Genomic DNA, 56,273 nt, shown 5'->3' on the forward strand with positions numbered 1-56,273 from the left:
GGGAGAGGTTCATCTGGACCGATGGTATGGAGAGAAGTCGACATAATTTTCCGAACTGGCATTGGGAAGATACACGCTCCTTAAAGCGGTGTGCTGAAGTCCTTGTCCTTTGAGGCCGATCACACCTGGCAGTAAGATACCGGGTGACTACTCAGCACGAGTTTGCTCTGTCCTGAGGAACCACCAATGCAGAACGAATAGCCAACGCAACGTCCCATGGAAATGGGAGCGGCACCAGAGCTTCAGGTCGTTGCTGAACCACCTCGACCCGACGGGTTAATTCATATTCATTTGCCGTGCTAGGGGTTCCAATTAAAGCATCCTCAATCCAGCAAGCGAGCTCAGGCGGCTCACACAACAACTCACCCCGAAGGAGAACCTTGTGTAAGAGGCCTTCTTTTATTTGTATCTCAACGTAAATAGTATAATCCCATCCAATATTCGTGAACTCCCCTCGGTAATTTCCTTCAGGATGCGGAGAAGAACTGGGATTTGGGTAGTAAGGATGCCCAGGAATAGGCAGTGATCCATTACCAATGTGAGTCTCATAGCGCAGAAACTCATTTTGATAAGCTTTTAGTATAGCAAGAAAGACTTTTATAGGTAGGATTACGACTGGATCGCTGGTAATACCATCGCTAGAGTCACTCCAAGAGTAGATCTCGATAAGATTATTATACAAGAATGCTCGCGCGGATTGTGCATAAATACCTGATTGGCGCGAATTCAAGAGTTTTGCCATCAGATCCTCAAGCCAATTATCTTCATAACCGATTTGGCCTACAAAGCGTTCAATAGCTAAGCATTCTCGCTCTTTCACGCGAAACGTAGGCTTCGATCTATCATACCCGATTTGATTATTAATCAAAATCTCTTCTTGAAAACATACAAAATAATATCTGACGTCAAAATAATAGAAAACAAGATTGGATTCAGGGTTAGTAGATTTCATTCGTAATATCTCAGCCCAAGAACGAGAATTGAGGAAAAAGGACGTCATTACGGAATATGCTGACCAACCCGTTATAGGCACAGAGGCCTTGCTTCTGAAGCGTCGAGAGATAACTCCGAATGCGGCAGAAGTTCTTCCCTCCCGCAGCAGAACGAAAGCCACCAGAAATCTTGCGCTTCACGCACACCATTCGAATGTCTCGCTCGGCTTGATTGTTGTCGAACGGAACCCCGTCCTCCAAGAGGAAGCGTAACATCTTGTCTCGGTGTTTCTGACAGCGAAGCGCGAGGTTGCGCCCCGGGGACTGCTTCACCCGTCCCCGCTGCTTCGGAACCGGCTCCGCGGCGGGGTTGGTTTCCAACCCCGCTTCCACGAGGGCATCAAAGCGAACCAGGAACGCCGCTTTCTCGTCTGGTGTGAGGGTGCCTGCCTTGTGTTGATGGTAGACCCCTTGGAGTGCGGTCCGCAGTTCCCCCGCCCAACCTTGCTCCAACTGTTCGTGGAGGAAACGCAACTCCCGGAGCAAGTGCGCGTTACACAGCGCGTAGCGGGCAGCAAGTTGGAAGTACGAGAGCCAGGCATCATGCATCAACACGCCGCGGTACCGGGGCAGGACCCCCAAGGCCTGGATGGCGACCGACCCGCGGTGCGGGTCGTGTCCGTAGAGGGTGAGCTGCTTGCTGCTGATGACGTGCACCCAGGCGAGTTTGCCCTTCACCGTACTGCCGGTCTCGTCCACATGCAGGACGGGTTGTTCGAGCAAGGTTTCTTTCAGTCCAGCCTCAAACCCAGCCAATCGCTCTGTGGTGAGGTTGAGGTGCAGCGCGAGTGTCCCTTCACTGGGGCGCTGACCGCACAATGTTTGGAGCACGTCCCCCACCCGCTTAAAGGGAAGGAATTGGGCAACATTGAGATACACGGCTAGGCCCTGGAAGCGAGGGCCGTACTGCACTTGACCGCGCACGTCCCGTGGGAACGCCGCCTGTTGTCGGTGGTGACAGCGGGGGCACACCTTCACTTCGGCCTGGTACTCGGTCACGTGCAGCTGGACGTCCGGCAGGTCCATCACTTGCCTGGCCAGCAAGTCTTGCACTGCGACCTCGTTCCAATGCTGCCCACACGTACAGCTTCCCGTCACGGGCAGCACGACCACCTCGTCGGGAGAAGGGCTCATCTTCAAGGTCGTTCCGGGGTGTCCCACTTGACCACCAGAAGAGCGAACGCCAGAGGGGCGTTCGCTCTTGGGCTTCTTCTTCCAGCCCTGGTCCTGGCTGGGGGGCTGATGGGACGTCTCGCTGGTCCGAGCCACCTGCGCTTCCAACTCGCGGATGCGCGCTTGGAGCCGTTCACAGTTGGGGCAGGTCACGTCCGAGATGCTCTCACCTTACCCCATCCCACCCGGGCGTGAGGGAGCTGCTGAGTAGTGGTACTCCGTTGGGTCTGGAACTGCTGGCGAAAAACACGGTGGATTCCCACTCTTTGTGTACCGCGCTGACCCCAGAAACAGGGGCGCCATCCATCAGGTTCCCGCCAGTCAACGGAGTACCAGTAGTCACGATACCGGTTCTTTTTCAGGCGTCTGAAGCTGACGCCCGAGCCGCGGGCCAGTATTGTCACGGACCTGGAGCCGTACACTGCTGCACGGGGGAGGACCGCCGCTTGCCCTGGCGCAACAGTGACCGCGTGCTGCTGGAGGCGGCGGGCCGCAGTGTTCGGGCCGCCATCGTCCGCCGCGCTGTCTTGGATGCCGAACGGCAAACCGCACGGCAGGATGCCTTGACGGGGCTGCTCAACCGCCGGGCGTTCGATGAGGACCTGGCGCAGCACTGGGCGGCGGGAACGCCGTTCACACTGGCCGGGATGGACCTGGACGGGTTCAAGGCGCTGAACGACACCGAGGGCCACACGCAAGGGGATAAGATTCTGCGGCTGTTCGGGCAGGGGTTAATGTCGGAGGTGGACCACCGGGGGCAGATCTACCGACTGGGTGGAGATGAGTTCGTGCTGCTGCTCCCGGGGGAATGGGACGAGGAGGCCGTGTACGAGATCACCGACATCGCCATTCTGAATGCCCGGCAAGGAACGGTAAGTTCGATTGGGACGAGCGTGGGGATGGCCCAGCGTGCGGAAGCGGAGAGCGCGGGTGGAGTCGTTGAGCTCGCAGATGCAAGGATGTACGAGGCCAAACGCCGACGCAAAGCCCTCAGGGTCAAGCCAGACTGAAGAGAGCGCCCTCGTTTCTTTTCTCTCCCACCTCGCTTCGAAGACGCTGCATTCAAGCGGCCGTGAACGAGCCGCGCGCCGAAGTGTGGGAGGTAAAGTGCGCTGTTAGGAAGCCATCAGGGCCTGAGTGAGACTGCGCAGTTTGAAGCGGGCCATCGCCAGGTTGGCCTGATCTTTATCGAGGACCAGGTACATAAACAGCGTGTGCGTGGGGACAACATGGAGGATGTGGTACTGGTCCTGCAGGGTAATGAGGATGTCCTCGATGGATCCGGCAATGCCGAGAATCTCCATCGTCCGCATCTTGGCCTGGACAACTTCCGTGTTCCCCATGGCCGCTGCTTCCAAGTTGATACCGCTGCCCAGCATGCCCAAGGTTCGTCCACTCCCATAATCCACGAGTGCCGTGGCCACGGCACCATCAATCGTGTGGAGGGCAGCCTCCAGGGTACCCTTGACGTTCGCCCGGTCCCGCTCCTGAAGGACACGCACTGCACGCGCCCCTGAAGGACCAGGCCCTGGGGTTGGCCGCTCGTCCTCATCCATGACTCCAGGTTCGATCTTCGCAACAGGGATGGAGGATGAGGAGGGCGGGCGAACCGTCCGTGACGGCTTTCGGCTCGTCTTGCCCTTCTGAGCAGCAGGACTGACTTTTTCGGGAAGAGGGATGGTCGTGACCGGAAATGAACCCGGCGTGACCGGAACGTCGGTCTCTCGAGGGGGTGTGGGGGATGAGGAGGAAAGTGGTGCCGCCCGAGTAGACTTGCGGTTTTGCTTGCTTTTCGGATTGGTCATGAATGTCCCCCGCGACAAGGAAGGTCTTGGTCGACGGCTAGTTTGTAGACTCAGCGCACTGGTTCAGCAAGGGAAGGTTGTTTTCACCTCCTCTTGTTTCTGGTGCTTCCCATTGTGACTGATGTTCCTTTACAGCCTTATTGCGTATGTTTTGGATGCATAATTACAAATCTTAAGCCTAGAAGGACAAAAAAGACCTGAGCCACTGCTTCAAGAGACCCTGGGGCGCAGCGGCACACCTCCCGTTGGGATGACGGAGGAAGACCTCATCACACTCGTGCTCAGCAGTGGAAACCCTCGCCTCCACGCCCCATTTGAGGAGTTGGTGTACCGCTGGCTCACCGGGCCGCAGCTTCCCGAGCGGCGCAAACGCACGGTCCTGCGGCACCTCATCCGCCACGCCCGAACGTCAGAAGGCTCCATGAACAACGCCACGCCCGACCCGATAACCCAGGCGATTGCGGACCTGCTGGAGAAGTCCGGCCACACCCCAGAGGAGGCCCTGACCCTCGCCAGGGAAGCAACCCAGCGGAGCCGCACGGAATAAAAACGCGGCTCACACGTCTTTTTCCACTCTGCTCCGTGGTATACTGCGTCTTCAGAAGGGGGCCTCATGGCGAGCATCCAGGATCAAGTTCAGAAGCGCGTGCAGGAGCTGACCGCCCAGGGCGAGCGTGAGCAGGCCGAGCGCCAGAAGCGTGCGAAGGTCGTGAAGTCCGTGCGCCGCTCGATCCAGATTGAAGGCCGCGACCTCTCCCCCGCCACGCTGGCCCTGTTCGACCAGTTCATCGAGGGGAAGCTGACCCTCGCTCAGGTGAGCGACGGCATCAACCAGCATTACCTGGGGTCTCCTGGGCGTGCGCTCGATTCAAGCACCTGAAGCTCTACAAGGAGCAGAGGTCCAGCCATCGCTGGACCTTTTTTTGACGCCCAACATGGAATCTGCATTTCGGCCCCCCGTTCTAAACTGGCTGGGTGAGCCAGAATGACCCTCTGTTCTATTACGACAACGGCACAGTGAGGAACATTCCAGGCTTGACGGATGAGCAGCGCCTCGGCGAGTTCGAGGATGCCCGGTCCGCGCTCCGGCTTGCGCAGATCAGGCTGGGGGAAGCGCCGGAAGCAACCCGAGGAAACTTTGACCTGGAGCATCTGAAAGCCATTCACCAGCACACTTTTCAGGATGTGTACGAGTGGGCGGGAAAGACGCGCGCCGAGGAGATGCAGATTGAGGGGCAGACCTTCAAGTCCGCGCCGATGCTCTACAAGGTGGACGGCTACCGGAGTCCTCCCTTCGTGCCTGCCCCGATGGTCGAGAGCGATCTGAAGCGGACCTTCCAGCAGTTGCAGGAACGCGACCACCTGCGGGGGCTCTCACGCGAGGAGTTTGCGAATCAGGCGGCCGACACCTTCGCCCGCATCAACAACGCCCACCCCTTCATGGAGGGCAACGGGCGGACCCAACGGGAGTTCATGACCCAGCTGGCGGAGCAGGCCGGGCACGAGCTGAATTTTGACGTGGTGAGCCAGGAGCGCATGACCATTGTGAGCGTCGAGTCGCGCATGGAAGACAACGGCGGGATGCGCCGCCTGTTTCAGGAGATCAGCGACCCGGACCGCGTGGCGCTGCTGGAGAAGGCCCAGGATTACCTCAGCCGTGAGAAGGTGGACTGGGACCGGGCCTATATCGCTACTGCCACCCCAGGCCGGGAGTACCAAGGGCAGGTGGGCCTCCACAGTTCGGAACTGGTCATCATCCGTGACCAGGGGGACATGCTGGTGGGTCAAACCCGTGATGTGCCCCCGGAGACCTTGAGGGCCGGAGCTGTGGTGCAGTTCACTGCGTCCGGTTACCCCAAAGGTGGAGCCGCGCCCCAGGTGCAGCGGGGAATGGATTACGAATAGGGAGACTTGGTTGCTTCGTCTCAGGGCAGCTGGGGTGGTCGTTCGGGTATGGCGGTGAAGGTTCGAGACGCGGGCGTGCAGGGCGAGGAATTCCTGCGTTCGTCGGCGTCGCTTGAAGCCGAGCTGGCTGCGTTCCTGCTGCCGAGTCGGTCGATGCGACTGTTCCACGAGGTTGTTGCAACGGGAGATGGAGACGACCTGGACGTGCTTCGCAGTGCGGAGCACGGGGCGTTCCCGCAGGGCCGCCCCGTAGCTCCACAGCATTATCGGTGTGGATGACCTCTGGGACGTCGTACTCGCTCAGCAAGCGGACGAAAAAGGACTTGGCCGCCTCGGTATCGCGGTGTTCCTGGAGGAGGATCTCCAGTACGTCCCCACGTTCGTCAACTGCCTGCCACACCAGTGTCCCACCCCGCCGACCTTGACGCACACCTCGTCCAAATGCCACCGAGAACCCCGGCGGGGTTCTCGGTGACGCAGTTCCTCGGTGAGGAGTGGCGCGAATTTGATGTTCCACTGCCGGAGGGTTTCGTGGCTGACCTGAACACCGCGCTTGTGGAGCAGTTCCTGCACCTCACGCTGGCTGAGGGGGAAGCGGTGATAGAGCCGCAGGGCATAGCCAATGACGCTCAAGGGAAAACGGTGGCGGTAGGGCGTCCGGTCACTCACAGCTCACCACCCTACCGACGTTAAGTTGCCAGAACCCGTCGAATTGAGGCCTTCTTTCCCTTCCGCCCGTCCTATCCTCGCGTGGATGTCCTTTCTTGCGCCCCGCCTCTCTGCGGCCCTCCTCAGCCTCGCTCTCCTCTCCCCCGCCACCGCAGGAGGAGCGGAGGGAGCCGGCGTCGCGCGTCCCCTGATGCCCGATTTCGCGGCCACGCCACCCTGGCCCGTCGACTGTGACCCACCCATGAACCGGACGGACGGGTGCCGCCTGCGGGTGGCCCTACCGGTTGGAATCCCTCTGCCCGCTCCGGGGGAGCTCAAGATCGTACCCGGAACCGACCGCCTGACTGTTCTGTACCGGCCGCCTGGCGCGGCGCGTGAAGTCACGATGTGCTGCGGCGTGTACCTTCCGCTGGCTCCCATTCCTGGCACTGGCGTCTGGGCCGTGACCGCGCAGATCAAGGACCTCGCGCACGCCATCCTTTCCCTCAGGGTCGATGTTGCTGGCCTGCCCTCGCCCGCGCAGGCAAACACCGTCTGGCGAGGCCCTCAGGCACCGACGGCCATTTCCCGCACGCGGGTCCTGAGCGGGAAGATCGACCGGTTCGTCCTGAAGTCCGGGAACAGCCTGGTCGGTACGCGCGAGATCACCGTCTACACTCCACCGAACTGGACCAAGGCGGAACGCCTTCCGGCGGTCTACCTGGGAGACGGCGGGATGGTGCTGGGACTGGCGCGCTCCTTGGAGCCTGCCCTAGCGAAAGGAGGTGCCCCGCGCGTCATTCTGGTGGGCATCGAGAGCGCCAGACCGACGTACGGTGAGGCCTATACCCGGGAAGGGGATCTACGCGCCCAGGAGTATCTGGAAGGGTGGGAGGGTGGCCGGGCACGCTTTGAAGCCCATGAGCAGTTCGTTCTGACTGCGGTCCTGCCGCACGTGGAACGGGCGTACCACCTCTCGCCCAGCCCACAGGACCGGGTCGTGGGCGGAGCTTCCAATGGCGGAGCCTGGGCCATCAGCATGGCCGCCCGGCATCCGGACGTCTTCCGGGGCGTGCTGGCCATGAGTCCCAGCAATGCGGGCCTGCAGAACGCCCCTCATCCCGCCGCGCGTGTCTTTGCCTCGGGAGGCACGCTGGAGTTGCCCTTTCTGGAGGCCGCCCGTCAGTACACGGCCCTGGCGCGAGGGGCTGGGCGGCCCACACGCCTCGTGACTTTGGTCGGGGGACACGACGCGTTCCTGTGGGAAGAAATCTTTCCCGCTGGCGTCACTTTTACTCTCGAGCGCTGAGCGGCAAGAACCCTGGAGGCACCCCGCGTCTCGAACCTTCACCGCCATATTCGAACGACCACCCCAGCTGCCCTGAGACGAAGCAACCAAACCACAGCACTGCTTCTCTGGCAAGAGGTATTGCAGCAGGCGGTTTGATTCTCAAACCGCCTGCGGAGCGACTCCGGCCCCCTTGAGGTTAAGTTGCCAGAACCCTCCTACGGTGAGTTCCGGAAAAAAACCGATACGCCTGATCTTGAGCTTGTCGCCCACAATCATGGGAGCTGTGAACTCCAAAATCGGAATGTGGAATGCAGCGGCGGGCTGATCCATACGGGGCTTGAGGACCAGACCTAGCGGCAACCCCAATTCTGCCAAGGTGGAGGCCACTGCTGGGTCGGCAAGAGTGAGGTCAGGTAATGCGTAAGAAACAGAGGCCGGACCTCAGACCTGCTGGAGAAAGTAGAGGACGTCCATACGCCGGGACGCATCTGACACGGCCGGATCTAGTATTTATCTCAGGGTAAGTGCTTGAGCTGCCACATTGACGACCCTTGGCCTACACGCCGTAGCTGGATTTGAGGGACCATACCTCTACCTCCATGGAGAGGGGATCCGATCCACCGAACTGAATATCCACCTCTCGAATCTGCTCTGACGGGAAGAGGAGGTCGCTGATCACCACTCGACCATCCCCTGCGAATACTTCTATGGAGGAGGCGTCCAAAAAGATCTGGAGGTCAAATTGGTCCAGATGCAGTGGAAGTTCAGCTCGGTGATCACCGGGGTAGCCATCCAAAGAGCTTGTTACCAGAGTGACAGGCCGCCGCACCCAAAGTTCACCAGAACGCACCTCAACACTCACTTCGCTTCCTGCTTCCGAACGAAACTCCAGCTTGACTTCTGCTGCTGGCATCGCAGGCCACCGAATCAGCAGTTCGTGGGCCTGATGGGGACTCAGGGAGAAGATGCCGTCTCCCTGTCGTACGGTTTTTGCCTGTCTTAGAGCCTGCAGCTCGGGTACGGGCCGTTGGGCCAGGACAGGTCCGTGGGGGTCGGCACACACCCCGAGTTCGCGGGGCAATACCATCGCGCCGCGCCAGCCCTGTGTGGGAACGTCATGGGCGTACTGCCAGTTGCTCATCCAGGCCAGCCAGACTCGGCGATCAGGAAGGTCATTCCACGTCAAAGCCGCGTAAAAGTCATTGCCGTGATCTACCCAACGGGCAGGCGTCGTCGCGGTGAACGCCTGCCCGTCAAAATCGCCCAGCCAGTACTGTGCTCCAGAACCTCCATAGGGTCCGCCCGGGTTGAGGTCCACTTTTAGGACCCAGTACAGGCGGCCCGCCTCGTCATGGAGGGGGAAAAGCTCGGGCACTTCCCAGATGCCGCCTGTAGCCCCTGCGGGACCAAACACGCTCAATGACTCCCAATCCTGGAGGTTGAACGAGCCGTAAAGCTCGACCTGCCGCTCAACAGGGTGGACCACAACCATGATCCAACGTCTCGACTTCGCATGCCAAAAGACTTTTGGGTCGCGGAAGTCTGTCTTGCCCACATCCAGGACGGGGCCACCGTGGTACGTCCAGGTTTCCCCTTGGTCCAGGCTATAAGCCAGGAATTGCGCTTGGTTGTCGGCGGTGTGTCCCGTGTAGCAGGCGACCAAAGGGGGCCGACCGCCTTTGCCGAACCCACTGGTGTTATGCCAGTCCACCACGGCACTGCCTGAGAAAATCTGGTGTTCGCGTTCTGGGAGGGCGACGTCCTGTTCCTCCCAGTGCACCAGATCAGTGCTCGTGGCCCGCCCCCAGTGGAGATTCCCATGGCTGCTCGCGTAGGGGTTGTACTGGTAATACAGGTGGTACAGGCCGCCAAAGTAGACGAGGCCATTTGGATCGTTCATCCAGTTGGCAGCAGGCGCATAATGGATGTGCGGGCGGTACTGCTCTCGCTCGGAAGTGGTGCTTCTGGACATGGATCTCAACCTTTCACGCCGGAACCGACCACAGACGCGACGAACCAACGCTGGAAAACCAGGAAGACGATGATGACAGGCAGGGCCATCAGCACGGCGAAGGCAGACACATTCCCCCAGTACGACTGCTGATTGCTGAAAAACGCCGCCATTGCGACACTAAGAGGACGGAACTCAACGCCACGCGTCACCATGCTGGGCCACAGATAACTGTTCCACACATCTAGGAAGCCCAGGATCGCGGTTGTGGCAATGACTGGCTTGCTTAGCGGAAGGCCGATCCTGAAGAAGATGGTGGGCAGGTGTGCCCCATCAATGCGCGCCGCTTCGATCAGTTCCGCAGGAATCTTGGAGAAGAACTGGTAGAAGAGGAATATTGAAAAGGCGCTGGCGATGAAGGGAACGATCTGCACCTGGTAGGAGTCCAGCCAGCCCAGGCGGCTCACCATCAGAATCAGAGGGATGAGCAGTCCTTCTCCAGGGATGACGAAGATGGCGATAATGACGGCCAAGTAGAGCTTCCGGTACGCGCCGTACCCCCAGGCGAGCGCGAAGGCTGCCGCCGAGTTGACCACTACGCCCAACCCGACAGTGCAGATCGTCACCAGTAAGGTGTTGAATAGATAACGCAAGAAGGGCTGGTATGGATCATCAATCACTTCCCGGTAGTTCTGAAAGGAAAAGACCGTGGGGAAAAACGCCTTGCTTGTACCCAGGGTACTGTTGATTGCTGCCTCGTCTGGGTTAAGGCTTACGGAGAGCATCATCATCAGTGGACCCAAAACGAGGACGGTCAGGAGTACGCCGAGAAGTAGCCGTATAACTCGTGAGATGAGGCTCATTTCGTCACCTACTCGTTTTTTAGAAGGACGCGCTGCAAGATGGCCAGCGAGCCGACGATCACGACAAAGATCACTGCCACGGCAGAGCCGAACCCGACGAGCTGGCTGGTATAGCCCTGCTGAATCATGTAGCGCACCAACGTGTTGGTGGCACCGACGGGCCCACCTCGAGTCAGAATGTCGACTTGAGTGAAGAGCTTGAACGCCTGAATGGTTGTGGTAATTAGAATCAAGATATTGACGTTTCTGAGACCTGGGAAGGTGACGTAACGGAACTGCTGCCAAGCATTTGCCCCGTCCATACGTACCGCCTCGTACCGCTCATGGGGGATGTCTTGAAGGCCAGCCAGGTACAGCAGCATTTGGAATGGGAACGTCGCCCACGCGGAGAGCAGGACGATAGCCGGCATCGCCCAAGTAGGACTGCCCAGCCAGTCTACGTACGTCTCAGCTCCGAACGCTTTGATGATGTTGTTAAAAAGGCCGTCCGGAATACGGTAGAACGCCGCCCAAACCACAATGGTCACGGTGATCGGCGTCATGAGGGGAAGGATAGCCACGCTACGGAAAAACGAGCGTAAGGGAAAGGAGGAGTTCAGCAACACGGCAACGCCTAGAGAAATTGCGCATTGAAATGGCACCACCAGCACGGCGAAGTATACGGTGTTTCTAAAGGCTTGCCAGAACGCCGGGTCCGTCAGAACCTGTTTGTAGTTTTGTAACCCTACGAAACCTGTCGGCACAGGGTTGGGCACCAGACGCTGGTCAGTGAACGAGAGGTAGATGGAAAGGACGAATGGAATCACCAGAAAGCAGAGCAGCAGCAGGGTAGCCGGGAGGAGCAACAGCAACTCTTCTGTCACCGATTGCCTCCGGCGCTTTGGCTTCTGCCTGGTCTCAACCGAAAGAACTTGGGTTGATGAGGTATGCACGCTCGCTCCTTGTCTTGAGGACGGGGCAGCAGTACGGAAGGGGGCTTCTGGCCCCCTTCCGCTTGAGGTCACTTGCTCTTATTAAAGGGCGGGTACCCTTTGTTGGCCGCTATGTCCTGGTCGATGGCCCTCGCGGCTTTGTCGAGTTCGGCCTTCACGTTGGCACCGTTCAGGATGTTGAGTACAGCATCACCGAAGGACTTGGAGATCACTGGGTAAGCCGGATGGACCGGGCGTACAAGAGCGATGGTGGCCGCTTGCTCAGCCATCAGTTCACCTTCACCCCCCTTGCCATACACCTTGCTGAGTGGCGTGGCCGACTTGCGCGAGGGGATGTAGCCGGTAATGTCAGCGTACTTGGCCACCTGCGTCTTGGACATGGCGAAATTGATGAACGCTCCAGCTTCCTGTTTATTGGGTGACGTCTGCGGAATGGCCCAACTCCACCCACCGTTGGGGGACGTCTGTTTATTCCCACAGAACTTCGGTGCTGGGATGAGCACCAGGTCGTTTCCCAAGCCAGCCTTGTGATCACGCCACATCCAGTTCCCCACCCATACGAGTGCCGCCGATTTGTCTCCAAAAAAGCGGTTGTCGCCGCCACTCTGCGGCACAATCCAGTTCTTCTTCTTCCAGTCCTGCAGAGTGGTCAGTATCTTGACACTGGCGGGAGAATTGAGAGTGCCAGTGGCCTGCCAGGTCTTGCGGTTGATCAGGTCGGCGCCACAGGATTGCAGGAGGGGAGCAAAGCCATAGCTGAGCCATTCGCCGCTGTAGTTCAACTTGAGATCAAGTGGCCAAGTCACGCCCTTCACTTTGCTGAGCTTGTTCAAGGCGTCTTGGAATTCGGTAAGGGTCCAGGCATCCTTAACGCTCTTGGGAATGCGAATTCCTGCCTGTTGCAGGTACTTTTTATTTCCCCACAGCAGCACGGTTGAGTCATAGGGGCTAATGGAGTACAGCTTGCCATCAGGGCCATAGGTACCCTGTGCGCGAATAGCAGGCAGGAGGTCTTGAAGGGTGGCCTTGTCGAAATACGGGTCGAGCGGCGCAAGTTGGCCTGACCAGGCGTAGTTGGCCATGTTCGGACCGTCGACCATGACGACGTCCGGTAGTTTCTTGCTGAGAAACCCGGCCTTCAGGGCATCGTTGATGTTGGGAATCGGTGTCACCTTAACTGTGGTTCCCTTGCCACTGTAAGCCGCGTTGAACGCCTTCTCCACGTGGAGGAAGTAAGGGCGTTCAGACTGACCTTCAATCACCCAGACGGTGATCTGCTTGGCTTGAGCAAGCGGGGCGAGGGCGGTAAGGGCCAGGGTGAGCGTCAGGGTCCGCACGATGTTCCTCCATAAGAGAATGAGAGCTTAAGATTTGAGATAACGTTATCTCAAAGGCGAAAAAATTATTGGACCATGAGGTCCACCTCCTTTGGAGGTCCGGTCGAGGAGCGCACCATCAGGCGCGCAGGCAGCCGGTGCACCACGGGGGTTGCATCGTCAAACTCCGCTTTCTCAAGACTGCGAATCATGAGGCGACATGCCTCATACCCCATCTCGTAGGCAGGTTGGGCGATGACCGTAAGAGGGGGCTCCATCATGCGCGCCCACCGGGTGTCGTCCATCCCAATGAGGGAAAGGTCATGGGGAATCGACAAGTTTCGAGATCGAAGGGCTTGAACTACACCGGCAAGCATTTCGTTGGTGGTCACGATAACGGCACTCACGTGGAGACCAGAATCAAGCAGGTGATGTGTAGCGCGTACGCCTCCTTCCTCTGAGTACTCATCCGAGATGAGCCAGTCAGGATGAACATCAAGGCCGTGGTGTGCCATTCTTTCCAGGAAGCCTTGCTTGCGTTCTACTTCCGTGCTGACAGGTGCGTTGCCGTAGATTAGCCCGATAGAGTGATGACCCAACTCGGTGAGGTGGTCGACAGCGTCACCGAGGGCAGTGTAGTTGTCGAGCAGCACCGTGTGGCGGCTGTACGCACCGAAGGTGCGGTCTACCTCAATGGTAGGGATGTGTTGGGCGAGTTCCTCAATGTACGGGTCACTGTTGGAGGAGGGAGTGATAATCAGTCCATCGACTTGATAACTCTCGAAGATCTTTGCGTAGGTCATCTCCCGCTCCAGGGTGCTGCCATGACCTGTGATGACCGCATAACCGTGATCGAGCGCAGCATTTTGAATGCCTTGTCCAAGGATGTGGTGGAAGGTTGCGATGTTGCCAGCACTGAGATAACCAATAATGCCGGTTCGGTGCTCACGGAGGCTCTTGGCCAGGCGGTTGGGCTGGTACCCCAGCTCTTTCACCGAGTGTTGAACACGCTCTCGTAACTCTGCTGCAACGTTCGGCACGCCCCGAAGCACACGGCTGACAGTTGGAACCGAGACCCCAGCGTGTTGCGCAACATCGGACAGCTTGATACTCCTAGGCATCCCCACCTCAGATAACGTTATCTTGAGATTTGAGTATCTCATTCACGGGGTACTCCGTCAAGCCCTATAGCTGCCAGCTCGCCCCACTCGACCCCGCGAGGGGAAGATCCGCTAGCCACTTATACCCGGGGCTGCGGCCGTCCAGGAACCCGGTAGAGCCTGGTGAGTCACAGCATGGGCCTTGAGGATGTCCCTCCTGTCGACCTTCCTCCTTCACCACATCGTTTTCGACTATTTCTGCAAGAGTTGTGTAAGGTGGCACATCGTATTGTTCACTCCACAAGAAGATCCTCGCTGTCCCTGAAGGGATTGGTTCTCCTGACCGATAAAGGTCTGGAGAGTGTCTATGAGCCTCAAGTGCTAATACGTTTTACTAATACGTATTAGATAGCATTCGCCAAAAGGAGTCTTATATGAAAAAGCAGCTCGTTGTAGGTGTAGCACTGTTGACGTTAATTGGTGCTGGTCAAGCCCAGACAAATCCAGGGACAGTCATTGGACTTATCCTCAAAACGGAAACTAATCCTTTTTTTGTCAAGATGAAAGATGGAGCGCAGCGAACCATCGCTACCAGTCAGGCTAAGCTTCTGACGGCAGCGGGTAAATCCGACGACGACAACGATTCCCAAGTCGCAGCAATTCAGGATATGCTTGCCCGCGGAGCAAAAACCATTCTCATTACACCTGCCGATACCCAACGCATCGTTCCTGCTATTCGTGCGGCGCGTGCTAAAGGTGTACAGGTTATCGCCCTTGACAGCACCACTGATCCGAAGTCAGCAGTCGACGCTATCTTTGCCACGGATAACAACAAGGCCGGTTTCTTGATAGGCCAATATGCCCGGACACTCATGGAGGGCAAGAAGGTCAGCATTGCCATGCTTGACCTCGCCCCCGGCTTAGCAGTAGGTATAGCTCGCCACAACGGCTTTCTCAAGGGCTTTGGAATCACCAGTGACAGTGATCCCCGTATTGTTTGCCAACAAGACACCAATGGTAGTAGAGAACTGGCCAAATCAGCTATGGCCAATTGCCTGAAGAAGAATCCCAACATTAACGTTGTGTACACGATTAACGAACCTGTCGCTGCGGGAGCATACGAGGCCATTCAAGCCAGTGGAAATCCCGGACGTGTCGCTATCTTCTCAGTGGACGGAGGCTGCCAGGGAGTAAGAGACGTGAAAGCAGGCAAGATTACTGCTACTTCCCAGCAATACCCCTTGCGGATGGCTTCGCTTGGAATTGAAGCGGGGCTGAAATACGCCATTTCAGGCATAAAAGCCACAGGATATATTGATACCGGCGTAAATTTGGTTGCCAATAAGGCAGTGAAAGGTGTAGAAAGCCGGAACACCGCGTTCGGTCTTGAAAATTGCTGGGGGAAATAAATGAAGGCTTTAACTCGTAGGTGGAGATTGATAGTTCTCTGCGCTGGTATTTTCGGTGGTATCTCGAGTCAAGCTCATGCACGCAATTTAGCTGATATTGTTAAAGCTCGGAGCATCAAGGTAGGAATTCTTACAGATGTACCAAGTTTAAATCAAGCTAGCGGTAACAAGAGGATAGGATTTGAAGTGGCACTTATGGATAAGTTTGCAAAGAGCTTAAAAATAAGCGTAGTATGGGTTAAAACAGATTCAAAGAGTATCAAAAATGATCTTACCAGCAATAAAATAGACTTACTACTTCCTCAAAGAGAACTATTGTCGTCTCCCTTGCCCTCTGGAATCAGTAACAGCGCGCCCTACTATTGCAGTGGCGCTGTCATTTTGACCAGAGATACAGCTATCAAAAACAGCAGTGGTCTTCTCGATAAGAAAATTGCAATACAACCGGGAAAGTCATATTTTGACTATCTTAAGCGCTTATCTTTAGAAAAGAATGCAAATGTTGGCCGAGACGTCAATACTACTATCCTAGATTTGATATATAAAAATGCAGATGTCGTCATTGTGGACAAACTGGCAGCACTTCAAGCTATAGGCGTCTACCCGAAGGCGAACTTGAAGATGAGCCATCTTCTATGGGCCACTCAATTTAATGCCTTAGTCAATTCTAAGGACACTACTTTAGTGGAAGCTTTTAACAGATTCATTAAAAAAATTGTAGATACAGGAGAATATGAGCAGTTGTCACAGCCTTATTTCGCTGAAAGCGTGCGTTGTTCTGGATATTGAGTCAAAAGTGATAATTAATCAAAAATATATCATGTCTAAGCAGACTAATCAATGATCTTCAAGGAAGTAGGGTAATTCATCGAAGAATGCCCTACTTCCTCACACGCAACTAATTTTAACGGTACGAATTCATCTGCCAGAGCTCGAGCCGATCAAGGACAGTAGTGGCCCCCTCGGAAAAGACTTGAACACCTTGACTGGTAGGACTAGGGAAGATCTGATCAGTGATTACAGTCTCTCCTTCACCACCGAAGACTTCCACAGAAGACCAGTCCACCATAATACGAAGTTTGACCTTTCCATTTACTGGGGCGAGGGGTGCACGCTGTATTCCAGGGAAATCAGGACTGAAAGCGACGTCACCAGAACGGGTACGGTCGACATAAACTTCCTGCGTCACCGCGTCATATCCTATGGTAGTTTCTTCGCTTTCGGCAGTGCGAACTTTAATGCCAAATTTCTTCGCCTGGCCCAGTGAAAACGTTGCTTCGATCGTACTGGTGGTGTTATTTGCCCCAGTACCAAGACTTCTCGCACCACTAGCAATGCTGAGATTACTGGCCACGAAAGAAGGCGTCTGTCGGAGACTATTGAGGGTTTGTACCGGTTGCTGAATAAGCTTGATTTTTCCATTGATAGTTTTCAGTGCCATTTCGCGGGGAATGCTCATGGCTCCGCGCCAGATAGAAGTTGGAATAAGCTCGCCGTAGTTCCAGTTGTTCATCCATCCAATCATGTAACGTTTGCCGTCAGGGTTGTTCTCCCAAGCAATCGCCGCATAATAGTCTTTCCCCCAGTCGACCCAGTTGACTCGCTGCAAGCTCGACATGGATGCACTGTCAGCGAATACAAACTGATCAGCGAGAATATGTCCCCAACCACTGGTGTTTCGGTCAACAATTTGTATCTGAGCTTGCTGGCCTTGGTACTGACTGAGGTTGAAGCTTGCCCAGTCGAGATTCTCGCTGTTCGACCCTGTGACACTCTGAACGACGTTACCCCCCACAAGCAGGTTGACCGCTGTCTCCGTCGACTGTCCTTCAACGGGAGAGTCGGAAAAGAGAAGGTGATCAAGGTTGATATGACCCCACTGGCCTGTGTTCTGATCGACCACCTGAAATTGCGCATTCCGACCTGCAAACTCCCGAACATCCCATGAAGTCCATGCCAGCGCTTCGGCGTTTTTTCCTGTGGCACTGCGTACGACCTTGCCGTCGATGATCAGATTGAGGGCCGTTGGATTTGCACCTCCCCAGGGATAGGCTCCACCACCAATCAGAAAGTTGATGTAGCCTTTGCTAAGGGTGAAGTTAGGGGATGTCAGCGTACCTACGGAGGCGTCTCCACGAACATAAGTGTTTACAAGCCCAGAGCCGACATAGCCGGTAACGGCTTGCTGATTAGGTAAGGCACCCGTTGCAGGACGCGTTCCAAACGCTTCTCCGGTGGCGGTCCAACCCCGGTAGTTCATTCCATCGAAGTCCTCGTAAATCACTCCGTCGGTGAGCACAACATGGTCAAGATTGATGTGACCCCACTGGCCCGTGTTTTGATCCACAATTTGAATCTGAGCATTTTGACCTGCCAGGTTGCGGACATCCCATGACGCCCAGGTCAAGGTTTCAGCGTTTGTTCCAGTGGCAGTGCGAACCACTTGACTATCAACGATCAGATTGATCGCTGTTGGATTTGCGCTCCCCCAGGGGTTTGCCCCACCGCCAATCAGAAAGTTGATGTAGCCCTTGTTGATGTTGAAGCTGGGTGAAGTGAGGGTACCTGTGGTGGCGTCACCCCGGATAAAAGTGTTGACAAGTCCTGCACCGGTATAGCCAGTAATGGTCTGCTGGCCGGGAAGGGCACCTGAGGCTGGACGTGTACCAAACGCTTCACCACTGGTGGTCCAGGTGCCATAACTTGTTCCATTAAAGTCTGCGAGCACCGTTCCCGCTAAGTTGGAAGGACGACTACCCGGCACATAGGGATGATTTCCACCGCCAACTTTAAAATTAAGGTATCGGCTGTTGACAGTGAACGAGGGTGAAGTGAGCGTGCCTATGGAAGGATCATACCCGTGATAGCTGTTTGCAAAACGGGTACCATCTATGCCTGTTACAGGGTTTTGGCTGTTGACACTGCCGGTCTCTGGTCCAGGACCAAAGGCTGTACCTGTGGTGGTCCAAGATCCGAAGGTGCTCTGCTCAAAATTCTGGAAGACTGTCCCAGTTGGCGGAGTATAAGGGCCCTGATCGTCCGCTATGAACCGCGTCCCATCAAAGTTGCCTATGAAGTACTGTGCTGCGGAACCACCGGCGATTCCACCCGGATTAATATTTACGACCAGCACCCACTTCTGTGGACCAGTACCGTCGACGCGCAATGGGAAGAGGTCAGGACATTCCCAGACGCCCCCTGTCGCTCCGGCTGGGCCAAACTCGCTGAGCAGATCCCACTTCTTCAAGTCTTTGGAAGTGTAGAAGCGGACCTTGTGATCGACGGACATGGAGACGGTCATCAACCAGCTTTGTGTAGGCGCGTACCACTGCACTTTCGGATCGCGAAATTCCGAAGAATTGATGTCAATCACAGGGTTATTGGCGTACTTTGTCCAAGTACGGCCTTTGTCCAGGCTATAGGCCAGCGCCTGCGTCTGCTTGCCAGTGGCTTTGTTAGCACTTGTGTAAACGGCAACCATCGCAGGACTGGCAGGGTTGCCGAATCCAGAAGTATTGTTTACATCAACGACAGCGCTGCCCGAGAAAATGGCCTCATTGGCATCGTGGGAGATGGCCACTGGCAGTTCCTGCCAGTGCACCAAGTCTGTGCTGACTGCATGCCCCCAACTCATGTTGCCCCATTTGGTGCCGCTCGGGTTGTATTGATAGAAGAGGTGATACTCACCCGCGTAATACACGAGTCCATTCGGGTCGTTCATCCAGTTGACCTGAGGAGTAAAATGATACTGCGGCCGGTAGCGTTCAGTTAATGCTTGTGCAGCGAGTCGCGGCGTTACTCCTACCCGTGATTCCTCCGATCGACTCTCCGGTTGGTTTTGTATTGTACCGCAACTTGTAAGCAGGCCAATGAAGAGAAGCGTCAAATTATTACGGGATCTATTAGTTAACCGGGACATGATGAACTCCTTAACACGGCCAGACCAGAAATCGAGTATGCACAGCTAGAAATATGATGCTACATCTACAAACGATGCAGCTGAATTCCCCCTTTCAATATGCATGTCACAATTTAATAGATTCCGCCCTCCTTTCTCCGTAAGAGAATGGCAGCAGTAGACGAAGGGCATGGCGCCCAGTCTGGATAAAACCAGGTCCGTAAAAGACTTAGATTTGCTGTGAACTTAGTCTTGCATCAACGATTAAACATTGTCAAGCATTTGTAGATATACAAAAATTAGCTTGTCTGGTATATTGATGGGATAGATAATGGCTTCAGGACGACCACACTTTAGCATAATTCATACAAGTGTTGCCGAACGCGCTTTTGTGAAGATTAGTTGGATGCTACTCAGGCTAAAGCAGTAGCGCTTAATACAGCCATCTATAGTTCAATCTCTATAACCAGATATGACCCCCACGTTACTAAACGTTGCTCAACGCAGAATGAATCGCCAAACTGAGATTTAACCAAGAAAGACGTCTCACGCGTTTCTCCTGAATCGAGAGGAGATAGATTGCACTGTTTGCTAGTACACATTAGCCCACTCACGGGGGACTACCTCGGCACACCCAGAAGCTGACATAGAACGCCGTTTAGGGCTGAGCGAGGTTATGGGCGAGGACGGCCAGGACGACGCGGAGCCGGAGAGAGGGAAGTGTTTTGGTCTGAACGGAGCGAATTTGAGCTTCGACCAATTGTGAAAAGACGGTTTCAATGCGTTTGCGGAGCTTTGGGTGGCGGTCTTGCCGCCACCCGTTGTCATAGCGGGTGTTTTTCTTGGGTGGGAACAGGTAGCCCAGGCAGCAATAGCCCTTGTCCCCAATGATCTTTGGCCCGCCGAACTCAGGCCACCTCCGGTTCAACTCATAGCTGACGGTGGTGTCGTGAAGATTGGCGGGTTTGAGGAGGGACTGGACGATCTCCCCTGCGGGTGTCACCCAGGCATGCAGCTTGTACCCGTACACGTCGCCCTGGGTCCCAAACCCCCATTTCGCTCCCGGGAACTTGCACCGCTTGCCTCGTTTCGGGCGACACACCGGGAGCGGCATGGAGTCAATGATCACTTCTGCACAGCGTTTGGCGGGGCTGACCAAGGCTTCGAGGCGTTCCAGCAGACGCACGCTTCGCATGTACGCCTGGGTGTCGGAGGGAAGACCGACGCGGTCTTCCCTCAACATGTTCCACCAGATCGAGCGATACGGCTGCTTGAACACGAAGCGAGCGAGCAAGAGGGCCACGAGCAGGGCATCCGTCAGCTTCTGATGCTTAAATCGCTTCAGATCGCTGAAGTGCCGCTTCGCCCAACGGTGGAGCTGACGAATCACCGCACGACGACCTAAACTATGATGGAGACGGTATCTGCACATACCGTCTCCATTTTTCCTCGTCTCCGTCCTACTCGGCTACCCCAGCCTCAAGCCCTAAACGGCGTATAGAACCTTTTTGCTCGTTCTTCCAGCTTCTCATCCCCTAAATTTCATTCAATCAGTCAACCCTGCTACAGATCCCGTAAAAGACTGAGTTTCAGTGACGAGTGGATGTCCTTATTGATCACGGCGTAAGTTCGCACTGGTTTTACCTGCCTTGAGTCCTGAAGAACTTCGCCGACACACAGTACGTTCTGCCGTGATCCATACCGACTTTTGCCGGGATCAATAGGGCGCACCACGTGAGAGATGCAGAGAAAAGGAGCGCTGCCTCGTGGCCTGATCAGGGCTGGAGACTCACGCCCCTTGCGTCTAAGGGAACATGCAGTATGCGAGTAGGAATACAAAGAGCCGTTCTTTGCCCACTGCGGCAACGGTTAGGACTACCGTCCTGGTTGGGAAATTCTTGGTTAAGCCAGCGCTTCGGAAGGAATCTTTTCGGGTGAAATGGCTCCCGTCATGACAGCAACGGTATCGGCCATGCTGATGAAACGGGGATTGACCACAGCGGCACGTCGTCCCAGCCGCTGGACATGAATACGATCCGCAATTTCAAACACGTGCGGCATGTTGTGGCTGATCAGAATTACGGGAAGGCCGTTGTCCCGTACCTGACGAATCAAGTCCAACACCATGTTGCCTTCTTTGACGCCGAGTGCGGCGGTTGGCTCATCCATGATGACAACATGCCGAGCGAACGCAGCGCTGCGGGCCACAGCCACGCCTTGCCGTTGTCCGCCGGAGAGGGTCTCTACCGGTTGACTCATTGAGCGGATACCGATCTTGAGATTTTGCATGTGGCGGCTGGCTTCCTCGACCATCCCTTTACGGTCGAGAATCCGCAACATCCGCCCCAGGGGTCCTCCCATATAGAGTTCTCGGCCCAGGAAGAGGTTTTCCGCAATGGTCATGGCAGGAGCCACAGCCAGGTCCTGGTAGACCGTCTCAATTCCGGCGCGCCGGGCATCAATGGGACTGCGGAATTTCACAGGCTGGCCATCCAGCAACAGTTCACCACTGTCGGGAATGGTCGCGCCGGAAAGAGCCTTGATCAGGCTGCTTTTTCCCGCGCCATTGTCTCCGATCACGGCCAGAATCTCGCCGGGGCGCACCTCAAAGTCCACACCGTCCAAGGCCGTCACCTGTCCGTAGCGCTTGACGAGCTTGCGGGCTTCGAGAACGGGGGTTACGGGAACAGGAATGCTGTGCTCAACAGGATGTGGCTCCAGGATATGGGGATTCACGAGGACCTCCGGCTGAGTTGGTCAGTGGCTACGGCGAGAATAACGAGGACTCCGGTAATCAGAATCTGGTACACGCTGGGCACGCCCATCAAGGTCAGGCCGTTACGGAATACCCCAACGATCAGGGCACCGATCAGCGTGCCGAAGATATTGCCGCGTCCACCAAAGAGGCTCGTGCCTCCGAGCACAACGGCAGTGATGGAATCGAGGTTATCGGTCGAACCCGCGTTGGGATCACCTACGCCGGTTCGTGCCACAAGCAGCAGGCCCGCTATGCCGTAAATGAAACCCGCGATGGTGTACGTCAGCAGCAGCACCCGTTGGGTGGGAATACCGGTGAGTCGCGCAGCTTCAGGATTGTTTCCCACGGCGTACAGGTGACGTCCAGGAGCGGTGCGCTGGAGGATGAACCAGGTGAGCAGGTACAGTCCCAGCATCAGGACAGTGCCGTATGTGATGGCGGTGGAACCTACCCGGAAGGAGTTCCCCAGAAAGGTGAGTGCGGAGGGCAGGCCACTGACGGTCTGGGCGTTGGAGTAGATCTGCGTCAGGGCGAAGGCAATGTTGAGGGTGCCCAGCGTGACAATAAAAGGTGGCACCTTAATCCGCGTGAACAGGGCGCCGTTGATCAGGCCAAACAGCGTTGTGACGGCCAAACCAGCCAGTATGGAGAGGCCTGCGGGCAGGCCTGACTCCACGGCGAGCTTGGTGACGACGATGGTTCCAAGCGCCATGATCATGCCGTTACTCAAGTCGATGCCGGAAGTGAGGATCACCAACGTTTGCCCGATGGCAAGAACGCCGACCACCATCACCTGCTGCAGGATGAGCGAGAAGTTCTGCCCGGTGAGGAACCGGTCGGATTGGGTGGCGAAAAAAACGCATGCGGCAAGCAGCGCGAGCAGCGGCCCGAGAATCCCAATGTTGTGGTGTTTTAAAAGGGTCAGGGGATTGAATCCCGCTGGTTGGGTTGTTGACCGGGTCATCATGGAGTTCTCCTGGCTTTCTCGACCCAGCAGATCTGAGGAAGGCCAGGAGCTCATCGTCAGATCTGCTGTTCACTACACTTGACTAATACGTATTACTTGCCCCAGCAGTTGGCGAGGCCAAACTTGGTGTCACTGCTCTTCACGCCGCTGACGGCCTTGGCTGCCACCAGGGTCACGCCCGTATCGACGTAGCCAGTGACTTTTTTGCCGGTCTTGGCGTAGTCCACGCCTGCTTTCACGCCCATGGCGGCCATCTTCAGCGGGTACTGCTGACTGGTGGCAGCAATCACGCCAGCAGTCACGTTGCGCACCCCAGCACAGCCACCATCCACGGAGACAATCACGACGTCCTTCTCACGGCCGATGGCTTTCAGGGCCTGATAGGCACCTGCAGCAGCGGGTTCGTTGATGGTGTACACGAGGTTGATATTGGGGTTCTTCTGCAGGCAGTTCTCCATAGCGGTCTGCCCCTTGGCCTGATCGCCGAACGTGTCTTGCGCGCAGGCAATGGCACTACCGGTTACCTGGTTGGGAGTCTTATCGGTAATACCTTTCACGCCGAAACCCGCGAGGAATCCGTTGTGCCGGGCAATGCCGACTGGGTGACCTGGGAAGAGGTCGAGGGTGGCGATAACCGGCGTTTTACCGGCGATGGCCCGCTTGGCGTACTGACCGATGAGCACACCCGCCTGATAGTTGTTCGTGGCGAACAGGGCGTCAACACCGCTGACAGGGTCGGTGGGGCTGTCAAGCGCAATGACCAGGACGCCTGCGTCACGCGCCTTCTTAAGGGCCGGGATGATGGCTTGAGCGTTGTTGGGCGTAATCAGGATGGTTTTGGCACCGGCAGCAAGCATGTTCTCAAGGGCTGTGACCTGCCCAGCATTGTCACCATCGGTTCGCCCAGCTCCCGTGAGCAGTTTGGCACCGAGGCGCTTGGCTTCCGCTTGAGCGCCTTCTTTCATCTTCACGAAGAAGGGGTTGGTTTCTGTCTTCGTGATCAGCCCAATGACAGGCTGGGCACCGGTCTGCGCATGAGCGCCGAAGGCGGCAGAAGCGGCGAGGGTGGCGGCAAGGGCAGCAGTCAGTTTGCGGTGTTCCATGGTCATTCTCCTAAAGGGTGAGAGGGCTCAAGGGCGAAGGGCAGCCGGGGGTGGAGGAGGGCGAATTGGAGGCGGACCAGTGGACCGCCGGACGATGAGTTCAGTAGGCAGTTGAAGGTGGGCGCCGGAGATAGCGTCGTGCCCGTCCAGTTCGGCCAGAAGTTGATGGCAGGCGGTCATCCCCAGTTCATAAGCGGGCTGAGCAACCACAGTCAGGGGAGGTGTCATGGTCTGCGCCCAGCGAGAGTCGTCAAAACCTACGATCGACAGGTCTTCCGGAATGCGCAAGCCCAGACTCTGAGCAGCCAGGACAGCGCCCACCGTCATTTCGTTGTTACCGACAAACAGCGCGGTTGGCCGCAGGGACGCAGGCAGGCTCAGGAGATGAACGGCTGCCCGGCGACCGTCCTCTTCCCGGTGATGACCCGGCATAACCAATTCCGGCCGGTAAGGCACACCCGCCGTGTCGAGGGCTTTACGAAATCCCTCGTGCCGCTCAACGGCCGTGCTGATGTCGAGTTGCCCCACAATCATCCCAATCCGGGTGTGCCCCAACTGGGCGAGGTGAGCAGTTCCAACGCACGCACCCGTCACGTTATCCACTGTGACGGTAGTGACGCCAGGTCGCCCAGTCGCGCGGTCAAGTTCCACCATGGGCAAGTGGGCGATGGCCTGTAGGTTTTCTCTGGCTGCAGAGGTCGGGACCACAATCAACCCTCTGGGGAGGTGTCCACGCAGGGTGTCGATGGCATGGCGTTCCTTCTGCGGCTCTTCGTCGCTGTTGAAGAGAAAGACGTTGTAGCCTTGGCGTTCCGCTGCGTCCTGTACGCCTTTGGCCAGAAGGGCATGAAAGGGATTGAGGATGTCAGTCACGATCAGACCGATGATTCGCGTTTCACGCTGGCGAAGACCGCGAGCCAGAACGTTCGGTTGGTACCCCAGGTCTTGCGCCGCTTTTAGCACCCGTTCGCGGGTGGCAATGGCCACCATCTCAGGCCGACTCAGCGCGCGAGACGCTGTGGCGGTCGAGACTTTTGCAAGGTGCGCGACTTCTTCGATCCTGGGCATAGTGAACGGAACCTCATGGGGTGGCTGCAACCGATTGCAGCTGAGACGTGGGTTTTACGTATTAGGTGCTGAGGCGGGAAAAGGAGAGGAGTTACTAATTCGTATTAGATCGTCAGCTAAGAAGTTTGTGCTGGGGAACCAGGTGCAGGCGAAGGGTGGAGCACAGGCAGTTCGCTGCAAAGGATTACATTGAGATACCTCAGTGTGAGGTGGCATCTGAAGCTTGTCAAGGGGACCCCCCAGCAGAAGATCTAGAAGAGGGTGCTCCGACGAACAACCTCAGCTTGTCTGGGCGACACGACCACACCCTCGGAGGTCGACTGTCACGCTGCCCCTCATGATTTCGTCTTTTCCCTTGATCGTGAGTGCTGGCGAAGCGCTGACAGATCTCGTGACTGCTGGTGGACAGCACTGGCACGCCCACGCTGGCGGTGCCGGTTGGAATGTCGCCCGTGCCTGCGCTCGCCTGGGCGTTCCTACTGCGTTCGCTGGTGCCGTAGGTGACGACAATTTCGGTCATGAGATCTGGCATGAAAGTGAGATTGCAGGGCTCGACCTACGCTTTCTCCAACGGGTTCCACAACCCACTTTGATGGCCGTCGTCTACCAGCTCCACCCCCCTGCGTACCGCTTCCTCGGCGAGAACAGCGCAGACTTACACTTCTGTGCTGACCGCCTTCCTCCGGGGTGGATGCAGGCTGCACGTTGGTTGCATGTCGGGGGCATCAGCCTGGCTCGAGCACCGCTTGCTCTGACGCTGCTGAGCTTGATCGAGAAAGCGAAAGCCGCTGGCGTGAAGATTAGCTTCGACCCCAATGCCCGCATTGCGCATCACCACCCGGACTACACGGATGTGTTTCAGACCGTGGTGCGTCAGGCGGACCTGTTGAAATTCAGTGATGAGGATTTGAGGTTCTTCTTTCCGGAGCAGCCGGAGGAAGAAGCCCTGCAGCGGTTGCGTGCGTGGAACCCCCAGTGCCCAATTGTGGTCTCGCGAGGAGCAAAGGGAGCAACGCTCTTTCAGTCCAGTGCCAAGGAGGATCTCCCCACGGTTCAGGCCGTCGTGGCCGATACCGTTGGTGCGGGAGACGCGCTGTGTGCGGGGCTGCTTAGCAGCGCGACGCAACAGCCTGAAGCGCCATGGACCCACCACCTCGAGGTGGGCCTGCGCGCTGCTGCCGCGGCTTGCGCGCGTCATGGGGCCTACGCACCCACGCCAGCGGATCTGGAAGCCTTGGACGAGCAGCCAGCTTTGATCGGTTGAGTCTGTGCCTTGCGCCCAGGGGTTGACAACTGAAGATGCAGTGGGCAGCATGAATTGCCGAACGAAGTGGATGGGGCGCACTAGGCGTCCGGTTGAGGCGTTGGTTGTGTGAGCGGACTAATACGTATCAGGAGAAGACAATGAAGCGATTCGCCCTGACGGCCCTCGCCGTGACATTCGCCTGGCCTGCCCTTGCTGCGCCCGTCACCATCACCCTGTGGCATCACGACAGCACGGATACCGAAGTGAATGCCAACAAGGCAGCCATCGCCCGGTTCAATGCCTCTCAAAACAAGTACAGAGTGGTGGCAGAGACCCTCCCCAAAGGAAGCTACACGCAGTCCATCACGGCAGCAGCGCTGGCCAAAAAGCTCCCCTGCATCTTCGCTATGGACCAACCGACCGTCCCCAATTTCGCATGGTCCGGTTACATCCGCCCGCTGGACACCTACTTGCACACCAGCATCAGAAAAGACCTCAGTCCCGGTGCTCAGGGCACTTACAAAGGCAAGCTCTATTCCGTCGGTCAATTCGACGTCGCGCTGGGCATCCTCGCGCGTAAGAGCGCCCTGCAAAAAGCTGGGCTCCGGACTCCGACGGTGGCGAAACCCTGGACCCGCAAAGAGTTCGACGAGGCGCTCGTCAAACTTAAAGCGCTCCCAGGCTACGAGTACGCCATCCAACTGCATAACGGCAACGACGGCGAGTGGTGGACCTACGCGTACAGCCCCCTCTTGCAGAGTTTCGGTGGCGACCTCATCGACCGCAAAACCATGCTCAGAGCCGATGGCATCATCAACAGTGACCTCGCCGTAGAATTTGGCGAATGGTTCCAGAACCTTTTTGCCAAAGGTTACGCGAACAAAAAGCCCGGAGAGGGTGACGCCTTCCTGCTCGGACAAGTGCCGCTGGATTACAACGGGTCCTGGGCCTACGCCGACGCGAAGAAGAAATGGGGCAGCGACGTGGTGGTCTTGCCACCCCCCAACCTCGGCAACGCACCCAGAATCGGGAGTGGATCCTGGCAGTGGGGCATCAGCAGCAGTTGCCCAAACCCTGAAGGAGGGGCCGCCTTTATCAACTTCATGATGAGCCCCCGTGAGGTCGCCACCATCAGCAAGGTCACCAGCCTGATTCCCACCACAAGCGCGGCGGCAGCCCTCACCACCGATTACCGCGCGGGTGGGTCAGCGCGGTTTTACTACACGTTCGCCAAACGCTACGCGCTCAGCCGCCCGCCCACACCTGCCTACCCCATCATCACCAGCGCCTTTGAGAAGGCCCTCCGGTCTATCGTCGCTGGAGCCGACGTCCAAGACAGCCTTGATAACGCCGCTGATGCCATCGAGAATGACATTCAAAGGAACAAGGGATACGGCTTCTGAAGCCAGCGCTGGCTTCATCCTCATAACGGGGGGAGCGTACGCTCTCCCCGTCGCGTTTGAGGTGTTCCTCGCCTCCACAAGGAGATCTGAATCACGCACCCGCCCTCCACTGACATGCAGTCTCCTGCCCTTTCAAGGGTGGACTGCCATGCTCGGCGGTCATCAGACACGCCCATAGCCCTCCTGATGCTTGCCCCCGCCCTGATCGGACTGCTGACCTTTGTGGTCATTCCATTTCTCCTCGCTGTGTCATTCAGCTTCACCAACCAGCGGCTCCTGTCACCAAATCCCACGCAGTTCATCGGGCTGGAGAATTACGCGCGGCTGCTCAGCGTCCGCCTCTTACCCGTCCACGCCCAGCAAGGAGGGGACGGCACGTTGTCCCGAGACGACCAGGGTCGGTTGATATTTCCCCGCGTGCGTCAAATTGTTCGTCAGAGTGGTCATCTGGCCCGGTACAAAGAGGTGCAGGGCGTCACCGTTGGTCCCACCCGGTACGTGCTGATTGCTCGCGACCCAATATTTTGGCGCGCACTGCTGAATACCCTGACCTTCGCGTTGCTGGTCGTGCCCCTCCAGTGTGGACTGGCTCTCGCCCTGGCCCTGCTCGTCAACCAGCGACTTCCTGGAATGACGTTTTTCCGAACCGTGTTCTTCAGCCCCGTGATGGCGAGCATGGTGGTGTTGAGCATCCTGTGGTCTCTGCTGTACGACCAGAAGTTCGGCCTGATCAACCAGATGCTCTCCACGATCAGTTCCGGCCGCATTCCGCCCATCGACTGGCTGGGCAATTCCCAAACAGCCCTGATCGCCATCGTGATCATGAGCGCCTGGCAAGGCATGGGGTTCCAGATGATCATCTTTCTGGCCGGCCTCCAGGGCGTTCCTTCCGAACTGTACGAAGCTGCCGAGCTTGACGGCGCAAACACCCTGCAGAGGTTTCGCTTCGTGACTCTGCCTGCCTTACGGAACACCACCGTGTTCGTGCTGACCACCACCGTTATCGCTGCCCTTGGCCTGTTCACACAGGTGGATGTGATGACGCAGGGGGGACCGGGTGAAGCCACCACGACCATCATGCTGCACGCCATCCGTACGGGCTTTCGGGAGCAGGACATCGCCTACGGCAGCACCATCACCGTCGTCTTCTTCCTGATGATTCTGGCGTTGGCCGCCCTACAGCGCCGTTCTCTGTTCAGGGGCGACGCGTGAAGTCGCCTCAACCTACCCCCCGGACGCCCCGGCGAGTCCCCCGAAAAGCAATTCAGGGTTTGAAATTAACTCTGACGTATGCCGTACTGCTCACCTTCACGTTCGTCTTCGTTTTTCCTCTGCTGTTCATGTTCGCCGCAAGCCTCAAGGACGACCTCGCTCTTTTTGCAGACTTGCGTTCGTGGAAGGCCTTCTCCCCCGTAGGGAACGTCTCTTGGGACAACTACCGCTCAGTGCTTGAGCGCGGCAGTTTTCAAAGGTACGTGCTGAACTCCATCTTGATCACAGGGAGCACGGTGGGCCTGAGTATTTTCGTGAACAGTATGGCCGCCTATGCTCTTGCCCGGCTGCAGTGGCGCGGCCGTACTTCCGTTCTGGGGGCCATCGTCGCGTTGATCGTGGTGCCGTTCGATGCCATCGCCATTCCGCTGCTGCTCATGGTCAGCCGCTTTCACGGTTTGGAATGGGACTCGGGCGGCCTGCACCTCACCAGCTCATGGTTCAACACCAGAATCGTGCAAATCGTGCCCTTCGTGGCATCGGCCTTCAGCATCTTTCTCTTCTACCAATTCTTCCTGGATGTGCCGCGTGAACTGGATGAAGCGGCGCGTGTCGATGGGGCGACGCCCTTTCAGATCTACCGAAAGATCATCCTTCCGCTGGCCAGGCCGGTCATTGCGACCGTCGCCATCCTGCAGGCATTGGGCATGTGGAACGCCTACCTCTGGCCCATCATGGTGGTTCAAAGCTCTGATGCCCGCCCAGTGATGCCTGGCATTCAGGAGTTCTACAGCCGTACACCTGCCTGGGGGCAGATCATGGCATATTCAAGTCTCGTGACGTTGCCGTTGCTCGCGCTGTTCATCTCATTCCAACGGTTTTTCGTGAGGGGTATCGCCACTGGTGGACTGAAGGGCTGAGTAGGTGTCCCGTTTTTCTCACGCGCGGCTGGAGCTGTCCATGATGATCAATGCGCGTTCCCTTCCTAGACCCAACGCCCACGACCGGTACCGGCCTGTGTACCACTTCACGCCTCCATCAGGATGGCTGAACGATCCCAATGGCATCGTGCATCACGAAGGCCGCTGGCACGTGTACTACCAGCACAACCCAACCCAACCAACGTGGGGAGACATCCACTGGGGGCATGCCAGCAGTGCAGACCTGCTCACCTGGCGTGACGAGCCACTGGCCCTCGCGCCCTCACCTACCACAGCAGACGGACAGGGCTGCTTCTCAGGATCCTTCGCCTGGGTGAACGGCACGCCCACCCTGTACTACACGGGATGGCAAAACGGTGTGCAGACACAGTGTCGGGCCACCAGCCAGGACTTGATGACTTGGGAAAAAGACGCGAACAATCCCATCATTCCCCATCCCCCTGAGCACGTACGTCAAGATGACTTCCGCGATCCGTACGTCTTCCAGCATGGAAAGCGCTGGTACATGGTCATCGGCGCTTCCCTCCATCATGACCGGGGTGCGGCCCTCCTGTACCGTTCTGACAACGGGCAGCAGTGGACGTATCTGCACGTCCTCCATACCGCAACACGGACGGATCAGGGGGTGATGTGGGAATGTCCGAACTTCTTCCCTCTGGGAGACCGTTGGGTCCTTGTTGTGTCCGTCTGGCCCAAGCTGGGAGCGCGGTACTTTCTCGGTTCATTCGAGGATGAGCGCTTCACGGCAGAACGGGAAGGGGTCATCGACGGTGACGGAGGTGCATTCGCCCATCTCACTGCTGTGGGGCCAGACGGGCGACTCCTGCAGTGGGCTTGGATCGACGAGCAACGCCATCGCGACTTGATTGTCCCTGGTGGGTGGGCTGGGGTCCTGAGCGTGCCCAGGCAGCTCGCCCTGGTCGACGGCGATCTCTACGTACAGCCCGTTTCGGAACTCACCCAGCTGCGGGACAAGCTGCTTTGCGGTGGAGAGGTACTGATCGGTCCCACAGAGCCCACCGGGTTCCAGGGAACCCACCTCGACTTGCAGCTCACGCTGGAAGCCGACATCGAGCACCCCGTTCACCTCAGTCTCCTGTGCAGTCCGGACCGCAGTGAGGAAACCATTCTGACGTTCGATCCTGGCGCGCGCCTACTGAAACTCGACCGCTCCCGCAGTTCATTGGACCCGCGGGTCAACCGGGACAGTCAGCGCGTCCACCTGGCCCTACGTCGCGGAGAGCGGCTGGAGCTGCGTGTTCTTCTCGATGGAAGCGTACTGGAGGTGTATGCGGGGGGACGCGCGTGTTTGACGAGCCGGTTGTATCCCTCCCGTACGGACAGCGTCTTAGGTCGGTTAACGGCCGAGCGGGTCACGGCAGGAACCTTCACCGTCTGGACGATGGGGGAGGACAAGGGCCCACCCCGTTAGCTTCCTTAAGAAGTGCGGTCCATGCGCCAGTGTCCAGTTCGTACTACCATAGCTGGAGCATGACTGAGAAGGCGCCAAAACGGCGCAAAGCAGCGGGAGCCCGGCCCACCATGCACGACGTGGCCCGGGTGGCGGGTGTGTCGCAAACCACCGTATCTTTTGTGCTCAACGGCCGGGATGAAGCTGGAATCGCTGAGGAGACCAAAGCGCGCATTGCGCAGGCCGTTCAGCAGCTGGGCTACCGTCCCAACGCTATGGCTCAGGCGCTCCGCCGAGGAACGACGAATCTTCTGGGTCTCATCACTGACGAGATCATCACCACACCTCACGCCGTAGAAATCATCAAAGGTGCGCAGGACGCCGCGCAGGCCGCTGGAAAACTCCTGGTCATCCTCACCGTCGGCCACGACATGAAGGGCCTGGACCAGGCCGTCGAAGTAATGATCGAACACCGGGTCGAGGGCATCATCCTGGCGACCATGTATCACCGCGAAATTCAGATTCCGCCCATTCTGGAGAATATCCCGCTCGTGCTGGCGGACTGCTTCTCTTCGGTCAAGTCCGTCCCCGCACTGATTCCTGATGATTTTCGCGGAGGTTTTGAAGCGGTCACGCATCTGCTCGAACAGGGCCATACCCGCATTGGATTCGTGACCAACTCCGACAACATTCCAGCTGCCCATCTTCGCCTGGCCGGATACCGAGAAGCCCTCACCGCACACGGCGTGGCGTTTGATGAGGACCTGGTGGTGTACAGTCCAGGCGGTACTCAAGCAGGTGGGTACGAAGCGACCGTAAAACTTCTTAGTGCAGCAGGTCGTCAGCGGCCCACCGCGCTGTTCTGCTTCAATGACCGCATGGCTATGGGCGCCTACGTTGCCCTCAACGAACTGGGCCTGAGCATTCCCGACGATATGTCGGTGATGGGCTTTGATAACCAACTGATGCTCTCCGCACATCTGCGCCCAGGACTGACCACCTTGCAGCTCCCCCATTACCAGATTGGGCGCATGAGCGTTGAGCAACTTCTCCATGGTGAACCCCAAACGGAATGGACTCTCCTGCACTGCCCCCTGATCCAGCGGGATTCAGTCGTCCCCATTCCGCAGAAGAGGCGGAGACTGGGTCGGAAAACGGCAGCAGCAAAATCTTCCTGAGGGCTCGTCCTGAGTGTGAGTTGGACACGGCGAACCCATGGGCAGGACGGCGACATGCACAGCGGACTGTGACTCATAGGAGATTAAAAAGTAGGGAAAGGTCCAACTTATGACCTATTTCCTGCAGAGGAGGTCGTCTCGGTAGTTGGGTCCGTCGCTCTAATTTTATACTACTTATAATGCTGCTTAGAACAAGAAAGGAGCTGCCCCTGACCCTCGTCCCCCAGATCAGCTCCACCCCACTCGACCCAGTCCAACTGGTCCTCGACTCCGTCACCTCACCCCTCACCAAAACCGCCTATAAGAAGGCCCTGGGTGACTTCCTCTACTGGTGGGGTGAGCAAGGCCGGCCACCGCTGACCAAAGCCGTCGTGCAGAGGTACGTCGCGGTCCTCCTGGAAGAAGGCAAGTCCTCCTCCAGCGTGAACGTCCGTCTCTCCGCCATCCGCAAGCTCGTGCCCGAAGCAGCGGACAACGGACAACTTGCGCCGTTCGAAGCCGAAAGCATCGCACGCGTGAAAGGCATCAAGAAGCAGGGCCGGCGGACAGGTGCGTGGCTCAGTCGGTCTCAGGCTCAGGAACTGCTCCTGGCACCCGATACCTCGACGCTTCGTGGTTTACGTGACCGTGCACTCCTGGCAGTCCTTCTCGGTTGTGGGCTGCGCCGTTCGGAACTGGTGAATTTGACCTTCGATCACCTGCAGCAGCGCGAGGGACGCTGGGTGGTCCTCGATCTCAGTGGGAAGCATGGCCGTACTCGGACCATTCCCATGCCGAGTTGGTGCAAGGCTGCCGTGGATGCCTGGGTCCTCGCCGCAGGGCTGAAAAGTGGGCGTGTGTTCAGACCCACCTCCCCACGGGGCGCGCGTCTCCTGGCCCGGGAGAGCCTCTCGCACGAAGCGGTGGCTTTGATCGTCCGCAAGTACGGGCAGCAGATTGGCCGGGCAGACCTCACGCCAGAAGGCGTGCACCTGGCACCTCACGATCTGCGCCGGACGTTCGCCAAGCTCGCGCACAAAGGCGGAGCACCCATTGACCAGATTCAGCTTTCTCTCGGACATGCCAGCATTCAGACGACGGAGGTGTACCTGGGTGTAGACCAGAACCTGGAAAGTGCGCCCTGCGACGTACTGGGATTGTCCCTTAAGGGCAGCTGAGCTTGCAGGACACAAGTAGACGCATTGATGTTCGTGTGATTGAGGCCGAGACCTGGCCGGACTGGCATGAGCACCCAGCCACTTGGCCCTAGGTCAATAGAAGCCAGCGCCCGAGGAGTTGAGCTGATGCCCTGCCTGCCCACCTCTCCCCTTCCCTGTTGATCTGTTAGGGCATCAATAGGGGAGCCATCAGGCTTATGGCCCATGCCCGCCGACTCTGAGTCACTGTCCGGAAGCATCACCAGCTTTGACTCTTACCTGCTGGACGAGGTGCTGGGGCACGCCAGCATCGCCACGACGCAGATGTATACGTACATCAACAAGAGCAGACGCAAGGCAGCCGTTGACAGTTTGCCTGACGTCCGATGAGGGAGCCGCCCCATTCGAGTCGTCGTCACGGCTCATCTCTTGCCCTTATGGTGCGGTCGTGTTCACCCCGCTCCTGCTGGCTGGCTTGCTGACCACCGCCATACCGCCTTTTCAGCGCGCCGTCCCGCTGCCTGCCGGCTCCGACGCCTCCTCCATTTACGTGGATGCGCAGCGCGCTGTTCTGGAGAGCCGCGGTCAGTTGACGCTCATTCCTCGCCAGGGCCCTGTCCGTTCCATCCCCACCAAGGTGACCCCCGAGGAAACCAACTCCAGCCAGTTTCGCGGCACGCAGGTTCTCCCCTCTGGAGAGGTGCAAAGCCTGCGGCTGGACTTCCGCGCCTGTGAGGCTCAGCTCTGGAGGAGCAGCGCGGGACGTCCGGTGGCCAGGCTGCAAGGCGACTTTAAAGAGGCCCTGAGCTGCGGCCGTGAAACGGAGTACGCCTTCACACCGCACTTCAGTCCCAACGGCCGGTCTCTGGCAACCGCCGACGCCCGTGGGCTGCGCCTGTGGAACACCAAAGACGGAACGCTTATCTGGCAGCAACCGGGGAGCTTTTCCAACGTGATGCACCGTCCGGATGGAACGCACCTCGTGGCCGTGGCGAACACGGCGAAGGGCCTTCAGTTGGAGTTGTGGCGCAGCGACCTGAAGGGGCGAATCTCCGCCCTGCGGGTGCCGCGCACCTGCCTGCGTGCGATGACTCCGGGAATTGACGTGGACCACGAGCAGGTCGCTTTTGCCTGCCAGGGGGAGGTGCGGGTCTGGAACTGGCGTGAAAGCAAGGTGTACGAACTGAAACGCAAGGATGCCGGAGTGGAGATGGACGTGGCCCCCGTGCTCTTCGGTCATTACGTGGCGCTGAATGAGCATGACCGGGGAGCGGCACTCTGGGACATCCGCAGCGGTCAGCGTCTGGTGCAAACGCAGGTTCCTGCGGGGGTTCAGGTGACGGACGTCGCCTTCGCACTGGGTGGATTCCTGGCCGTGGCGCTGAGCGACGGGACCGTGCAGACCTACGACCCTGAGAAGCAGGGGAAGTTCCTGCGGACCGAGCAGGTCTTCCGCGCGGCAGGCAAGGACCAGTACCTGACCTTGGCGTTCAGCGGGGCCTGGGGACAGATGCTGGTGGTGTCAGGCACGCAAGCCCAGGTCATTGAACTACCGCGCGGGTGAGTTTCTCTGAGTTGTGTGTTTGTACACAACTTAACTTTTTTGTGTATTTGTACACACATATGGTTTTTGACGCTTAGGAAGTGATGTTCGCCCCTCCACCTCTGGTGGGTTCGGGGCGTCCTATCTGGCCATCCTGTTGTGGCTCTGGCGGGTGAAACTTAACTCATCCAAGTCCATTTTTTGCTCGTGACCGTCCGTGCCTGGCTTCCTCGAGCGAGACGGTAGGCATGGCCATAGATGCGGGTAGAGACCTCAATCTGCGCCTGTTCTTGCCCCCGATCAAACCCAACCCGGGAAACGGTGAGCAATGAGCCGGCCTGTGGGTACAGGGAGTGAAACGCATCCCAGCTCCTGTCGCGCTGATGCGGGTAACGCTTGTGACTCATGCGCAGCAACTGCTCCACGGCTTGTGGGGTCAGCAGCGTGAACCGCCCCCGGATCACTGCGTGGCCACGGTAGATCAGGCGTGGCTCATGGATGTTTTTGAGCATCCAGTCTTCCTCTTCTTCGCTCGGCACCCAGGGGGGTTGTATCTCACGTTGTTCAAGGGAGTGCAGGTAGGAAGAATAGAACCCCTCAGCTGTCGACGAAGCTGTCATTTCTTCCAAGACACCTTGAGGATGGCGCGGCGATTGGTATTCCGTTTGGAGCACGTGGGCGATGACCTCGTATTCGTTGTCAGGCAGCATTTTCAGTTCGCCCCTACGAGACGATACCAACCCCCTCCTCCCCTTAACCTTGGCTACACGGCGTCATGCCCCCGCACGAGCCGCTCGAACACGCTCAAGAACTCCGGGTCAACGCGGTCGTCCACATGCCGCACGTTCCACAGTGCACTCCGCCGAATCGCTGGAGCCTGCGCTTGCCGTCCCAGCCAGGTCTCTGAACCCGGATCTGTCCCTGCATTCACGTTATTGAGCAGCGCGATCGCATTCTGCTCCACGAAGGCCCGCTCGCTGTCCTTCCCCGGCGCGTCGCCGACCGACAGCCAGAGCACCCCGAACTGCCCCAGTGTCTGGCTGACCCGCTGCTCGTGTTCGTGCTCGGCCTGCTTGACGGTCTGCCCTGCGCTGCTGCCGATGCCCCACGTGGCCAACGTCAGACCGTCGCGGGCCAAGAGGGCTGAACCGACGTGGCTGCGGAAGATGGAGCCCCGGTGGTTGCCACCACCATCCCTGACTTTGCCCTTGTGCTGGCTCAAACGGTTCCAGAGGCTCGTTTTGGAGTTCGCGCTGACGGCATGTGTACCGATCCGGACCACACGTGCTCCCTCACCCGTGACGGTGCGCTGCTCGCCTGGCTCGAAGAAGAAGTACACGCCCCGGTGTGGCCAACCTTTGCTCGTGCAGTCCTTGAGGAGCCGTCTGCCGCCAAGCCGCTGCTCAAGGTCGTCCAGCAACGTGTAGAAGTGGCGGATGGCCTGGGTCTGTTCGGTGGCGTTCACCAGTCTCCCCTCTGCGCCGCCTCGTTTAAGCGGCGGACCTGGACCTGAATCCCCGGTACATCCGTCAGGACCGCCTCGACTTCATGGCCTGCCTGTTTGAGCTTCGGGATGAGGGATTTGCGGTAGTGCCCTCCGGCAGCCAAGACGACCCGGTCACCGGACTGGAGCTGTGGCCCCAGGGCTGTGAAGACCTGCTCGGCCCAACGGCGGCTCTCGCCTGCTTTCAACACCTGCTCGTAAGGGGCGAGGTGCTGCTCCGGGTCAACCAGGCCGTGCAAGGCCGAGAGGATGAACCACCGCTCTCCGAAGCGCTCCGCGAATCGGCGCCGTGCCTGGAAGAGGCTGGAGGTGTACAGGTCTTTTGCCAGTGTGGGCTGTGACTGCTTGGACTTCACGCACCCGACGAGGACGATGGTGCGGCTGGCGCAGTCAGGGTGTGGGTCAAACATGGTAGACGGACTGTAAAAGCTCGATCGTTACACGTTCGGCACAAGATGTTCGTCCTGCCAGCAGGAGTTGTGGGGTGCCCAAGCGGCTGAGTGTCTATCTGCTCCAGAGGGCAGGTTCCAGGCAGGTCAAGATGTACACCACATAATTTGTGTACATGTACACGCGCAGCCAGGCAGTTTTTCACAATGACGGGTAAGACGATGCGCTTCTGGACAAACAAGAAAGCAAGTGAAATTCTTGATTGAGAAAGTTGTACACAACTTTACACACGTACAAATTTACTCCTAACCTTACGTGCGTGTTAGCTTGTTCATAGAATGACAAACGCACCCACAGGTCCACTTGTGATCGCCGTCGCTGGCCTCAAAGGAGGCATCGCGAAGACCACCACCGCCATCCACCTGGCTGGCGTCCTCGCCCATGAAGGACAGCGCGTGCTAGTGGCTGATGGAGACCGTATCCGGACCAGCACCGCGTGGGCCCGTGGAGGGAACCTACCTTTCACGGTGGCTCCCGTCACCGCACTTGCAAGGGCACGTGACTACGACGTGGTTGTCCTGGACACCCAGGGTGGCCCTGACAATACCGAACTGCTGGAGTTTGCCCGCACCGCAGACCTCACCCTCCTCCCCACAACTCCAGACATCAACGGCCTCGATGGTGCGGCTCAGACGGCCGAGATCCTGCGCTCCGGTGGAATCTCACCACGCAGCTATATGGCGCTGATCACCATGGTCCGCCCAGGCGGCATGAAAGAGATTGAGGCGCGGCGGGGTCTGAAAGAGCAGAGCGTGCCGGTGATGACCGCAACCGTACGCATCAGCGAGGCCTTCCGCGACGCGACGAACGCAGCCGTCTTGGTAAAGGACCTGCGTACGGACATTGCTGGGAAGTGCTGGCGGGATTACGAGGCCGTGGCGGGGGAAGTGCTGGAGCGCATTGTGGAGGCCCGGGCATGAGCAAGATCAGCGGAAGCCTCGCGGCCCTGAGGCAGATGCGGGAGGGCGAGAGGACAGATGAGAAGCCCGCCCCCATTGTTGAAGAGGCCCTCCCTGGTCCAGCCACCCCGAAGGAAGAAGTGTCCGCCACTGTGCTCAATAGGGGAGAGGGCAAGACCCTCGCTGGAAGGGTGCCTCTTGCCCTTCACCGGGAATTAACGCGTGCCCTTCTGGACGCTGCCGACGAGATGAACGTGCGGCGGGTCAATGTGGATGAAGCACTCGAGGCAGCCGTCCGCGTGGCGTTGCGACACCCAGAGGCGCACGGGCTGTGGCTGCAAGAAATTCTGGCGGTTCGGCGGGAACGCCGAGAGGAATAACGGAGCCGTCCCAGCTTTGAGAAAAAGGTGTCCCGAGGAGAGCCGCGTCGCCGCCCTACCGATCCTCAAGGACCGTCACGGGAACGGTAAGCGTGCCCGACGGGGCCGCCAGGTGGGCGTCCGAAAAATCGGCTTCCGCTCCTTCAGCAACCGCAGCGCCTCCAGCACCATTTGTTCTTCCAGGACCGTCCTGCTGGGCAGGGCGAGTACATTTGTCAGGGTCTCGGCGATCGGTCCCCTTTATGAAGTGCAGGTCTAGTTGGGCTCCTCCCTCAGGGCTGGTAGCGTCTGCTGGGGAGGAAGAGATGCGCGACCATGGTGACCTGTATCCTGAGGACGTCCTAAAGCGCTTTGAAGCGGCGCTCGAAGCGTTCGTTCTTACGACGAGCGCCGCCCCCTCACGGACGCTAAGCAGGCCGAGCGCGTGAGCGAGTACACGCAGGCCCGGCCACTGTCCGGCAAAGTACGCGGAGACCACTAGCCCAGCCAGGTCACATGCAGTTCGCCCTTTTCCACCCGTGTGTAGCCGCGTGTGTCCAGGGTGCTGAGAATGCTTGCGTAAGTCGAAGGCCGTCCGATGCCCTCCCGCTCCAGCACCTGCACCAGAGAGGGCTCTGTGGAGCGCGGTGGAGCTGGAGTCTTCTTGACCTCCGTCTTGGCGTCTTTCATGGGGAGCTGCTGCTGTTCCTGCACGTTCGGTAGCGGTTGGTTCTCGGGGCCGCCTGCACGTAGAGGTAGATCTGGGTAAAGCCGGGTTCGAGCATCACCCGTCCGCTCGTTGCTAGGCCACGGCTCCAGCGCCCAGCGTAAGGACCGTCTTGCTGCCCTGGAGGTCCATCATCTGGCTCGCAACCGTGCGGCGATAACCAGGTCATAGAGGACCACTTCCTCCCCCGCAAGGCCTGTTCGCTTCGGCATCCGAAACGCTTTGCCCGTCGGGCGGATCGCCTCATGCTCCTCCTGGGCATTCTTGGCCTTCGCGGCGTAGGACCGAGGGGATGAAGGCACGGCGTCCGGTCCGGAGGCGTGTGGCTGCCTCACGAGCTGCTGCCGTGGCCTCATGTCTGAGCGTTGGACTGTCGGTCGTAGATGATGAAGCTTTTCTCGTAGAGCTTCTGCGTCCCCTGCATAGTCTCAGCAACAGGGATCTCCCCGCTACAACCAGCTTCCATCGTCACCGACCGAGCAACCTGCTGAACATCTCTCCTGCTTTTGAGTGATGATGTCTTTTAAAGATAAAAGATAAAAAGAATTGATTGATCATCATCAGAGAGTGGGTTCCCGCGTGTCTAGGAGCGCCTTTTTCGGTGTTTCCCCCCACAAACTACGAGCTTTGCCTCCTCCAATCCCCCAGAAACTACGTGTCCTCCCTCAGGGCTTCCCCCAGAAACTACGAGGGTCGCTCACCGTAAATTCCCCATAAACTACGAGTGTTTCCCCCCAGAAACTACGTGCTTTGGGCGACGCAACTTTACGGAGATAACCTGAAAAAGAGGTCTATTCCCCCACAAACTACGTGCCCTCACATAGAGTTTCCCCACAAACTACGTGCCCTGATTCTCAGGTGGTTGAACGGCCCTCAGAACAGTGTTTTTTTGACTTTTCCCCCACAAACTACGACAAGGAACAGGGCCGGATCCCCCGTAAACTACGATGGCCCTCAGGAACCGACAGCAGGAGACCAGGTGCCGTCCAGCAACTGGCGTAACTCTGCCCGGACCTCATCCTGAGCCGCTGGTCCCTGACTCAAACTCTGAAGGGCACGCCGGACCAACTGACGCCCATCGATCTGGCCGTGAAGCACCAATTCTCCAAGACGGCTGCGGTCCAGGGCATTCAGGTGCTTGAGAACCCCAGTGAGGCTCAGCTGTCTGAGCACCCAGTCCAGCAGCGCTTGCCCCGACAGAACGGCCACTTCGGCCTCATTGCGGGCCTCAAGTTGCGCTTCATCCTGCTCGCGTTGTGCCCGCGTGCGCGGTGGGCGAGCGGGGCGCTCTGTCGAGGACGGGGCAGGGGACAGACCTGCGTCATCCAAGCCCGCGTAATCCTCTGGACGGGTCACCATCGCCACCATCAAGCCACCGCGATTTCCGATGGGCGTCTTGGCTGTCTGGAGGTAGCGGTCGAAACGGCGCGCCGCTTCGGGAATACGGTCCGGGAAAAGCGTCGTCAGGCGGAGGGCCATCCCGCGTTTCACCCCACGCGCCAGCATCATCTCCACGAGTTCCGGACGCTGGGTCTGGGGCAGATCGGCGAACACATACTCCAGGGTCGCGCTCATCCCCCTTCCGCTCCATTTCGCGTCCTGAAGGTAATCCCGCTCTACCAATTCCTGGTGCGCGCCTGAGAGTGCTTCCCGCACCTTGTCGGACCGCTGAGACAGGATGCCCAGGCTCGCGGCCCAGTCCCGCAATCCCACCTGAAACCCAGGCGCCAAGCCGTCGCTGCGGTGCTCGTCGAAGCGTCGCGCGTCCAATTGCCGGTACAGCGCCCGAACGAGCGGTTGACTCAGGCTGGTGTAGAAGCCCACGTCCAGAGGCTTGATGTACCCCGCCCGCAGATTTTCCGTGATGGGGTCCGCCAGGCGCACCGTGATGACGCTTCCTCCGCCCAGCGCACTCCTGGCGTTGTAGGCGAGGTACATGATCTGGCTGAACATCTGCGTACTCCACATCTGCTCGCCCTGCCGAAACCAGCCCTCCTTGATGGTGTACTTGGCGTCGGTCAGGCGTTTCAGGGCCTCTTCGAGGATGCGGTAGTACTGAACCGTCGTGGGAAACCCGCAGGCTTTGAGCAGGCGGTACGCACTCGTGCTGAACTTGCCGTCACTCGGTAAACCCGCTTCAAAACACAGGCTGATCAACCCGACCATCACGTCGTTGTCGAGGCCGTGCGGAACGGTCTGCCCTTCAGAGACGCTGCACAGAATGGAGGCGGGGCGTCCATCCGGCAAGGTGATGTCCCGTGACCAGGTGCGCAGGGTGGCAGGCACCGTCTTCTGGGCGCTGATGAGGCCGAGACGGCCCAGGTTGCGCTCGTCGTGTCCCGTGGTCATGCCCGCGTCTGCTGGCGGCAGGGGAGCACGCACGGCTTTTGGCGACATGCCCCCATTGTAAAACGCACATGGCAACTGAGCGTCTGCGGGTTTGTCTCAGGCGATCTCGCGCGCTCCAGCGACGTTGGACTTGCGGCCCATGATGAAGCCCGCGAAGTACAGGTGGCGAATGCTTTGTCGCAGGCGGTTGAGGTCCGTCAAGGAAGTGGCAGCGGGCGTCTGGACGGAGAAGCGAACAGCACTGGGGAGATGGCCTGGTGGCAAGACGGGAGGAGGTGTCTGGGACGGCCCTGTCAGAATGCCAGTGTGGTTGGCCCCGACGCTTCCCAGCAGCGCCTCCTCCTGGAGGCCTGGCTCTCCGCGCATCAGGCGTATGCGGCCCTGATGGCAACTGGCCGTACGCCCTTCTCGCGCCGCGCGGTGCTGGCCCGCGTCGCCTCACTCGCGGGCCAGCAGGGAGACGCCGAGTACGTGTACGTCCTGATGGAGCGCCGCCTGGATGAGGATGTCCCCGCGTACGTCGGCAAGGCCAAGGATCCCCTGAGGCGCTGGAGTCAGCACCTGAGCGGCCTGGAGCAAGGGGAGGGCAGCTACGCGCGGTGGCGGCGAAGACTGCTGCGGGAGGGGCACCACGAGGCCCGCTTTGATCTCCACCTGTACGTGGTCGGCCAGTCGCACGTGGCCTTTGCACCCCTGCCCGACTTTCCCTCCACCATCGGCAGCGTCGAGTACCAGCTGATCGGCCTCGCGGCTGGTGCCTTCCCCCTCCCCCTGCTCAACGTGGAGGGTCAGGCCCGGTGACCAAGCTGCAGTCCTGGCTCACTGCCTTTCCCGGCGCGAGAAGCGTGCCCCTGTTCGAGACCGACGGGCTCACTGTCCGAACCCACCTGCGGGGACGGGCGAAGGACCGGCGCGTCCCGACGCGCTCGCCCGACTTTGACGCGGCAGTGATCCAGCTGGTCGAGGCGGGCCTGGCGCGCGAGGACTGGACCGGCCTGGTCTACGTGATGGGCACAGGTGAGGGCGGGGCATTCACGCCACGTTATGTCGGCAAAACCGAGCGCCGTGGCACCCGGCATGACCTGAGCCGCAACATGGCGAACATCCGCCACAATCCCGAGCGCTTCGCCCGGTGGGGCTACGGCCTGGATTACCACGTGGGGGACCTGAGCCACGCCCTGTTTGGCTTTTCCGCCTACCGCCCCCCGCAGGGCAAGTATCGACGCTGGGCGGAGGCGCTGTTCCTGACCTTCGATCCCCCGGTACTGCGAGAGCCTGTGCATGTCCTGTGGTTGCCCTGGTTCGGAGACAGCCGAGGGCCAAGCGGTTTGGGTGTGACGGTAGCGGCGGCCGAGAAGGAAGTGATCGCGCTGGCGTCCGTTGAGCATCCCGAGGCGTTGCTCAACGTTGACGGGCGGTGAGGAGGCTGGCTTGACGGCTTCACAAGGGGCCCGCTGGAAGAGGCTGGAGGGTTTGCGTTGGGTGAAGTGGGCGACCTCGCCGCGTGGTCGAGGTCGGCTGCGGAGCACGTGCGCTCCTGCGCGGAGGGGGCGGCGGCCCCCTTGACGCGCATGCGCGTCTGCACCCCCGCGTGAAGGTGGGTGAAGCGCAGCAGGGGAGACGAGGGAGGCCAGGCCCGCGGCCCTCAGGGGGCCAGCACCAGAAGGGCGCTCGCCGCGAGGGCAGAAGCCGAAATGTCAGAGGGAAAGGCGCCTCAACATTTCGGCTTCGCCGTCCACGATCCGGGGAGCCGTTGCCGTCCAGGGCAGGCCCTCCGGGTGCAGAAGAGCGCTGCACCCTGGACAGCGCAGGGGCAGAGGCGGGGGGAAAAGAAGGCCCTGGTCATACGCAATCAACGACCCGGGGGACGCCGAGGTAGCGGAGAGACTCAGCCTTTGCCTTGGTCGTCAAGGACCGTGTAAGCGCGGACGATGAAAGCGCCACGCTCTTCAGCGGTCATGGTACCGAAGCGGTCAAGGATTGTTTCAGGTGCTCGCACTCGGTAAACGCGCGTTCCTTCTCCTTGTTCCAGAACCTTCACTCCAAGTACCTCCGGGTGGGGCTTAAGCCCCCTGTAGCGGCCCTGCTTGCTCATGCCTCAAAGCTAGCATAGCAACGTGTAACACGACGATAATTATTGACAACAACGCGTAACGCGTAGTAATATAAAGGCACTTCGGAGGCGTTCCGGCAAGAGCCGCCCCCGAAGAAATCCCACCCCGTTCCAGGAGAAGGATATGAGCGAGTTTAGCACCCACATTTCTGGCAACCCCCGTCCCGGCGTCGTTTTCGAGCACAGCGCAGAAGGCGCGTGCGTCATCCTCAATCCGGACCTGACGTTTACCAGCGTCAAGGACGGCCAGGTGTCCACCTTTCTTCCCAGCCTGGATCAGCTTGAGATGTGGCAGCTCGACGCTTACGAGGCAGTGCAGGGCATCAACCCCGACGTGCGTGTCGGTGAGGTCGGGCGGCGCATGGCGCAGAATCTGGAGCTTCACCTAATGGATCTCCGCCAGTCGCGCGCCGATATGGCCTGCTGAGTTCGATCCGGCAGGGGCGGCCAACCTCGCCGCCCCTCACCCACCACGCACCGACGCACACGGGCCACTTCCATGCTGGCCCGAGGGGGACCCATGACCACCGACCCTGCACCCGTTGCCCCAATTCCCGCCGCTGAACTCCTGCGGCAAGTCGAGCACCACGTGGAACACCTCGCCCAGGGAGGCAGCATCGAACTGCTGGCGTACCTGGCCTTTGCCGCCCGCTTCCACACCTACAGCGTCAACAACCAGGTGCTGATTCTCCTGTCCGCCCCAGAAGCGCGCTTTGTCGCGGGCATCAAGACCTGGAACCAGCAGGGACGCCGCGTCAGAAAAGGCGCGAAGGGCATCAAGATTCTCGCCCCCATGACGCGCCGGGTCGAGGAGAACGGGGAAGAGAAGCGCGCTTTGGTGGGTTTTCGTACCGTGACCGTTTTCCCTGACACGGCGACCGAAGGCGACCCGTTGCCGGAGACGTCATTTATGACCGCGCAGGAGGGCGGAGACCTGGCCCTGTTCGATCATCTCGTGTCGCACTGCCCGTACCCCGTGAAATGGGAACCGCTGAGCAGAGCGCACGGGATGACGGACGGGGGTGTGATCACCCTCGATCCGGACCGCTGCGCGACGCCCGCCCAGCGCATCCGGGTGCTGTTCCACGAGTGGGCGCACGCCGCGCTGCACTTCCAGGGGGCACAGCTGCGCGCGGAAGACCTGCCCGACCGCCAGACCCGGGAACTGGAAGCGGATGCGGCGGCCTATGTGCTGGCGAGCTTGCACGGGGTCGAGGCGACCGCCGCGGTCAGCGACTACCTCACCACCTGGGGTGGAAACGCGGAGAAGCTCCGCGCCAGCCTGGGCCGCATTCACCAGGCTGTGTCCAGCATCCTGGGGCGCTTCCAGAACAGCAGCCGCATGACGCCGCAGGCCGCCGACTGATCCACGGCGGGGGGTGGCGCACTCACCCCCCAGCCCGCCCGGCGCGTCTGGTGTGCCAGGCGGGCAAGAAGTGGAAACGCCCCCGTTGAGCAGGGGAGAGGCCGGGCGCTGCGGTGCTCCCCGGTTCGGCTCCGCCTCACGTCCCCACCCCCCGGCCCCCGCCCCGAGGCGGGGGAGCCAAAGCGGAGCGGCCCTGATGGCCGCCTGTGCTCGATCGTCCAGCGCCTGCGCTGACTGGCCGGGGAAATCCAGCACAACGGTTCCATGCGGAGATCCAATCCAGAGCGGGAGGACCGGACAGGGCTTTTGAGCACGGCGAGCGGGGGTCGAGCCTCTGCTGCTGAAGAAGCACGTCAGGCCAGCGCCGCTCCTGGTGTCTGGCGTGGAGATCACGGACGTGGACCGGCAAGCTGAGCATCGCTTCAGTGACTCCGGCCCTCTGCCAGTCTTCGCATCTGCGTTCCCCTTCCATCCCCCGTTCCGATCTGCTGGAGTGGGCGCAGGAGCAGCCCATGGGCAAGAAACGCGACATCCCCAAGTACGAACAAACCCACCCGCCCCACCTCGCCACCGCGGACACACTCCGGGGTGAAGGCCTCAAACCCCACCGTGACCAGCTCCCTGCCGCCCTCTTCCTGCACAAGACCCGCGACCGAGAAAGCCTCAGCGCCCTGTACGAACGTGATCAGTGTGTCCCCATCGAGAACAAGAATGAAGCCTCTTCATCCTCGGCCGAGCGCTGATCCAGAAGCAGATCTTCCCCCAATCACGCAGAACCCCCGCACATCAGGCGGGGGTTCTTGTCAGAAACTAGCGTTTACTTCTTGGCGGTGCGCTTGGCCCTGGGCTTGGGCGCTGCGGCCTTGCTCTTGCGGGCGTTGCCGAGGTTCTGGCCCTTCGCGTAGCTGTTTTGCAGCTTGCGGCGGGTTTCTTCAGCGAGGGCCTTGAAGTCAATGACACCCTCTTCGAGGTTCTCCACCGTGAGCTTGGGCTTGCCACGGCTACGGATAGGGGCCGACGCCAGTTCCTTGTCCACGCCCTCGAACCACTTGTCGAACTTCGAGGACGTCTCAAAGACCATGTCCTTCATGTCCTTCTCGTAGGTCTCGTCGCTGCCACGTCGCTTGAATTTCTTCGGGAGCGTGAAGCGCTCGGGAAGGTCAATGGCGTCGAACTCGCCCTCCCGCACGGCGTCACGGAAACGCTTGACAAAGGCGTCGCTCTGCTGCGGGGTGGACAACTGACGAATCTGTTCACTTAATTTGGAATAAGGCACGAGGCAAGGGTACTCCATGTTCGCCAAAGAGGCACTTCCTGCGATCTTTAAGGAGCTGACGGGTGTAAAGCGCGGTATCCCTCAGGACTTCCCCTCGCTGGCCCATGTTTTTCTCGTGCTGGTGAACACATCATCACCGTCAGCTCCTTCCCTCGCTTTGTTTGGCGTGCATAGAACGTCTTTGATGACAGCGGCCTGACTTTTAGAAGTGGCCTCGCTTGTAGGTGACAGAAGGAACAGATCAGACTTCCGCTACGGAATCGGACGCCAATGCTTTCGCGTCGGCCTTGCTGATGCCGGAGATGATGGTTCGGTCTTCAGTAGATGACAACTTCACTTTTTTCTCGTTCCAGTGAGGAAAAAGGCCGGAGGAGGACTTGAAGGATCTCCGCCAGTTGGTGCGGGACCCAGCGCAGCACGTTGTGCAAAAGCTCTGATCCATACCGGACGAGGCTCATGGCCCGGCGGCCATGAGCCAAGACTCGGATAGGTTGGGTCTCGTGGCGCCAGACGCCCACTCGCAGGCAGCTCAACCACGCCAGGGTGACGAGCCCAAACAAGCGCTCCAGGCGCCCTTTGTCCGTCACTCCAGTGCGCTCCAGATCAAACCCCCGCATCTTTTGCGAGCTGAACGTACATTCAATGGACCAGCGGAGCTTGTACAGCTTCCATGTCTCCCAGACGCCAAAATCTGTGGCGATGATCACCAGGTCACCCGCGGGTGACCTGGTTGCCACGACCCGCATACGCTCTCCGAAGACCTGTGTTTTTTCGGCGATCATTCGGAATTGACCCTGTTGCAGATCTTGGAACCACGTCTCTGCTGCGAGCTCTTCCAGCACGGTGTCTTTGCAAATCCGAACAGCTCGACGAATGCCCTTGCGTCGCAGGAAGCGGAACCACTCGGCACCTATGAACTCCCGGTCCGCCACCAGGCCCTTCCAGCGTCGCGCTGGAAGGGCCTCCAGCAGCTTGGAGACCACCCACATCCTCGCCCGGGTGTCACTGTTGCCGGTGTGATCCAAGGCCACCCAGTACAGGGGGATCGTGAATCCGTGGACGACCGCACCCAGCACCAGGAGGTTGAGGGGAGATTCCCCATGTTCCCAGGTGGTGCGGTCCAGGCTCATGAGGATTTTCCCCGGGGGAAGGTGTGCCAACAGCAGTGCCAGGAAGACCTGAGCGGTGAGTTGCTCGTCATGGACGGCGCGTTCCACGCGCCGTTTCTTGGCTTCGGTGGAACTGATGCCTGGGAGATGTGGACCAAGGTCGCGGTGGTTGACGCTCTGCGCCGTGATCATGGCCTTCATGCACATCTGTAGCGCGCTAGAGGGTGTCGATGCGCAGAAAGGGCACACAGGTTTTGAAGTGAGCCGTCAATGCAGAGGTCGACTGGGGAGGGGATGTGGGTTGCATACCTCAACACACCGCCTGCCGCCGTCCCTGTCCAGGGACACACAGGAAAACAGCTTTTTATCGTCTAGGACAATGAAAAGCGAAGTTGTCATCTACTGAGGTGTCTCCGGATGTCCTTCTCGCATTCGGACCAACTCACGCAATTTGGTATGCAACGCTTCCCACACGCCTTGCAGCCTCCACATCCTGTGCGCGTGGTCGGTTGTTTGCCCGGGGGAAAGATTGGAGTGAACCCAATGGAGCGGACCGCAGGGCAAGTCACATCTGGGTAGCAGTGTAGCGGGCAGCGAACTCGGCAGGTGGGACGTATCCCAGGCTGGAGTGCAGTCGGCGGCGATTGTACAGGTCCGCAATAAAGAAATTGATGTGTCGCCGGGCATCGTCCAGATCGACGTACTCTTGCAGATCGACCTCCTCGGTCTTCAGGGTCTTGTAGAAACTCTCCATTTTGGCGTTGTCATAGGGATTGCCTGTCCTGGACATGCTTGGCGTGATTCCTGCGGACCGCAAGCGGTCCACGTACACTCGGCTCGCGTATTGCATGCCCTGGTCCGAGTGGTGCAGCAGACCGGGAGCAGGACAACGCGCCGAAAGCGCGTTGTTGAGCGCTGCCAACGGCAAATCCGCGTCCATGAACTTTGACATGGACCAGCCCACGACCTCACGGGTAAAACCGTCCAGCACGCAGGCCAGGTACACAAAGCCTTGCCGGACTCGCACGTAGGTCAGGTCTGCCTGCCAGACCTGATTGGGCCGTACCGGAACGGCGTCACGCAGCAGGTTGGGAAAGCGCTTCTCGCTGTGGTTGGAATCCGTCGTCGCCCGGTGGCGGCGCTTGGGACGGCACAACAACCGTCGTTCCCGCATGACACGCAACACGCGCTTGTGATTGACCGGGCGGCCCCGTCGGGCCAACTCGCGGGTGACACGCCGATATCCGTACCCGTTGAACTCCATCACCACGGCCTCAATGTCCTGGGACAACGCCTGATCGGTGTCCACCTCCTCCCGGCCCTGCTGTTCGTAGAACCACGAGCGATTGACGCCGTGCAGCTCGCACAGACGACGTACCGACACCTGGGGATACGCGAGTCGCGCATCCTCGATCATTTGATGCCGTTTTTCGAGCGGTACGTCGCCAACGACTTTTTTAGAATCGTGTTCTCCAGCGACAACTGTCCGCAAAATCGTTCCAACTCGGCGATTCGTTGTTCCAACGACTGGTCGGGTTTGGCCTGGTCGGTGAACGCTGCTTCACCTCGCGCCTCGACCTCTTTCCGCCAACGGTGAATCAAGCTGGGCGACAGGGCATGTTCTCGGCAGAGCTGGGCGGTCGTCTTGTGAGCCCCATTGATCTGGTTCACGATGTCAAGCTTGAATTCACGGCTGTGGGTGCGTCCGGGCATCTTGGCTCCTTCGGTGCTGTCAGCCTACGGGCTGACGGGGACGAAGTGCTTGGCCTCTTGGTCCGGTCCTAAGGGGTCAGTCCAGATCGTGAGGCCGTCGCCCGCCAGGCCGCGACCTCCGCGGAGGACGGAGAAGATGCTCTCCAGAATTTCTTGCAAAGACCACTTGCGCGGTCGACCCACAAGCGATTCAGGTGGGGTCAGCGGCTGGAGGACGTTCCACTCGGTATTGGTGAGGTCGTTTGGGAGGTCACGGCCGCGTCATGCGCGCACCACCTCCGCCCTATCATCCCTCCATCCTCTACGCGGGTAAAACCCGCTCCAGCACGTTTTTCAGGCGGACTTTAAGAGCGTGTCTCCGCTCGGTCGAGCGGCCCCTTGGTCTTCGCGGGGAATGCTGCCGCCTTGCTCTGGCGGATGCACCTGCGCCTTGAAAGCCCGCCGCCTTCTATCCATTCGGTGTGCTGGAAGTGTTCTTCGCCTGGGGACACCATTTGTCTGTGGCAAGTGACCCACCGAGTGGATCCACGATTCAGCCGCCGAGCAGTTGGAAGAAGGTTTCCACGACTTCCGGATCAAAGTGGGAACCCGCACCACTCCGGATATGCTCAAGTGTCCTTTCCCGGGTCCATGCTGCTCGGTAAGGGCGATCACTGGTCAGCGCGTCATACACGTCCACCACCGCGAACGCCCGGGCCGTCAGGGGAATGGCCTCGCCCTTGAGGCCGACCGGGTAGCCACTGCCGTCCCACTTCTCATGGTGGTACTGCGGAATGTCAAGCGCTGGGCGCAGGAACCGGATCAGCGAGAGCAGCCTCACCGCATGGTCCGGATGCTGCTTCATCAACCCCCATTCCTCCTCGGTCAGCTTGCCTGGCTTCAGGAGAACCGCGTCGGGAATGCCCATCTTGCCAATGTCATGCAGCAGCGCTCCCCGCCGCACGTCCACCAGTTTCTCTGAGGACAGTCCCAGCTGCTGACAGAGCTGCACCGTCATCTCCGTCACGCGCCGGGAGTGCCCCTCGGTCTCCCTATCGCGCAGATCAAGTGCCCTGGCCCAGCCTTCGATGGTTTCGTCGTACGCCAGTCTCAGTTCCAGGTTCTTGCGATCCAACTCCCTGAGCAGCTGCGCGTTGTCCACCGCGATCGCGGCCTGGGCGGTCAGCATCTCGAAGGTCTCTAACCAAGTCACAGATGGGTCAAACGGTTCCTGGTGAAGCACTTCCATCACGCCCAGGACCTTGCCCTTGGCCAGCAGCGGCGCACCGTAATAGGTCATCAGCCGTTCCCGAGTCAGCACTTCGTGCCAGGCGGGCGAGATTGAAGCGTGTTGCAGGTCAGGCACGGTCAGGGCTTTTCGGCTGAGCGCCACTTCGCCCGCCAGACTGTTGCCGACGCGCACGGTCGACCCCTGGAGCGGCTTGGTAAATCCACGGGTGCCCGCGTACTCCAGGCTCAGGGTGTGCGGATCGAGCAGCAGCAAGGTCACGGCGTCCGCCCCCAGTTCCTGCGCGACGTTATCCAGGATCAGCCCCAGGGTGGTCGTGAGGTCGCTGCTTGAGGCGATGGCCTGATCGATCTCCCGCAGGCCGATGACATGACGCAGTTGCTGCTGAAGGTGCTCATTGAGGTGCTGAATCTCGTTCCTCGCCGACTGGCGTTCCGAGATGTCCTGCGCGATCTTTGATACGCCGATAACCCGGCCAGCCAGGTCGAAAATCGGTGAAGCCGTCACGAGCACCGGGACCTGGCGTCCATTCTTCGCCACACGCACCGACTCAAAGGGATTGAGCCACTCACCCGCCCCGACCCGTTCAAGCATTTCCGATTCCTCAACGTGGAATTCCGGCGGGACGATCAGGGCCATCGACTGACCCACGGCTTCCACTGCAGCGTAGCCGTAGAGCTGTTCGGCCCCTGTATTCCATGAGCGGATGGTGCCGTCCAGCGCCACCCCGAGAATGGCGTCCTGACTCGCCTGCACGATGGCCGCCAGGTACGCCTGGTCCTCTTCTGCTGCCCGGCGCTCTGTGATGTCGCGGGCCACACAGTACATCAATGAATCACCGGGCAGCAGAACTGCCGCCCACTCCATCCACACCACCGTTCCGCTGCGATGGAGGTAACGGTTCTGAAAGGTGATCGTGGTGTGTCCTGCGGTGATGCTGACTTCTTCCTGCGCGGTCCTGTCTTGGTCCTCCGAATGCACGAAGTCCAGATAGGGGCGGCCAAGAAGTTCTTCAGGAGCGTAGCCGAGAATCTGTTGGCAGGCCTCGCTCACGGTGACGAAGCATCCTGCGGCGTCGAAGGACGCGATCATGTCCAGGGAGAGGTCCAGGGTCCGTTGCAGTTCAGTTGCGATGCGGCGGTAGCGCTGTTCGCTTTCCTCCAGTATCCGTTGCGCCACCTTCTCAGCGGTGATGTCACGGGCGAGGGTGACCACACAAGGTTCACCCTCGAGCTCGACCAGAACCAATGAGAGAACCATGTCATGATGCTCGCCGGACCTGGTGTGCAAGCGCACTTCACGGCTCTGCACTGGACTTCCTTCACTCACCTCGCTCGCTATCCGATCACGGTCAACGCGGTCAACCTGGAGTCCAGTCTCTTGAGAAGTGCGGCCGATCACCTCCTCCCGGAGGTAGCCGACCTGATCCAGGAAGGCCTCGTTCACATCGATGAACCGCTCGTCGCTCAAGCGACTAATAATGATGGGCATCGGGCTGGCCTGGAAGACTTTTGAGAAGCGGTCCTCGCTCATCCGGAGCTGTTCCTGATCCTGATGATGTTCGGTCACGTCGCGGGTGAAGACCGAAAAGCCGTCCTCAGCCGGGTAGGCGGTCGCTTCAATCCACTTGCCGAATGGCTCCAGATAGCTCACGGCACTTTGAGCCGTTCCCGTTTCTCTGGCCCGTTGAACAGTTTGAAACACAGCGGACTCAGCAAGTTCCGGGAAGATCGTGAACAGGTGTTGACCAATGAAGTCTTCGGGACGCTGTCCGGAAATAGCGGCGGCGGCAGCATTGAGGTAAACGAAGTTCAGATCTCGGTCCAACGAAACGAAGCCGTCGGTCATCCGGTTGAGCGTGGAGATCAGCTGCTGATGCACCTGGGCTTCATGGTGTCTGGCTTCCTCACGGGCCGTCACGTCGTTCTGGAAGCCCACGAAGTGCGTGACGGTACCCGCCGCGTTACGAACTGGGCTGAGGCTCAACTCGTTGTAGAACAGCGTGCCGTCCTTGCGGTAGTTGCGCAGGGTCACGGTGACGCTCTGCTGCTGCTGCATCGCCTTCCGGATCTCACGAGCGCCGGGCTGATCGTGGGAGTGGCCCTGCAAGAAACGGCAGTTGTGCCCGACAATTTCGGCCGCCGGATAGCCAGTCAGACGTTCGAAGGCGGGGTTGACGTACACGATTGGGTGGTCGTCCTGAAGGGCGTCTGTAATCACGGTGCCGACAGCAGAAGACGCAATGACCTGACGCAAGAGCTGAAGATCGGACAAAAGCATGGGCAGCTCTGACATCAGGGGAGCCTCTCTGGGTTGGATTGGCGTGCTTCTCGACGCGGATGCGGAGAAAGAAGAGCAGACCCTCTATCCGACAGCCTTGCACAAACGTTCGCCCATAAATGTCACAGGGAGGTTCAGGTAGGCCTATCGGGCTGGATTGCTCCAGGTCGGATAACTGCGGACCGGGTGATATCGCCAAGCGAGGTGGGAAGAACGCCTTGATCATCGGCTGAGCGTCGTGAGCAAGTCCCAGGCTGGGACTTGCTCTGATTCGAGGTAGTGGGACGGTGACATCAGCATGGGAAACCGTAGACCCCACCCGTCACAGGGGTCCACGGGGGAAGTGTGGTGCTTCTTGGCTTGTCGTCTACTCTGGCAAAAGGACCCAGAGGTCGGTGGGGAAGGTCCCGCTGGTCGTTTGGATTGTGGTGGCCACGCTGGTGGGGGTGGACGCGTTGCTGGTCTTGACGGTGATCTTGTTCCAACCCGGGACCAGGGTGTAGTTCATGTTGGACGTCGTCACGCTCTACCCGTTCAACGTGCCCTGGCAAACCTGGGTGCCCGCAACGGTCAGGGGACGATTGACGTAAACCAGCAGCCCAATGGACGTCATGGCGTTGGCGGCCAGCACCGGCTGAATGTCTCCATCCTTGCTGGCGTCCACGCTCAGGATGAGGGCTGCAGTCCCCACGGTCCGGTCACTGACCTTGATCAGGCGCAGCGAGTGATATGGAACATCCAGCCCCTTCCGCTGGTTCTTGCCGACCACACGACCCTGCGGCAGGTCATGATCAACCTCTTGTCGAACGCACTGAAATACAGCCGGACACAGCTCGAAGCCCACATCGAGATCTGCGTAGAGGAACGCCCCCACGAGTGGGCGGTCTTTGTGCGGGACAATGGGATGGGCTTTGATCCCCGGTATACCAACAAGCTATTCGGTGTGTTTCAGCGCCTGCACCGGCATGATGAGTTCGAAGGCACGCGGGTGGGGCTGGCGAACGTCCGGCGGATTATCACCCGGCACGGTGGCACGGTATTCGCGCATGGTGTGCTGAATGAGGTGGCCACGTTTGGCTGTACCTTGCCCCGGTCGCGCTGAGGAGGAAGCTGAGCAGGTCCAGCCTGGGGCGGGCAGTGACAAGGGCGGGCGCCGCTGTTCCCTGGCTTTTCTTCAGCAGACCGGCCAATAGATGACTGGGTACTCGTCAGAGCGGCGTCCTGGGTCTTCCGCCTTGCCCGCAGCATCCAGGATGACCCGGTCTGGGCCCTGGTCAAAGCGTTCAAGCAAGTTAGGAGCTGGTCCTGAACCGCTCCGACTCAGTGCTGAGGTCTTGAACGGGGAACCCAGTCGCCGTGCGCTCAGTGCTCCTCTTCGTCCCAGGGCCCGGCGCCCCCCTTTCCATCGCCGTCGCGGGACGGCCACCAACAATGTGCGCGGGCTTTGCCACTTCCCGACGTAGCGCGACGGCGACAGGGTCGGGCGCAGCCGTCAACCTGGAAGAGTGATGGTGGAGCGTCCGAAAGCAAAGCCATCCAGGGGTTGGAGGCGGCCCGTCAGGCGCACGAGGACCCGAGGACGATCTCCATTGCCTTGGCTCTTGCGGCAAATGACCTTACGAACGCCCTGGAGTCCTCCTCACCCACTGGACCCAGGACTTATGGGAACCCTCCCCGGACGGAGTGGCCAATGGACGAGAACCTCAGATATCGCCGGACTCAAATGCGAGAACCCTCCTCCCTTCCCAGGTGGCAGGAGGAGAGCTTAAGAATCAAACTCTCGTTGCCTCCAACAGTCCACTCCACCGCGAGGAGCACGGAGTTTAGCTCTGGCTTTCATCCCTGAGGACGTGCGCCTCGGCGACATTGAGGAGGGCACGGAGTAACGCGACCAGGACGTCCTACGTATCTGGCTTCTGAACGAAGCCGTCCGCACCCACGTCAAGGACACGCTGCACCTCTGCTGCCGAGCAGCCCGTGCTCCACATCACGATCCGCCCTTTGTGCCGGCCATCCAGGGCCTGCAAGACTTCTAGACCCGTCATACCCGGCATGTTCATATCCAGCAGCATGAGGTCGGGACAAGCGTGAGTGCCGAGGTACGGCAGCACTTTCCTACCGTCAGAAAGAACATCCAACTGGAGATCGAGATCTATGTCTTCCAAGACTTCCTTGATCAGCAGGAAGTCGGCCGCGTTGTCCTCCACCAATAGGAATGATTGAACAAGAGTGGAGGAGTGCATACGGTCATGGTAGGGTACACACTGAATATACAGTGTTCATCGTGTTTACCTGGCCCAGGTGACTCGTGGTGACTCGTGTCAGCGTGAGCACCGCGCAGGTCCCTTGAGGTGAGCGTGGAGGACGGTCTAGAGCTGATGGGGAAGAAGCCGCCACCCTGTTCGACCTCAGTGTGTGGACAGATCAGGAGGTGCCTGTCCTGGAAGGCAGCGATCTGATTCAGGTGCGGCGCATCATGGCAAAGCACGGTGGCTGGGTGTAGGCGGAGGCGCAGAGCAGCAGTGGAAAAGTAGTGCGGGCGTTCCCCAGAGACGAAGCGGTGAATGCGTTCGAAGCCCTCTTCCAGCAAGACAACCTGGCAAGATAGGGACGCACAGGACGGCCATGGGGACCTGAAGGAGTTGAGCCGCGATGCGGGTGATGCGGTCAAAGACGTCTTCTTGCGCTGTGTCCAGCACGTAATAGCGCGCCAGATCGAGGAGACGCGCCGCTTCAGCTGCGGGAACAGGAGCACCAGCCATGACTTCAGTGTGGCCCGCGGGCCTGACAGTCGCCTGTCCCTTTGATGCCAAGCCGAAGCTCAGATGGGCCGGGCCGTGCTGATCTTCTTAAGGCGTCCGAAGACAGACTGAGCAAGCAGGGTGAACTGAAGTGGGGAGGGAACAACTCTGGAAGGCAAACAGCGTGGCTACGCTTGAGTACCAATTCCAAAGGGCCCCAGCGAACAGGGGAACCTAACCGTAATGCATGCCGGTTGGCATTTTCTTTCCTGTGCACTTCGGTGCGGCTGAAGCGTGTTCTCGAGTCAGAGCGGGGGAACTGACAAGGGGTTGAAGTGTGAGGTACATCTCATACTCTTCTTCACCAACCCCTTAATCTCCCGCCGATGAGGATTCCCCAGCACTTCTTCCTGGTCGACGATAGTTTGGGGGACCGCCTCCTGGCAGAAGAGGCGTTTGATCAACTCTGCCCTGACTGTACCCTCACCACCGTGGCCAGCGGAGAGACCGCGTTACGCATGCTCCGCACCAAGAGTGTCATTCCAGACGTGATTCTGCTGGACATCAATATGCCAGGCATGAACGGCTTCGAACTTCTGCAGGCGCTGAAAGACGATGACGACCTGGCGCAGATTCCCGTCGTCATGCTTTCGACCTCCGGTGCACCGGGAGACATTGAGCGGGCGTACAGCCTGCAGGCCAGCTCATACCTCATGAAGTCGCCCAACTTCCAGGCCTTCTTGAAGCAGATCGACGCTTTCCTGAAATACTGGGGTGGAGCACAGGTTGCCTATGCTGCCGAGTAAAAAACCTGGCCGCGATGGGCAGGGGTGCAACTGAAGCCGAGTGCCTGTGCAGGACCGTCATTAAGTTGGCGGCGATACTGATAAGGCAACGCCTCCAGATGCAC

General features: G+C 59.1%; 56 protein-coding genes and 1 pseudogene. 27 read left to right on the plus strand and 30 right to left on the minus strand.

Features of this window, described 5'->3' with window-relative positions:
• Nucleotides 1-151 precede the first annotated feature (151 nt).
• Both B9A95_RS32035 and tnpC read right to left on the minus strand, forming a co-directional pair.
• Complete coding sequence (locus tag B9A95_RS32035; protein ID WP_212648302.1) at nucleotides 152-952, minus strand: hypothetical protein; 801 nt, start codon at nucleotides 950-952, stop codon at nucleotides 152-154.
• Between the two features lie 10 nt (nucleotides 953-962).
• The gene (gene tnpC / locus B9A95_RS10435; protein ID WP_084047171.1) at nucleotides 963-2,318 is read right to left on the minus strand and encodes an IS66 family transposase; all 1,356 of its coding nucleotides are present in this window, start codon (nucleotides 2,316-2,318) and stop codon (nucleotides 963-965) included.
• A gap of 293 nt (nucleotides 2,319-2,611) precedes the next feature.
• Between tnpC and B9A95_RS10440 the strand changes: the two genes are divergently transcribed.
• Nucleotides 2,612-3,175: a GGDEF domain-containing protein gene (locus tag B9A95_RS10440; protein ID WP_170928575.1), complete on the plus strand. Its 564-nt coding sequence runs from the start codon at nucleotides 2,612-2,614 to the stop codon at nucleotides 3,173-3,175.
• 105 nt (nucleotides 3,176-3,280) lie between these two features.
• Here B9A95_RS10440 and B9A95_RS10445 read toward each other — a convergent pair whose 3' ends face one another.
• Nucleotides 3,281-3,667, minus strand: coding sequence for a hypothetical protein (locus tag B9A95_RS10445; RefSeq protein ID WP_084047175.1), 387 nt, complete (start codon nucleotides 3,665-3,667; stop codon nucleotides 3,281-3,283).
• 553 nt (nucleotides 3,668-4,220) lie between these two features.
• Here B9A95_RS10445 and B9A95_RS10450 point away from each other — a divergent pair.
• The 3 genes from B9A95_RS10450 to B9A95_RS10460 all read left to right on the plus strand — a co-directional run bounded on the left by B9A95_RS10450 (nucleotide 4,221) and on the right by B9A95_RS10460 (nucleotide 5,875).
• Nucleotides 4,221-4,517: a hypothetical protein gene (locus B9A95_RS10450; protein ID WP_084047176.1), complete on the plus strand. Its 297-nt coding sequence runs from the start codon at nucleotides 4,221-4,223 to the stop codon at nucleotides 4,515-4,517.
• Nucleotides 4,518-4,583: 66 nt separating this feature from the next.
• A complete protein-coding gene (locus B9A95_RS10455; RefSeq protein ID WP_084047178.1) occupies nucleotides 4,584-4,850 on the plus strand; it encodes an antitoxin VbhA family protein in 267 nt (88 codons plus the stop codon).
• 137 nt (nucleotides 4,851-4,987) lie between these two features.
• A complete protein-coding gene (locus B9A95_RS10460) occupies nucleotides 4,988-5,875 on the plus strand; it encodes a Fic/DOC family protein (RefSeq protein WP_281255861.1) in 888 nt (295 codons plus the stop codon).
• Here B9A95_RS10460 and B9A95_RS10465 read toward each other — a convergent pair.
• Nucleotides 5,864-6,487: pseudogene (locus B9A95_RS10465) on the minus strand (IS6 family transposase); the annotation flags it as partial. The gene B9A95_RS10460 and the pseudogene B9A95_RS10465 overlap by 12 nt on opposite strands.
• A 142-nt stretch (nucleotides 6,488-6,629) precedes the next feature.
• Between B9A95_RS10465 and B9A95_RS10470 the strand changes: the two are divergent.
• Nucleotides 6,630-7,832, plus strand: coding sequence for an alpha/beta hydrolase (locus B9A95_RS10470; protein ID WP_084047182.1), 1,203 nt, complete (start codon nucleotides 6,630-6,632; stop codon nucleotides 7,830-7,832).
• Nucleotides 7,833-7,973: 141 nt separating this feature from the next.
• Here the strand turns inward: B9A95_RS10470 and B9A95_RS33545 are convergent, their stop codons facing one another.
• The 6 genes from B9A95_RS33545 to B9A95_RS10495 all read right to left on the minus strand — a co-directional run bounded on the left by B9A95_RS33545 (nucleotide 7,974) and on the right by B9A95_RS10495 (nucleotide 14,039).
• Complete coding sequence (locus B9A95_RS33545) at nucleotides 7,974-8,144, minus strand: hypothetical protein (protein ID WP_170928576.1); 171 nt, start codon at nucleotides 8,142-8,144, stop codon at nucleotides 7,974-7,976.
• A 226-nt stretch (nucleotides 8,145-8,370) separates the two neighbouring features.
• The gene (locus B9A95_RS10475; RefSeq protein ID WP_084047184.1) at nucleotides 8,371-9,786 is read right to left on the minus strand and encodes a glycoside hydrolase family 32 protein; all 1,416 of its coding nucleotides are present in this window, start codon (nucleotides 9,784-9,786) and stop codon (nucleotides 8,371-8,373) included.
• A 5-nt stretch (nucleotides 9,787-9,791) separates the two neighbouring features.
• Complete coding sequence (locus tag B9A95_RS10480) at nucleotides 9,792-10,628, minus strand: carbohydrate ABC transporter permease (protein WP_084047186.1); 837 nt, start codon at nucleotides 10,626-10,628, stop codon at nucleotides 9,792-9,794.
• Nucleotides 10,629-10,636: 8 nt separating this feature from the next.
• Entirely contained in the window at nucleotides 10,637-11,491 is an 855-nt protein-coding gene (locus B9A95_RS10485) for a carbohydrate ABC transporter permease (RefSeq protein ID WP_084047188.1), read from the minus strand.
• 137 nt (nucleotides 11,492-11,628) lie between these two features.
• Nucleotides 11,629-12,897, minus strand: a complete 1,269-nt coding sequence (locus B9A95_RS10490) for an ABC transporter substrate-binding protein (protein WP_084047190.1) — start codon at nucleotides 12,895-12,897, stop codon at nucleotides 11,629-11,631.
• 65 nt (nucleotides 12,898-12,962) lie between these two features.
• Nucleotides 12,963-14,039, minus strand: a complete 1,077-nt coding sequence (locus B9A95_RS10495) for a LacI family DNA-binding transcriptional regulator (RefSeq protein WP_084047191.1) — start codon at nucleotides 14,037-14,039, stop codon at nucleotides 12,963-12,965.
• A 371-nt stretch (nucleotides 14,040-14,410) separates the two neighbouring features.
• Here B9A95_RS10495 and B9A95_RS10500 point away from each other — a divergent pair, with 371 nt between their 5' ends.
• Nucleotides 14,411-15,385: a substrate-binding domain-containing protein gene (locus tag B9A95_RS10500; protein ID WP_084047193.1), complete on the plus strand. Its 975-nt coding sequence runs from the start codon at nucleotides 14,411-14,413 to the stop codon at nucleotides 15,383-15,385.
• Nucleotides 15,386-16,174, plus strand: a complete 789-nt coding sequence (locus B9A95_RS10505; protein WP_084047195.1) for a substrate-binding periplasmic protein — start codon at nucleotides 15,386-15,388, stop codon at nucleotides 16,172-16,174.
• Nucleotides 16,175-16,289: 115 nt separating this feature from the next.
• Here the strand turns inward: B9A95_RS10505 and B9A95_RS36205 are convergent, their stop codons facing one another.
• The 6 genes from B9A95_RS36205 to B9A95_RS10540 form a co-directional block, all read right to left on the minus strand.
• Complete coding sequence (locus B9A95_RS36205) at nucleotides 16,290-19,271, minus strand: GH32 C-terminal domain-containing protein (protein ID WP_281255846.1); 2,982 nt, start codon at nucleotides 19,269-19,271, stop codon at nucleotides 16,290-16,292.
• Nucleotides 19,272-19,941: 670 nt separating this feature from the next.
• Nucleotides 19,942-20,715: an IS982 family transposase gene (locus tag B9A95_RS10520; RefSeq protein ID WP_084047197.1), complete on the minus strand. Its 774-nt coding sequence runs from the start codon at nucleotides 20,713-20,715 to the stop codon at nucleotides 19,942-19,944.
• Between the two features lie 470 nt (nucleotides 20,716-21,185).
• Complete coding sequence (locus tag B9A95_RS10525; RefSeq protein ID WP_084047198.1) at nucleotides 21,186-22,019, minus strand: ATP-binding cassette domain-containing protein; 834 nt, start codon at nucleotides 22,017-22,019, stop codon at nucleotides 21,186-21,188.
• Nucleotides 22,016-23,008 (minus strand): ABC transporter permease, encoded by a 993-nt coding sequence (locus B9A95_RS10530; protein ID WP_139806669.1) that lies wholly within the window; start codon nucleotides 23,006-23,008, stop codon nucleotides 22,016-22,018. The genes B9A95_RS10525 and B9A95_RS10530 overlap by 4 nt, the downstream gene beginning before the upstream one ends.
• A 92-nt stretch (nucleotides 23,009-23,100) precedes the next feature.
• The gene (locus B9A95_RS10535; RefSeq protein ID WP_084047200.1) at nucleotides 23,101-24,111 is read right to left on the minus strand and encodes a sugar ABC transporter substrate-binding protein; all 1,011 of its coding nucleotides are present in this window, start codon (nucleotides 24,109-24,111) and stop codon (nucleotides 23,101-23,103) included.
• A gap of 27 nt (nucleotides 24,112-24,138) precedes the next feature.
• On the minus strand, nucleotides 24,139-25,179 hold the full coding sequence (locus B9A95_RS10540) for a LacI family DNA-binding transcriptional regulator (RefSeq protein WP_084047202.1): 1,041 nt from the start codon (nucleotides 25,177-25,179) through the stop codon (nucleotides 24,139-24,141).
• Between the two features lie 337 nt (nucleotides 25,180-25,516).
• On the opposite strand from B9A95_RS10540, the gene B9A95_RS10545 reads away from it, so the two are divergent.
• The 9 genes from B9A95_RS10545 (at nucleotide 25,517) to B9A95_RS10580 (ending at nucleotide 35,270) form a co-directional block, all read left to right on the plus strand.
• Complete coding sequence (locus tag B9A95_RS10545) at nucleotides 25,517-26,443, plus strand: carbohydrate kinase family protein (protein ID WP_084047204.1); 927 nt, start codon at nucleotides 25,517-25,519, stop codon at nucleotides 26,441-26,443.
• 140 nt (nucleotides 26,444-26,583) lie between these two features.
• Entirely contained in the window at nucleotides 26,584-27,828 is a 1,245-nt protein-coding gene (locus B9A95_RS10550; protein ID WP_084047206.1) for an ABC transporter substrate-binding protein, read from the plus strand.
• Nucleotides 27,829-28,014: 186 nt separating this feature from the next.
• Nucleotides 28,015-29,040: a carbohydrate ABC transporter permease gene (locus tag B9A95_RS10555; protein WP_084047208.1), complete on the plus strand. Its 1,026-nt coding sequence runs from the start codon at nucleotides 28,015-28,017 to the stop codon at nucleotides 29,038-29,040.
• 59 nt (nucleotides 29,041-29,099) lie between these two features.
• Entirely contained in the window at nucleotides 29,100-29,960 is an 861-nt protein-coding gene (locus B9A95_RS10560) for a carbohydrate ABC transporter permease (protein WP_245808249.1), read from the plus strand.
• Between the two features lie 4 nt (nucleotides 29,961-29,964).
• Nucleotides 29,965-31,413, plus strand: coding sequence for a glycoside hydrolase family 32 protein (locus B9A95_RS10565; protein ID WP_245808250.1), 1,449 nt, complete (start codon nucleotides 29,965-29,967; stop codon nucleotides 31,411-31,413).
• Between the two features lie 110 nt (nucleotides 31,414-31,523).
• Nucleotides 31,524-32,570, plus strand: coding sequence for a LacI family DNA-binding transcriptional regulator (locus tag B9A95_RS10570; protein ID WP_139806670.1), 1,047 nt, complete (start codon nucleotides 31,524-31,526; stop codon nucleotides 32,568-32,570).
• A 179-nt stretch (nucleotides 32,571-32,749) separates the two neighbouring features.
• A complete protein-coding gene (locus tag B9A95_RS10575; RefSeq protein ID WP_084047213.1) occupies nucleotides 32,750-33,727 on the plus strand; it encodes a tyrosine-type recombinase/integrase in 978 nt (325 codons plus the stop codon).
• Between the two features lie 204 nt (nucleotides 33,728-33,931).
• Nucleotides 33,932-34,096, plus strand: a complete 165-nt coding sequence (locus B9A95_RS33550) for a hypothetical protein (RefSeq protein WP_170928578.1) — start codon at nucleotides 33,932-33,934, stop codon at nucleotides 34,094-34,096.
• Nucleotides 34,097-34,154: 58 nt separating this feature from the next.
• The gene (locus tag B9A95_RS10580) at nucleotides 34,155-35,270 is read left to right on the plus strand and encodes a WD40 repeat domain-containing protein (RefSeq protein ID WP_084047215.1); all 1,116 of its coding nucleotides are present in this window, start codon (nucleotides 34,155-34,157) and stop codon (nucleotides 35,268-35,270) included.
• 158 nt (nucleotides 35,271-35,428) lie between these two features.
• Here B9A95_RS10580 and B9A95_RS10585 read toward each other — a convergent pair whose 3' ends face one another.
• From B9A95_RS10585 to B9A95_RS10595, 3 genes are read right to left on the minus strand one after another with little or no spacing between them, the layout of a single operon-like run.
• Nucleotides 35,429-35,959, minus strand: a complete 531-nt coding sequence (locus tag B9A95_RS10585; RefSeq protein WP_084047217.1) for a hypothetical protein — start codon at nucleotides 35,957-35,959, stop codon at nucleotides 35,429-35,431.
• Nucleotides 35,960-36,012: 53 nt separating this feature from the next.
• Nucleotides 36,013-36,714, minus strand: coding sequence for a GIY-YIG domain-containing protein (locus B9A95_RS10590; protein ID WP_212648304.1), 702 nt, complete (start codon nucleotides 36,712-36,714; stop codon nucleotides 36,013-36,015).
• Nucleotides 36,711-37,163, minus strand: coding sequence for a DUF6884 domain-containing protein (locus B9A95_RS10595; protein WP_084047219.1), 453 nt, complete (start codon nucleotides 37,161-37,163; stop codon nucleotides 36,711-36,713). The genes B9A95_RS10590 and B9A95_RS10595 overlap by 4 nt, the downstream gene beginning before the upstream one ends.
• Before the next feature lie 318 nt (nucleotides 37,164-37,481).
• Here B9A95_RS10595 and B9A95_RS10600 point away from each other — a divergent pair, with 318 nt between their 5' ends.
• From B9A95_RS10600 to B9A95_RS36210, 3 genes are all read left to right on the plus strand, one after another.
• Nucleotides 37,482-38,123, plus strand: coding sequence for a ParA family protein (locus B9A95_RS10600; RefSeq protein WP_084047221.1), 642 nt, complete (start codon nucleotides 37,482-37,484; stop codon nucleotides 38,121-38,123).
• Nucleotides 38,120-38,482 carry a hypothetical protein gene (locus B9A95_RS10605; protein WP_084047223.1) on the plus strand — a complete coding sequence of 121 codons (363 nt, stop codon included), beginning with the start codon at nucleotides 38,120-38,122 and terminating at the stop codon, nucleotides 38,480-38,482. Before B9A95_RS10600 ends, B9A95_RS10605 begins: the two co-directional genes overlap by 4 nt.
• A gap of 305 nt (nucleotides 38,483-38,787) precedes the next feature.
• Nucleotides 38,788-38,910: a hypothetical protein gene (locus B9A95_RS36210; protein WP_281255847.1), complete on the plus strand. Its 123-nt coding sequence runs from the start codon at nucleotides 38,788-38,790 to the stop codon at nucleotides 38,908-38,910.
• Between the two features lie 49 nt (nucleotides 38,911-38,959).
• Here B9A95_RS36210 and B9A95_RS10610 read toward each other — a convergent pair whose 3' ends face one another.
• From B9A95_RS10610 to B9A95_RS10615, 3 genes are all read right to left on the minus strand, one after another.
• Nucleotides 38,960-39,151, minus strand: a complete 192-nt coding sequence (locus tag B9A95_RS10610; protein WP_139806671.1) for a DNA topoisomerase — start codon at nucleotides 39,149-39,151, stop codon at nucleotides 38,960-38,962.
• Nucleotides 39,148-39,357, minus strand: coding sequence for a hypothetical protein (locus B9A95_RS32045; RefSeq protein WP_139806672.1), 210 nt, complete (start codon nucleotides 39,355-39,357; stop codon nucleotides 39,148-39,150). The genes B9A95_RS10610 and B9A95_RS32045 overlap by 4 nt, the downstream gene beginning before the upstream one ends.
• A gap of 785 nt (nucleotides 39,358-40,142) precedes the next feature.
• The gene (locus B9A95_RS10615; RefSeq protein WP_084047226.1) at nucleotides 40,143-41,585 is read right to left on the minus strand and encodes a replication initiator protein A; all 1,443 of its coding nucleotides are present in this window, start codon (nucleotides 41,583-41,585) and stop codon (nucleotides 40,143-40,145) included.
• 258 nt (nucleotides 41,586-41,843) lie between these two features.
• Between B9A95_RS10615 and B9A95_RS10620 the strand changes: the two genes are divergently transcribed.
• The 5 genes from B9A95_RS10620 to B9A95_RS10645 all read left to right on the plus strand — a co-directional run bounded on the left by B9A95_RS10620 (nucleotide 41,844) and on the right by B9A95_RS10645 (nucleotide 45,759).
• The gene (locus tag B9A95_RS10620) at nucleotides 41,844-42,338 is read left to right on the plus strand and encodes a GIY-YIG nuclease family protein (protein WP_084047228.1); all 495 of its coding nucleotides are present in this window, start codon (nucleotides 41,844-41,846) and stop codon (nucleotides 42,336-42,338) included.
• Nucleotides 42,335-42,958, plus strand: coding sequence for a hypothetical protein (locus B9A95_RS10625; protein ID WP_084047230.1), 624 nt, complete (start codon nucleotides 42,335-42,337; stop codon nucleotides 42,956-42,958). The genes B9A95_RS10620 and B9A95_RS10625 overlap by 4 nt, the downstream gene beginning before the upstream one ends.
• Before the next feature lie 816 nt (nucleotides 42,959-43,774).
• Complete coding sequence (locus tag B9A95_RS10635) at nucleotides 43,775-44,077, plus strand: hypothetical protein (protein WP_084047234.1); 303 nt, start codon at nucleotides 43,775-43,777, stop codon at nucleotides 44,075-44,077.
• A gap of 93 nt (nucleotides 44,078-44,170) precedes the next feature.
• Nucleotides 44,171-45,016 carry an ArdC-like ssDNA-binding domain-containing protein gene (locus B9A95_RS10640; protein ID WP_084047236.1) on the plus strand — a complete coding sequence of 282 codons (846 nt, stop codon included), beginning with the start codon at nucleotides 44,171-44,173 and terminating at the stop codon, nucleotides 45,014-45,016.
• 512 nt (nucleotides 45,017-45,528) lie between these two features.
• Nucleotides 45,529-45,759: a hypothetical protein gene (locus B9A95_RS10645; RefSeq protein ID WP_084047238.1), complete on the plus strand. Its 231-nt coding sequence runs from the start codon at nucleotides 45,529-45,531 to the stop codon at nucleotides 45,757-45,759.
• 74 nt (nucleotides 45,760-45,833) lie between these two features.
• Here B9A95_RS10645 and B9A95_RS10650 read toward each other — a convergent pair whose 3' ends face one another.
• Nucleotides 45,834-46,292, minus strand: a complete 459-nt coding sequence (locus tag B9A95_RS10650; protein WP_084047722.1) for a hypothetical protein — start codon at nucleotides 46,290-46,292, stop codon at nucleotides 45,834-45,836.
• A gap of 16 nt (nucleotides 46,293-46,308) precedes the next feature.
• On the opposite strand from B9A95_RS10650, the gene B9A95_RS32050 reads away from it, so the two are divergent.
• Nucleotides 46,309-46,491 (plus strand): hypothetical protein, encoded by a 183-nt coding sequence (locus B9A95_RS32050; protein ID WP_139806673.1) that lies wholly within the window; start codon nucleotides 46,309-46,311, stop codon nucleotides 46,489-46,491.
• 118 nt (nucleotides 46,492-46,609) lie between these two features.
• Here B9A95_RS32050 and B9A95_RS10655 read toward each other — a convergent pair whose 3' ends face one another.
• From B9A95_RS10655 to B9A95_RS35350, 6 genes are all read right to left on the minus strand, one after another.
• Nucleotides 46,610-47,593 carry an IS4 family transposase gene (locus B9A95_RS10655; protein ID WP_084047240.1) on the minus strand — a complete coding sequence of 328 codons (984 nt, stop codon included), beginning with the start codon at nucleotides 47,591-47,593 and terminating at the stop codon, nucleotides 46,610-46,612.
• 373 nt (nucleotides 47,594-47,966) lie between these two features.
• The gene (locus B9A95_RS10660) at nucleotides 47,967-48,818 is read right to left on the minus strand and encodes an IS3 family transposase (protein ID WP_084047242.1); all 852 of its coding nucleotides are present in this window, start codon (nucleotides 48,816-48,818) and stop codon (nucleotides 47,967-47,969) included.
• Nucleotides 48,815-49,114, minus strand: coding sequence for a transposase (locus B9A95_RS10665; protein WP_084045091.1), 300 nt, complete (start codon nucleotides 49,112-49,114; stop codon nucleotides 48,815-48,817). The genes B9A95_RS10660 and B9A95_RS10665 overlap by 4 nt, the downstream gene beginning before the upstream one ends.
• Before the next feature lie 532 nt (nucleotides 49,115-49,646).
• A complete protein-coding gene (locus B9A95_RS10675; RefSeq protein WP_084047246.1) occupies nucleotides 49,647-52,637 on the minus strand; it encodes a PAS domain S-box protein in 2,991 nt (996 codons plus the stop codon).
• Nucleotides 52,638-52,989: 352 nt separating this feature from the next.
• On the minus strand, nucleotides 52,990-53,145 hold the full coding sequence (locus B9A95_RS35345; protein WP_245808301.1) for a hypothetical protein: 156 nt from the start codon (nucleotides 53,143-53,145) through the stop codon (nucleotides 52,990-52,992).
• A gap of 3 nt (nucleotides 53,146-53,148) precedes the next feature.
• Nucleotides 53,149-53,391, minus strand: a complete 243-nt coding sequence (locus B9A95_RS35350) for a hypothetical protein (protein WP_245808302.1) — start codon at nucleotides 53,389-53,391, stop codon at nucleotides 53,149-53,151.
• A gap of 18 nt (nucleotides 53,392-53,409) precedes the next feature.
• On the opposite strand from B9A95_RS35350, the gene B9A95_RS35355 reads away from it, so the two are divergent.
• Entirely contained in the window at nucleotides 53,410-53,724 is a 315-nt protein-coding gene (locus B9A95_RS35355) for a sensor histidine kinase (RefSeq protein ID WP_342744580.1), read from the plus strand.
• A 799-nt stretch (nucleotides 53,725-54,523) separates the two neighbouring features.
• Here B9A95_RS35355 and B9A95_RS10685 read toward each other — a convergent pair.
• Nucleotides 54,524-54,865, minus strand: a complete 342-nt coding sequence (locus tag B9A95_RS10685; RefSeq protein ID WP_084047250.1) for a response regulator — start codon at nucleotides 54,863-54,865, stop codon at nucleotides 54,524-54,526.
• 884 nt (nucleotides 54,866-55,749) lie between these two features.
• Between B9A95_RS10685 and B9A95_RS10695 the strand changes: the two genes are divergently transcribed.
• Nucleotides 55,750-56,169 (plus strand): response regulator, encoded by a 420-nt coding sequence (locus B9A95_RS10695; protein WP_084047254.1) that lies wholly within the window; start codon nucleotides 55,750-55,752, stop codon nucleotides 56,167-56,169.
• Nucleotides 56,170-56,273: the final 104 nt, after the last annotated feature.

Origin of the sequence: Deinococcus hopiensis KR-140 (genome assembly GCF_900176165.1) — a bacterium.
Lineage (GTDB): Bacteria > Deinococcota > Deinococci > Deinococcales > Deinococcaceae > Deinococcus > Deinococcus hopiensis.

Bases quoted from the DNA above. Each gene is read 5' to 3' on its own strand.
- B9A95_RS32035 (WP_212648302.1), bottom strand. From the start codon at position 952: ATGAAATCTACTAACCCTGAATCCAATCTTGTTTTCTATTATTTTGAC.
- B9A95_RS10450 (WP_084047176.1), top strand. From the start codon at position 4,221: ATGACGGAGGAAGACCTCATCACACTCGTGCTCAGCAGTGGAAACCCT.
- B9A95_RS10455 (WP_084047178.1), top strand. From the start codon at position 4,584: ATGGCGAGCATCCAGGATCAAGTTCAGAAGCGCGTGCAGGAGCTGACC.
- B9A95_RS10470 (WP_084047182.1), top strand. From the start codon at position 6,630: ATGTCCTTTCTTGCGCCCCGCCTCTCTGCGGCCCTCCTCAGCCTCGCT.
- B9A95_RS33545 (WP_170928576.1), bottom strand. From the start codon at position 8,144: ATGGATCAGCCCGCCGCTGCATTCCACATTCCGATTTTGGAGTTCACA.
- B9A95_RS10475 (WP_084047184.1), bottom strand. From the start codon at position 9,786: ATGTCCAGAAGCACCACTTCCGAGCGAGAGCAGTACCGCCCGCACATC.
- B9A95_RS10480 (WP_084047186.1), bottom strand. From the start codon at position 10,628: ATGAGCCTCATCTCACGAGTTATACGGCTACTTCTCGGCGTACTCCTG.
- B9A95_RS10495 (WP_084047191.1), bottom strand. From the start codon at position 14,039: ATGAGATACTCAAATCTCAAGATAACGTTATCTGAGGTGGGGATGCCT.
- B9A95_RS10500 (WP_084047193.1), top strand. From the start codon at position 14,411: ATGAAAAAGCAGCTCGTTGTAGGTGTAGCACTGTTGACGTTAATTGGT.
- B9A95_RS10505 (WP_084047195.1), top strand. From the start codon at position 15,386: ATGAAGGCTTTAACTCGTAGGTGGAGATTGATAGTTCTCTGCGCTGGT.
- B9A95_RS10520 (WP_084047197.1), bottom strand. From the start codon at position 20,715: ATGTGCAGATACCGTCTCCATCATAGTTTAGGTCGTCGTGCGGTGATT.
- B9A95_RS10530 (WP_139806669.1), bottom strand. From the start codon at position 23,008: ATGATGACCCGGTCAACAACCCAACCAGCGGGATTCAATCCCCTGACC.
- B9A95_RS10535 (WP_084047200.1), bottom strand. From the start codon at position 24,111: ATGGAACACCGCAAACTGACTGCTGCCCTTGCCGCCACCCTCGCCGCT.
- B9A95_RS10540 (WP_084047202.1), bottom strand. From the start codon at position 25,179: ATGCCCAGGATCGAAGAAGTCGCGCACCTTGCAAAAGTCTCGACCGCC.
- B9A95_RS10545 (WP_084047204.1), top strand. From the start codon at position 25,517: ATGATTTCGTCTTTTCCCTTGATCGTGAGTGCTGGCGAAGCGCTGACA.
- B9A95_RS10550 (WP_084047206.1), top strand. From the start codon at position 26,584: ATGAAGCGATTCGCCCTGACGGCCCTCGCCGTGACATTCGCCTGGCCT.
- B9A95_RS10555 (WP_084047208.1), top strand. From the start codon at position 28,015: ATGCTTGCCCCCGCCCTGATCGGACTGCTGACCTTTGTGGTCATTCCA.
- B9A95_RS10570 (WP_139806670.1), top strand. From the start codon at position 31,524: ATGCACGACGTGGCCCGGGTGGCGGGTGTGTCGCAAACCACCGTATCT.
- B9A95_RS10575 (WP_084047213.1), top strand. From the start codon at position 32,750: ATGCTGCTTAGAACAAGAAAGGAGCTGCCCCTGACCCTCGTCCCCCAG.
- B9A95_RS33550 (WP_170928578.1), top strand. From the start codon at position 33,932: ATGCCCGCCGACTCTGAGTCACTGTCCGGAAGCATCACCAGCTTTGAC.
- B9A95_RS10585 (WP_084047217.1), bottom strand. From the start codon at position 35,959: ATGCTGCCTGACAACGAATACGAGGTCATCGCCCACGTGCTCCAAACG.
- B9A95_RS10595 (WP_084047219.1), bottom strand. From the start codon at position 37,163: ATGTTTGACCCACACCCTGACTGCGCCAGCCGCACCATCGTCCTCGTC.
- B9A95_RS10600 (WP_084047221.1), top strand. From the start codon at position 37,482: ATGACAAACGCACCCACAGGTCCACTTGTGATCGCCGTCGCTGGCCTC.
- B9A95_RS10605 (WP_084047223.1), top strand. From the start codon at position 38,120: ATGAGCAAGATCAGCGGAAGCCTCGCGGCCCTGAGGCAGATGCGGGAG.
- B9A95_RS36210 (WP_281255847.1), top strand. From the start codon at position 38,788: ATGCGCGACCATGGTGACCTGTATCCTGAGGACGTCCTAAAGCGCTTT.
- B9A95_RS10610 (WP_139806671.1), bottom strand. From the start codon at position 39,151: ATGAAAGACGCCAAGACGGAGGTCAAGAAGACTCCAGCTCCACCGCGC.
- B9A95_RS32045 (WP_139806672.1), bottom strand. From the start codon at position 39,357: ATGACCTGGTTATCGCCGCACGGTTGCGAGCCAGATGATGGACCTCCA.
- B9A95_RS10615 (WP_084047226.1), bottom strand. From the start codon at position 41,585: ATGTCGCCAAAAGCCGTGCGTGCTCCCCTGCCGCCAGCAGACGCGGGC.
- B9A95_RS10635 (WP_084047234.1), top strand. From the start codon at position 43,775: ATGAGCGAGTTTAGCACCCACATTTCTGGCAACCCCCGTCCCGGCGTC.
- B9A95_RS10640 (WP_084047236.1), top strand. From the start codon at position 44,171: ATGACCACCGACCCTGCACCCGTTGCCCCAATTCCCGCCGCTGAACTC.
- B9A95_RS10645 (WP_084047238.1), top strand. From the start codon at position 45,529: ATGGGCAAGAAACGCGACATCCCCAAGTACGAACAAACCCACCCGCCC.
- B9A95_RS32050 (WP_139806673.1), top strand. From the start codon at position 46,309: ATGTTCGCCAAAGAGGCACTTCCTGCGATCTTTAAGGAGCTGACGGGT.
- B9A95_RS10655 (WP_084047240.1), bottom strand. From the start codon at position 47,593: ATGATCACGGCGCAGAGCGTCAACCACCGCGACCTTGGTCCACATCTC.
- B9A95_RS10660 (WP_084047242.1), bottom strand. From the start codon at position 48,818: ATGATCGAGGATGCGCGACTCGCGTATCCCCAGGTGTCGGTACGTCGT.
- B9A95_RS10665 (WP_084045091.1), bottom strand. From the start codon at position 49,114: ATGCCCGGACGCACCCACAGCCGTGAATTCAAGCTTGACATCGTGAAC.
- B9A95_RS10675 (WP_084047246.1), bottom strand. From the start codon at position 52,637: ATGTCAGAGCTGCCCATGCTTTTGTCCGATCTTCAGCTCTTGCGTCAG.
- B9A95_RS35355 (WP_342744580.1), top strand. From the start codon at position 53,410: ATGATCAACCTCTTGTCGAACGCACTGAAATACAGCCGGACACAGCTC.
- B9A95_RS10685 (WP_084047250.1), bottom strand. From the start codon at position 54,865: ATGCACTCCTCCACTCTTGTTCAATCATTCCTATTGGTGGAGGACAAC.
- B9A95_RS10695 (WP_084047254.1), top strand. From the start codon at position 55,750: ATGAGGATTCCCCAGCACTTCTTCCTGGTCGACGATAGTTTGGGGGAC.